This window comes from Acinetobacter tandoii (assembly GCF_008867985.1).
Classification (GTDB): domain Bacteria; phylum Pseudomonadota; class Gammaproteobacteria; order Pseudomonadales; family Moraxellaceae; genus Acinetobacter; species Acinetobacter tandoii.
This window is the reverse complement of the sequence record NZ_VXLD01000009.1, coordinates 1-57064: the sequence shown is the minus strand read 5'-3', so window position 1 is coordinate 57064 and position 57064 is coordinate 1. Positions and strand designations below refer to the sequence as shown.

Sequence of the window (57064 nt, the reverse complement as noted above, 5' to 3'; positions counted from 1 at the left end):
GTTTCAGCATCTTCTAATCCATCAAGAAACATGTGATCTTTAACTTCGCCATGACCCATGCGGTAACCTGCACGTGCTTTGGTCAAAATATAAGGTGCATTGGTCATCGATTCCATGCCACCTGCAACCACGATTTCAGCAGAACCCGCTTTAATCATATCGGCAGCTTGCATGACCGCTTTCATGCCAGAACCACATAATTTATTGATCGTAACGGCACTTGTTGAATCTGGTAAACCCGCTTGACGCATCGCTTGGCGTGCAGGACCTTGTTTCAAACCAGCAGGTAAAACACAGCCCATAATGACTTCTTCTACATCGGTCGGTTGTAAGCCAGCACGAGCAATTGCTTCCTTGATGGTTGTTGCACCAAGCTCTGGCGCTGTTAGACCAGATAAACTTCCTTGAAAACTGCCCATTGCAGTACGTGCGCCATTTACAATTACGATATCAGTCATTGATATATCTCCGAACGAGTATAATTGGTTATTGTTCAATCCTATGCAGTATATTGAAAACAGCAAATTAGATGTTGTTTTTGCAGTTGACTCATCGGTTTTCAACAATTGCTGAGGTCAATGCTACGTGAATTGCCCATTTTATTCAGGATAATTTTCATATGTTTTACCGTTGATGAGCAGTAATAGAAACTACCATTTGAGCCAATCGGGAGGCCATGTTCAGCCATAAAATTCAGACTAGGAAAGTGCAAGGTGCCACGCCAGTTTAGTGTGCCGTAGGATAAGTCAGTACGTTCTTGAGAAACTAAAATCTCATTTAAATCTAATTGTCTATTTTGATTCGAATCGAGGAATAAGATAAAGCCTTGTTCCCACATCTCTTCTTTACAGCTCTGCATATTTTCTGATGAGCACATAACAACATTGGTGTGATGTATAGCAGCATGCTGTTTTGCGAGTTGTATATTAGCTATAAGTTGCCTAAAAATTGTTCTGCGTTCTTGATTTGCTTTCATTTCGTGGTAATAAGGTAGGGCAAGCGTAACAAGTATTGACAAAACTAATATTGTAATGGCAAGTTCTGTTAATGTATAAGCCATATGTTTATTGATGTGCATATAAAATAACCTAAGTGTCTGTATTTTTTAAGTTAATAATGAATATTAATGTCTTGTTTTTTATTCATTTTATAATGAAAAATGTATTTCTCAGCGAATAAGAAAATGCTATAGTGAAGCGCAAGTAGCAACAAAGCTATTCTTAAAAAGAAAGAGATCATAAATTTACTGAACTACAACTGAAATTGTAAGTAATTTTGTCAATAATTTACTTGATTAAAATTATCAAACACTTGGACAAACGAATTAAGTGTTTGTATTATTCAAGGTGAGTAGCTTAAAAATAAAACTGGGGTATTTAAAAAAGCCTATCTCAGGATAGCTAAAATTTTAGGCTTAGCTTGAACAACAATTGTTTATCTCTGGAGGATAAATCCATGAAAATGAGTCGTATTGCTTTAGCGATGCTCGTAGCTGCACCTTTGGCTGCTGCTAATGCAGGTGTAACTATTACTCCATTAATGCTTGGTTATACTTGGCAGGATTCTGAGCACAATAATGACAAACTAACTAGCCATGCAGAATTACAAGACGATATGTTCGTTGGTGCTGCATTGGGTGTTGAATTAACTCCATGGTTAGGCTTTGAAGCTGAATATAACCAAGTTAAGGGTGACCTTGACGGTACTGGCGTACAGGGTGCTGAATACAAACAACGCACTGTAGCTGGTAACTTCTATGCTACTTCTGATTTGTTCACTAAAAACTATGACAGCAAAATCAAGCCATACGTACTTTTAGGTGCTGGTCAGACTAAAACTGATTTTGATGGCATTTACGAAGACAAAGAAGACACAATTGGTAATGCTGGTCTAGGTGCTTTCTGGCGCTTAAACGATGCATTGTCTCTTCGTACTGAAGCTCGTGGTACTTATGACTTTGATGAAAAGTTCTGGAACTACACAGCTTTAGCTGGTCTTAACGTTGTTCTTGGTGGTCACTTGAAACCTGCTGCACCAGTAGTAGAAGTTGAGCCAGTAGCTCCAGTTGAACCAGTTCCTGAGCAATTGACTGAAGACCTTAACATGGAACTTCGTGTGTTCTTTGATACGAACAAATCAAACATCAAAGATCAATACAAGCCAGAAATTGCTAAAGTTGCTGAGAAGTTAGTTGAATATCCAAACGCTACTGCTCGCATCGAAGGCCATACAGATAACACTGGTCCACGTGCATTGAACGAACGTTTATCTTTAGCTCGTGCTAACTCTGTTAAATCTGCTCTTGTAAATGAATACAATGTAGATGCATCTCGTTTGTCTACTCAAGGTTTCGCTTGGGATCAACCGATTGCTGACAACAAAACTAAAGAAGGTCGTGCTATGAACCGTCGTGTATTCGCGACAATCACTGGTAGCCGTACTGTTACAGTACAACCTGGTCAAGCTCAATAATTAATTATTGATTTTGATTTGAAAAAGCAGCCGTAAGGCTGCTTTTTCTTTGCTGTTAAAATATAAAAAAAGGTGAGATATTTAGTTTATATAAAAAACGAGCCTATTGGCCCGTTTCCTTAAATCTAGTTTTTACGTCTATTTACTGACCATCAAAAGTAATATGCGAGCTTGCATTCAATAAACGATCAGCACCTTCCTCAGAGAGTTTGATTTGTAGGCGTAAATCATTTGGTGAATCGGCATGTTTCAGCGCATCTTTATAAGTGATCTGCTTGGCTTTATATAAATCGTAAAGTGCTTGGTCAAAGGTTTGCATACCGAGTTCACGTGAACGCTTCATTAAATCTTTAATTTCGTGAATATCGCCTTTTCGGATTAAGTCAGAAATTAATGGTGAATTAATCAAAATCTCAATTGCAGCACGGCGTGAATTACCATCAATCGTTGGAATGAGTTGCTGAGCGACCATGGCTTTCAAATTTAAGGACAAGTCCATGAATAATTGTCCATGACGGTCTGCTTCAAAGAAGTGAATGATACGATCAATCGCTTGGTTGGCATTGTTAGCATGTAGCGTTGCAAAAACCAAATGGCCTGTTTCTGCGAAAGCAATTGCGTAATCCATGGTCTCGCGTGAACGAATCTCACCAATCAGAATAACATCGGGTGCTTGACGTAAGGTATTTTTCAACGCAATTTCAAAGGAGTCGGTATCGATGCCTACTTCACGTTGAGTGATAATACAGCCTGCATGTTCGTGAATAAATTCGATCGGATCTTCAATGGTAATGATATGACCTTTAGAATTTTGATTACGATATCCAATAATTGAGGCCAAGGAAGTAGATTTACCAGTACCTGTTGCACCCACAAAAATAATGATGCCACGTTTGGTCATGGCTAAGTCTTTCAACACTGGAGGAAGCTTGAGTTCGTCCATGGTTGGAATTTTAGTTTCAATGCGACGTAGAACCATGCCTGGTTGGTCACGTTGTTGAAATGCACTGACACGGAAACGTGCTGTTTTTTCACGATTCATAATCGCAAAGTTACATTCACGTGTATCTGCAAATTCTTTACGTTGTTTATCACTCATAATTGAATTTAAGAGTTGACCAACAATTTCACCTGTTAACTTGGTTTTCGCAACAGGAACAATTTGACCATTAATTTTCATAGATGGTTCAACTTCAGCTGTGACAAAAAGGTCAGATGCTTTTTGTTGAATCATGAGATTGAGTAAGTCGTTAAAGTCCATAACCTTATCCTAATTCCGTTTTGATATTCTTATAAGAATGATTCTGGTTGTTTAGCAACAGTACGTGCTGTTTGTGGACTAATGATGCCTTTAGATACGAGCGTTTTAAGGCTTTGGTCTAAGGTAGACATACCATAGTTAGCACCAGTTTGAATGGCAGAGTACATTTGTGCAACTTTGTTCTCACGAATTAAGTTACGAATTGCAGGGATACCAATCATGATTTCATGCGCAGCGACACGACCACCGCCATTTTTCTTTAAGAGTGTTTGTGAAATAACGGCCTGTAAAGATTCAGACAGCATGGCACGAACCATATCTTTTTCTTCAGCAGGGAATACGTCAATCACACGGTCAATGGTTTTTGCCGCAGAGGTCGTATGTAGTGTACCGAAAACCAAGTGACCCGTTTCCGCCGCAGTTAAGGCAAGGCGAATAGTTTCAAGGTCACGCATCTCACCAACCAAAATAATGTCAGGGTCTTCACGCAGTGCAGAACGTAATGCTTCATTAAAACCATGCGTGTCACGATGTACTTCACGTTGGTTAATTAGACATTTTTTCGATTGGTGTACAAATTCGATTGGATCTTCGACCGTTAAAATATGGTCATAACGTCGATCGTTAATATAATCTAGCATCGCGGCTAAGGTGGTGGATTTACCAGAACCAGTTGGTCCTGTAACTAATACGATGCCACGTGGGTAGTCACAAATTTCTTTAAAAATATTGCCTAGACCAAGGTCATCCATGGTGAGAACTTTGGATGGAATGGTACGGAATACGGCACCAGCACCGCGGTTTTGATTAAATGCGTTTACACGGAAACGGGCAACGCCAGGTACTTCAAAAGAGAAGTCAGTTTCCAATTGTTCTTCATAATCACGACGTTGCTTATCATTCATAATGTCGTACACTAACTTGTGTACTTCTTTATGTTCTAAAGCTGGTAAGTTAATACGACGTACTTCGCCATCAACGCGAATCATTGGTGGCATACCCGCAGATAAGTGTAAGTCAGACGCCCCGTTTTTTGCAGAAAAAGCCAATAATTCTGTAATGTCCATGAATTCCCCGAGATCATATAAGTCTTAATTATTTTGATAGAATAATAAGGCTTTCCTGCCACTTAACCAACAGTTAGAGTTGCTTGAACGTAAAAAAAGATGAATGAAATGAGAATATCGTCAATGAATAGTTTGAAAGAGTCGCGAAATCAGGTTTTAGAGCAAATTGAGGCTGCGTGTCAACGTGCAGGACGTGAGTCTAAAACTGTGCAATTGCTTGCGGTATCAAAAACTCATCCAAGTGAAGCATTGCGTGAGATGTATGCTACAGGGCAGCATAAATTTGGTGAAAACTACTTACAAGAAGCACTTGAAAAGATTGAAGCTTTGGCGGATCTAGAAATTGAGTGGCATTTTATTGGACATGTGCAACGGAATAAGACCAAACTTTTGGCTGAAAAATTTTCTTGGGTACATGGGGTTGATCGCTTAATTATTGCAGAGCGCCTATCGACCCAACGTTTAGATTCACAGCGCCCCTTGAATATTTGCTTACAAGTCAATATTGATGGACAGGACAGTAAAGATGGTTGTCAGCCAGAAGAAGCCGCTGAGTTAGTTCAACGAATTAGCCAGCTTCCACATTTAAGACTGCGTGGCATTATGGTGATTCCCGCGCCGAATAATGTAGCTGCGTTATTGGATGCTCAAAAGTTGTTTGAGGCAGTTAAAGCATTACATACGCATCCTGAAGATTGGGATACTTTAAGCATGGGGATGTCAGGGGATTTAGAGGAAGCGATTGCAGCAGGTTCTACGATGGTACGGATTGGAACAGCATTGTTTGGTGCGAGAGATTACTCAAAATAAAGTAAAAAATATCTGCTTTGTAGGTTTTGGCTGACAGTATTTGATCCTTTTGTCTTCTAGGTGACTGCTTGGATTATTTATATGATGGACTCATCAGGAACAGGATGTTTCATTAGAATAATAATAACAGTGTAGAACGGATGCAAAGGGTATGACAGGAGTTGTACCACAGCAAGATCAAAAAAGCCTCGACAGGATGTCGGGGCTTTTTTAGTCTGTACGATTCCATTTCATATAATGGGATGGTCAGATTGAAACGTTAAGAAATTCATTAATTTTCATTGTTGATATGCGGGTTGGAGTGTTCTTTGTATTTTAGTTTGAGTTAATTGAATGCCGAATATTCAAGGAATAAAAAAACAGCCCGAAGGCTGTTTTTAATAGAAAAATTATTCTCGGTCTGGATTCATTGGGTTCACATCCATTTCTTTGTAGGAGATCAACTTGGTTTTGTATTTCCATTTATAACCAAGCCAAATTACCAAGAATAAGAAAATACCGATATAGGTTGATAAAACAGATAACCACTCACCCGCAAGTACCGCTTGGTAATTCTGACCTAGGACAACAATTGAACATAGGATAAAGGCAAACCATGGTGCAAAAGGGAAGAATTTTGCACGATAAGCTAAGTCTTCAATTTTATGTCCTTGTGCGATATACCCTTTACGGAAACGATAGTGTGAAACAGCAATGCCCAGCCAAACGATAAAACCGCACATCCCTGACATGTTGAGTAACCAGTTGAATACTTGTTCTTCACCAATAAAAGTGGTTAAGAAGCACAGTGCAGCAATTACTGTTGTTGCATAAAGTGCATTCATTGGTACGCCACGCGGATCAAGTTTACCAAACAGCTTAGGTGCGCTGCCGTTCTGTGCCATGTTAAACAGCATACGGGTTGATGTATACATGCCTGAGTTCCCTGCTGAAAGAATTGCAGTCAAAATCACGGCATTCATTGCACTCGCAGCAAAGGCAAAACCTGCTTTTTCGTAGAGTAAGGTGAAAGGGGATAACGCAATATTTTCAGACGAAGCCGCCTGTAAAAGCAAAGGATCATCGTATGAAATTAGGGTGCCGATGATGAAAATACACACGATATAAAATAACAAGATACGCCAGAAAATTTGTTTAATGGCAATAGGAATAGTCTTTTGAGGGTCTTTGGATTCTCCTGCAGCAACTCCGACCATTTCCGTTCCCTGAAAAGAGAATCCCGCAATCATGGCGACCCCAATGAGTGCAGATAGGCCACCAACAAAAGGTGCTTCACCCTTGGTCCAGTTTGCAAATGTTGAGACGCCTGAAGTCATCATGATTTTTGCAATTGTAAAGATACCAATAATGATGAACACAATAATCGCAAGGACCTTAACCAATGAGAAGAAGAACTCGCTTTCACCAAAGCCTTTCACTGTAAGTGCATTAATCCCAAACACAACGGCTAGGAACAGCGCACTCCAGTAAAATCCAGGAATATCTGGAAACCAGAATTTCATGATGAATTGGACGGCAACCAATTCAAATGCAACCGTAATTGCCCAGTTGTACCAATAGTTCCAACCAAGGGCAAAACCAAAACCACCTTCAACATATTTAGTGCCATAGGTAAAAAAAGCACCTGAAGTTGGGTTATGAGTTGCAAGTTCGCCTAGGCTGGTCATAAGAAAGTAAATCATCACGCCAATTAAGCAATAGGCGAGCAATGCACCGCCAGGACCTGCATTTGCAATGGTCGCACCTGAGGCAAGGAATAAACCTGTACCAATAGAACCACCAATGGCGATCATATTCAGATGACGAGCTCCAAGCTTACGCTTGAGTTGAGCTGGTTGAGTCGTTTCGCTCATCGTTGTTCCTTAAGATTTCTTTTGCGTGCTTGCAAACAGCACTTTAAAGCCTTGTTGATCGGCTTTGGTTGTACATTGACCAAAACTTTGCTCAATAAGTAATGGATAATTTAAAAAGCGATTGGCAACAATCCACAATTCACCATCTGATTTCAGATGACGGCGAGATGTTTTGCATAAATTTTCGCTGGCATTGTAATCTGTATGAATGCCTTGATGGAATGGGGGATTACTGACGATTGCGTGTAAAAATAGAGGGGCATCTTCAATGCCTCGTACTGCTTTAATCTCAAGTTGTTCTGGTAACAGATTATTTTTTTCAAAAGTCATTTTTGTGGACGCAAGTGCAAAGGCATCGACGTCTAAAGCAAAAATGCGATTTTTCGGATTTAACTTGGCTAAATAAGCACTGATAACGCCCGCACCACAACCAAAATCTGCAATTTTACCCGACGTTACTTCTGATAGATAAGGCAGTAAAACGGCTGTACCGACATCTAAACGATTCTGGCTGAATACGCCTGGTAACGCGCTAATCTGTAACTCACCTTTCGGTGTTTGCACAGTGTAGTGTTGTGCCCAGTCAGCTAAAGGTTTTGCGGTTACAGTCTTTTCAGTGACCAGTTGCCACATTTGGCAATGTCGGGCGCTGTCTAATTTGAGGCTTTTACCAAAAGGTTGTAGCTGTTTCGCGGCACGTTCCACTCCGCCTTTTTTTTCACCCACTAAAAAGATAGAAGAACCCACCGCCATACGACTGACCAGTTGGTGTAGCACATAGTTAAGTAATTCTTTTGATTTTGGAACAAAAACAATGGCTTGTTCAAAACTGACCTCTGGCAAATCTGTACCAAAATGTACAGAGCTTTGTTGAGCCTCAAAATATTGTAATTCGTTAAAATTCCATGTCCAAAAATGCGGTTTCACAGTCCCTGCGAGTTCTGAATTTAATTCATCACAAGGCGCATTGACCAACAGAATTGAACCAGAAAGAAACGCTTGCTGGCGAAGAACAACTTCACTTCGTGGATCCATCTTATTTACTCCATAGTAAAAACGATGCCCAGACAATGCTGGGCAAGGTGCATACAGAAATGAAAACTTATTTCTTCGTTTCAGGAAGCACAATATTTAAAATCAGTGCGGCAATACCACCTGTCGCAACACCCGAACTAAAAATGTTACGGAATAATTCTGGCAGATGTTCCAGAATTTGAGGCACTTGTGCAACACCTAAACCCAATGCGAGAGAAATCGCAATAATCAGCAGGGCACGGCGGTCAAGATGCACGCCTGACAGAATGTTAATTCCTGATGCGGCAACAGCACCAAACATGACCATGACAGCACCACCTAATACCGCTTGCGGAACAGCTTGAATCACACCTGCAACCGCAGGAAGTAAACCCAAAATGACCAACAGCGCTGCAATCCAGATACCCACGTAACGACTAGCCACCCCAGTGAGTTGAATCACACCATTATTTTGTGCAAACACCGAGCTAGGGAATGTGTTGAAAATCCCAGCGAGGAATGAGTTTGCACCATTCACCAATACGCCACCTTTGATACGTTCCATCCATGTTGCACCATCGACAGGTTGGTTGGAAAGTTTAGAGGTCGCGGTAATGTCACCAATCGCTTCTAAAGAGGTGACCAGATAAATAAACGCCATTGGAATAAATAGACTCCAAGAGAAGTCAATTCCAAAATGCATTGGCGTTGGCACTTGAATTAAAGGAGCATCTTTCAAACCTGAAAAATCAAGATGTCCCATAAAGCCTGCAAGGACATATCCCACAACCAATGCAATCAAGATCGCCGAACTTTTCACCCATGTAATACGAATACGGTTCAATAAGATAATTAAACCCAATACTGTACACGACATAATTAAATTGTCAGCGTTGGCAAAAGTATTGTTCGACATGGCTTGATAGCCACCCCCCATGCTAATTAAGCCTTCCTTAATTAAGGTCAAACCAATTAACAGCACCACAATGCCTGTGACCAACGGGGTAATTAACATTTTTACCCAAGGTAAAATGCGTGACACACCCATCTCAATGAATGAACCTGCAATCACCACGCCAAAAATGGCTGCCATAACAGACTCTACAGGGGTGCCCGCTGCCACCATGGCAGAGCCAATCCCGATGATTGGACCAATAAAGTTAAAACTTGTACCCTGAACAATCAGTAAACCTGCCCCAAAAGGACCGACTTTTTTACATTGTAAGAAGGTCGCAATCCCAGAAATGACCAAAGACATGGATAAAATCATGTTGGTATCTTCTTTGGATACACCTAAAGCCAAGCAAATGAGTAAGCCTGGTGTAACAATCGGAACAATAATGGCAAGTAAGTGCTGAAATGCAGCGAGGAAGGCAATGATCGGCTTTGGACGGTCATTTAAACCATAGACCAAATCAAGCTGGTCTTGCGAATGGGGAGATTGATTCTGATGAGACATAAGCCAAAAGCTGTGGGCCAAGATGGCGCTATTCTAATCGAGTTACACGGCTTTACAAAACAAAATGCCGACCGCTTGTGAAAAAAAATGAGCTTGTCAATAAACTGTCACTACTAAAATCTATTATTTTTCTGTATAATTTGCCCTCAAGTTTTAGGCTTATCGAATTCTATGTCAGATATCAAGAATCTCCGCAATATCGCAATTATTGCCCACGTCGACCACGGTAAAACCACACTTGTCGATAAATTACTTCAACAATCAGGTGCCCTCGGTGATCGCGCAGGTGAGATTGAGCGTGTCATGGACTCGAATGCACTAGAAAGTGAACGTGGTATTACCATTTTGGCAAAAAACACTGCCATCACTTGGTTAGACAAGCGTACTGATACAACTTACCGCATCAACATCGTCGACACCCCAGGACACGCAGACTTCGGTGGTGAAGTTGAACGTGTAATGTCGATGGTTGACTGTGTATTGTTATTGGTTGACTCTCAAGAAGGTCCAATGCCACAAACTCGCTTTGTAACTCAAAAAGCGTTTGCTCGTGGTTTGAAACCAATCGTAATTATCAACAAAGTTGACAAACCAAGCGCACGTTGTGACTGGGTAATCGACCAAGTATTTGACTTGTTCGACAACTTGGGTGCAACAGACGAACAGTTAGACTTCCCGATCGTTTATGCTTCAGGCTTACGTGGTGTTGCTGGTCCTTCTCCAGAAGAATTGGCTGAAGACATGACTCCGTTGTTTGAAACTGTAGTTGACATTGTTGAACCACCAGCAGTAGATGTTGATGGTCCATTCCAAATGCAGATTTCATCACTTGACTATAACAGCTTCGTAGGTGTTATCGGTGTTGGTCGTATTCAACGTGGTTCTGTAAAATTGAATACACCTGTGACTGTAATTGACAAAGAAGGCAATACACGTAACGGTCGTATCTTAAAAATTATGGGTTACCATGGTTTAGAGCGTGTAGATGTTGAATCAGCATCTGCGGGCGACATCGTATGTATTACAGGTATTGATGCATTGAACATTTCTGACACAATTTGTGATCCGAAAAATGTAGAAGCATTACCTGCATTGTCTGTAGATGAACCTACAGTATCGATGACCTTCCAAGTAAACAACTCACCGTTTGCTGGTAAAGAAGGTAAATTCGTAACTTCACGTAATATCCGTGAACGTTTAGACCGCGAATTAATTCATAACGTAGCACTTCGTGTTGAAGACACTGACAGTCCAGACCGTTTCAAAGTATCTGGCCGTGGTGAACTTCACCTTTCAGTTTTAATTGAAAACATGCGTCGTGAAGGCTTCGAAATGGGCGTATCTCGTCCACAAGTAATCATCAAAGAAATTGATGGTGAAAGACAAGAGCCCTACGAAAACGTAACGTTTGACGTTGAAGAGCAGCATCAAGGTGCTGTAATGGAACAAATGGGTCACCGTAAAGGCGAAATGACCAATATGGAAGTTGACGGTAAAGGCCGTATCCGTATTGAAGCAACTGTACCTTCACGTGGTCTAATCGGTTTCCGTTCTGAATTCTTGACCATGACTTCTGGTACAGGGATCATGACTTCAAGCTTCTCGCATTATGGCCCTGTTAAACAAGGTACTGTTGCGAAACGTCAAAACGGTGTATTGATCTCTATGGTTCAAGGTACTTGCTTGGGCTATGCATTGTTCAGTTTACAAGACCGTGGTCGTTTATTCGCTAAACCACAGTTAGAAGTTTACGAAGGTATGATCGTAGGTATTAACTCTCGTTCAGACGACATGGTAGTTAACCCAACTAAGGCGAAACAGTTAACTAACGTACGTGCTTCTGGTACTGATGATGCGTTGACTTTAACCCCTGCAATTGAATATACGCTTGAACAAGCGCTTGAATTCATTGAAGATGATGAATTAGTTGAAGTAACACCTAAGTCAATTCGTATCCGTAAGCGTTACTTGACTGAAAACGAACGTAAGCGTAACCGTGATAAATAATTGATTTTCATGTAATGCTTCTTAAAAACCGCTAATTCCGATTAGCGGTTTTTTGTATAAGTTATTCTACAAAGCGTTGTAGATAATTTACAAAACCAAGTAAATTAGATAGAAATATATAGATTTCAATAATGTATGCTGCGTCACATAAATTAAAGTCAAAAAAGAACTGGAGATTCCAATGAGTATTATTCAAGAATTCCGCGAATTTGCGGTGAAAGGTAACATGATTGATTTGGCTGTCGGTGTAATCATCGGTGGGGCATTTGGCAAGATTGTTGATTCATTAGTAAAAGACATCATCATGCCCTTGATTACTGTAATCACAGGTGGCGGTGTAGATTTCACGCAAAAATTCTTTGTGTTGGGTGATAATCCGAATAACCTACAGTCCTTAGATGAATTAACCAAAGCAGGCGTGAATGTTTTAACTTATGGTAACTTCCTCACTATTTTAATTAACTTCATCATTTTGGCGTGGGTAGTATTTTTAATGGTGAAAATGATTAACCGTATGCGTCGTAAACAAGAAGAAGTTGCACCAGAACCAGCGGCAACTCCAGAAGATATCCAATTGTTACGTGAAATACGTGATGAGTTAAAAAATAAATCTTAATTGATTTAGACTTCCTAAACGGCACTTTAAAGTGCCGTTTTTTATGCCATGACTTGCGTATGATAGGGCTAGTTTTTGTACATTTTTCCGATTAAGATGCGCGCTGATTTTTTAAATTGAAAGATGAAGATCCGATGAATCGCTTGTTTGTCTATGGGACTTTACGTCCAAATCAGGAAAATGCGCATATTTTAGAAGGCATTGGTGGAACATGGCAGAAAGGCTATGTAAATGGCGTAGTACACATTTTGGATTGGGGACCTGATAAAGGTTTACCTGCCATTGTACTGGACCAAGCGGCTCCCAAAGTGGAAGGTTATTTTTTTAGTACCGAAAAATTGACTGAGCATTGGTCTTCTTTAGATGAATTTGAAGGGATGCAGTATCAACGGGTCAAGGTTCAAGTTGAATTAGAGTCGGGCGAACGAACGGATGCTTGGATATATGAAATGAAAGCGGCTTAAACCGCTATCAAAAGGGCAGTGCCTAAAATCATATAAGGCGCAGGATCATTTTAGAATGCCATGCGGAATTTTATTTCAACCAAATGAAAGCCAAATTGGCTTTTCACTGGACCATGCAAGACATGTTCGGCTGCAGTAAAGACCAGTTTATCAATCACAGGTACCAATTGACCTTTTTTCACTTCACCGAGCTCGCCGCCACGCTTACCTGAATTACAGGTCGAGTATTGTTTGGCAATTTTGGCAAAATCGGCACCATCTAAAATCTTCTTTTTTAACTGCTCAGCTAACTCTTTATCTTTGACCAGAATATGTCGAACAATGGCTGTTTTCATTTGATCTTACCTCGCTTGATTGCTGTTGTTTTAGATACCTGTTTCAAGGGTTGGCATTGAGGGCAAAAGACACTAGCACGTTGTCCCAATTTTAAATTTTCCAATGTTGTTTCACAGTTCACACACATTTCACCCGCACGCCCATAAGCGAGTAAGGTTTGTTGAAAGTATCCATTTTCCCCCATCGCGTTACTATAATCTCTTAGCGTTGATCCACCCAGTTGAATGGCTTGTTGTAAAATTCTTTTGGTTTCCTCTACCAATTTTTCAATCTGACTCATCGATAAACTTGAGGCCATTTGTGCAGGATGTATACCTAAATTGAATAAGCTTTCAGTTGCATAGATATTGCCTACACCAACCACCACATGATTATCCATCAGTGCAATTTTTATGCCGACCTGTTTATTTTTCAGTTTTTGGCTTAAATATGCTGCATTAAATGCTTCGCTGAGAGGTTCAGGCCCTAAAGGTGCGAGCAGTTTTGCTTCAGTTTCTGCATCCCACCAAAGAATACAACCAAAGCGGCGCGGGTCATGATAGCGTAATTGAATGTCATCAAATTGAAGAATTAAATGATCGTGTTTGCGTTTTTCTTCATGAGCTTCGCATAGGCGAAAACTGCCAGACATACCTAAATGCCAAAGCATACGATCTTGTTCAAATTCTGCCAAAATATACTTAGAGCGACGCGTGAGTTTGAGTAGTTTCTGTCCTTGTAAGCGGTGCAAATCATCAGGTATTGGCCAGCGTAAACGTGGCTCAAAGACTGTGACAGATTGAACACTTTGTCCAATCAACGGGAGCAAGCTGGTTTTGGTGGTTTCTACTTCAGGTAATTCAGGCATAGGCTTCAAAATGACAGTTCTTAGACAACAAGGCTAATATCGGGCTGAATAGAAGGGAATGCAAGTCTTTTCAAAATCAGATCGCTTTCTTTTTGGGGCTGGACGTCAAACAATAGATAAAAAGAGTATTTGCAGCCACGTCATAATCTGTATAACGTGATAAGTCACGGAAATTAGAATGATGAGGCCTTGTATGTCCCGCTTATTTCAGTCGATCCAATATGGTTCACTCTCTGTAAAAAATCGCATTGTGATTGCACCAATGTGTCAATATTCAGCCAATGATCAAGGTGTACTGAGTTATTGGCATGAGCAACAATGGGGCAACTATGCCTTATCTGGTGCGGGCTTATGTATTATTGAAGCAACAGCAGTGCAGCCTGAAGGGCGAATCAGTTTTGCAGATTTAGGCTTGTGGAATGATGCTCAGCGCGATCAAATGCAGCAGCTATTGAAAAAAGTGCGTTCAATCTCTCCCATGCCCTTCGCGATTCAATTGGCACATGCGGGTCGTAAGGCATCTACGGATAAGCCTTGGCTGGGTAGAGGACAAATTACACCAGAAGAAAAACATGGTTGGCAAACCGTTTCTGCCAGTGAGGTCGCATTTAATCCTAAAGATATTCCACCCCATGCCTTATCAGTTGCTGAACTTAAACAAGTGCAACAAGATTTTGCCCAAGCTGCAATTCGTGCTGTGGATGCAGGATTTGATTTAATCGAGTTACATGCTGCGCATGGTTATCTGTTGCATCAATTTATGTCACCACTGGCGAACCAACGTCAGGATGAATATGGGGGTGAATTTGAGAACCGTATTCGTATGACTTTGGAAACATTCCAAGCCGTGTTCGCTGCTGTTCCTGAAGGTTATCCAATTGGTGTGCGTCTTTCGGCTCAAGACTGGTTTGATGGGGGCTGGACGGTTGAAGAGTCGGTTGAATTGTCTAAACGTCTACAGCAATTGGGTGCTGCATATATTCATGTTTCCAGTGGTGGTTTACACGTGGAGCAGGCAATTCAGATAGGGGCAAATTATCAAGTGCCGTTTGCACATGCGGTAAAACAAGCGGTCGATATTCCTGTGATCGCCGTAGGGCTTATTACCGAGGCCCAACAAGCAGAACAGGTGTTGCAACATGAGCAAGCCGATGCTATCGGCTTAGCACGTGCGATGTTGTACGACCCGCGTTGGCCTTGGCATGCCGCAGCAGAATTGGGAGAAACTCTGGAAATTGCACCGCAATATCTGCGTTGTCAGCCACATGGTGTGAAGCAATTATTTAAGCCATTTTCCGAGTAAATTGCACTTTGATGGGATATTGAAGAAAACACGGTTAGTAATCAGATCATGATCATTACGTGAGTAAGCACAACGAGGAGCTATTTTGAAAAAGCATTGCCATGGAGCACACTTGTGGTTTTAAGTATTATTTTACCGATTATTTTGTTGGTATTGCTTGGGTTCATCTGTGTGAAAGGTGGTTTAATTCTGTCTGAACAGATTAAAGCGCTGAGTGCTTTCGTCATTAAGATCGCATTGCCTGCATTTTTATTGCATGCCTTAGCCAGTCGTAACCTATCTGAAATCTGGCATCCTAGTTATTTTATCGCTTATGGCGGTGGTTCATTACTGCTGTTCGTTTGTGCTTTTGTTTTATATTGGCATTATTTCCAACATCGCTTAACTGCTTCGGCAGTCATGGCGATGGGAGCATCGATGTCGAATACTGGTTTTATCGGTACCGCAATTTTGACCATGTTGATTGGTCAACATGCTGCAATCTATATTTCTCTGACTTTGATTATTGAAAATCTACTGATTGTCGCTTTGGTATTAATGATTGCTGAGGTGGGATTACAGCAGCAGGGGAGTTTTAAACAGGTTGCGATACCCACTTTAATTAATCTGCTGAAAAACCCAGTCATTTTAGCCATTATTTTGGGCATGGGCTGTGTGCTGTTGAATCTAAAATTACCCGCTGCTATCGATCAGATTTTAGCGATGCTAGGGAAGACGGCATCACCACTGGCGCTATTTGTGATTGGTGGGAGTTTGGTGGGGATAGGTCTAAAAGCCATTGATATACAGAGCCTTGTTTTGGTTTTTTTAAAAATCATCCTCATGCCATTGACCATTTTTCTCCTATTTTCTGTACTGCCGAATGTCAGTCAGGAAATGTTGTATGCAGGAACTTTATTGGCTGCATTACCGATGCCCATCGCATTTGGTATATTTGGACAGACTTATGGACTAAATGAAAAAGCACTTACGCCTTTAATGCTCAGTACAATTTTAGGGTTTGGAGTTGTGAGTAGTTTGATTGCATTTTGGTGGGGATAAGTTTCAATCTTTCGACCCAAAAGAATGCCCATCTTTTTAGATGGGCATTTTCTATACCAACAAGTGATCGGGATAAATTAGCTTTTTTTCGCGGCTTTAGTTGAAGATGCCGTTGATGCTTTCGCCTGTTCAGCCATCATTTTCTCAACCACAGCTAATGATTCTTGAGCTTGTGGTACATTTTCTTTCGCAAGCGCCGTGAAGATTTTTTTCGCTTCAGGCAAGTTTTGCGGCACGATATTACCATTGGTAAACATGTTGCCTACCGCCATCAATGCAGGAATATAGCCTTTTTGCGCCAAGGTTTGAATACTGGCTAGACCTTGCTTGATTGGAGCTTCATCTTTGTTCTTGAAACCAGTGCTAATGTCATACAAGGCTTTCGCATGAATGGCTTGGAAATTTCCTTTTTTAACTAAAGGATCAAGCTTTTGTAATGCCAGTTTGTCTGAGGCAGGATTGTTTTCTGCAAAAAGTAAAACGGCTAGGTCGACTGTTGCATCGCTAAAACCCTTAGCAGAGGCTTTTTCAAAATATTGTTTGGCTTTTGATGTATCTTGTTTTAAACCCAAAGAACCTGCTAAATAATTTTTACCCAATACATAGTCTGCAACGGGATAACCTTTACTGGCCGATTGTTCATAAAGCTGAATAGCTTTCTTTTCATCTTTGGTTGTCCCTTGTCCAACTTGGGTTAAATAGCCTAAATTGTAGAGGGCTTGAGGATTGCCTGCTTTGCCGAGTTTTTCTAATGCTTGATAGGCACCTGTCATATTGTTGGCTTTGACCATGGCTTCAACTTCAGCAAAAGCTGGATCGACTGTCGCAGGTTTGCTTTCGGCAAATGCGAATTGTGTGGACATCGCGATTAAGCTAGCAAGAATTATTTTTTTCATCTTTCAAAAACCTTATGGGGCATTCACACAATTCCATCTGTGTGTGGGGTAGAGAAACAAATACATAATAAGTTGAATTGATCGAATGTAAATATAGCAATTGTGTTTTGCTGAAAATTATTGTTATCGATTTAGGGATATTTATCCATGCTTTAATTTGCTTAATTCAAGCTTGTAGAAATCATTACTCCATATATCTGATATGGAGCTTTACATCAGGAAGGAAAATTCATCAATCTTAAAAGAAATCTTATAGTTTACGCCAAATGATATCTTCATCATTTAAATCTACAGTAAAACTAAATTTGGCGTCATCACTCACCAATAAAGAGTTGGGTGTTTTTAATAAGACTTTAAGAATCGTACCTTCTTCAAAGACTTTTGCCGTGTGGTTTTCTTTTTCTAGGGTAATCGGTTTAATGAGTTCGATTACAAATGATTCCATATTATTTTCCTCATGAATTTAGTTAATTTTATGGCACCAGAGTAGCATTATTCCTTTTCGACATAGATTGCTCTGCATCTGAAATACAAAATATTCGATGGAATAACAATAAGAAAATGTTATTGATCTTGATAAAAATCAAAAGTCTACTCCATGCCTGTCTGATTTTTCTGTAAAAACCAGCATAAAAGCAATATAGGGTGGCTTATCCACTGAGAATAGAATAATTATGTAAAAGAATCTGGGAGCATAGTCAGAATTCTTATACTTCAGTGCGAATGTAATAAACGTGAAAAATTATGAGATAGATTTAATAGATAAGCACAGTAAATGAGAATTGTTTTCGTAAACAAGTGCTTATCATTGAAAAAGGTACAAATATCTGTAAAAGTTCGTACCATAAATTACAAAATTAGGATTAGTATTCCAAGGATATTCATTCAAACAACTCAAGGATTTTCGGGTTCAATGTTTAAATCATTTTTTCCAAATCCCAAATGGTTTTTTATTTCGGTGTTGATCTGGTCTGTGCTTAATATGACTTTATGGTACACGGGTGGAAATACATGGGGAAGTGCCATTGGATGGCCACAGGGATATACAAATGCAGAGTTACCTGTAGGCGTGAGTCGTTTTTGGTCACCTTCATTTTTATGGTTTTATGTCTGGTTCTTTATTTCAACGGCACTCTTTGCTTTGTTCTGGAAGTTTTTTTCCGACAATAAGTGGCAACGTTGGTCGATTTGGGGTTCTGCCTTTATTTTGTTTAACATCTGGTTTGGCGTACAGGTCAGTGTTGCAATCAACGCTTGGTATGGCCCATTTTGGGACTTAATCCAAAATATGTTGGGCAAAGGTGGCAATATTAAAGACCTATATATGGGCACCTTAACCTTTCTTTACATTGCGATGGTTGCAGTAACGTTTGCTGTGATTAATGCTTTCTTTACCAGTCACTATGTATTCCGTTGGCGTACAGCGATGAACGAATACTATACGGAACGTTGGGAAAAACTGCGCCAAGTTGAAGGTGCTTCGCAACGTGTGCAGGAAGACACCATGCGTTTTGCCACCATTATGGAAGATTTGGGGGTAGAGCTGATTAAAGCCATTATGATTTTGGTCGCTTTCTTGCCTATTTTATTTGATCTGTCCAAACATGTACCTGTATTACCGATAGTGGGAGAAGTGCAACATTCATTGGTCTGGGCATCTATTATTTGGGCGATTTTTGGTACCGTATTATTGATGGTAGTGGGAAATAAGCTGCCAGGTCTGGAATTTAATAATCAGAAAGTGGAAGCTGCATATCGTAAAGAATTGGTCTATGGAGAAGATCATGCAGATCGTGCGCAGCCTGCAACCTTAGCCGAACTTTTTGGTCGTGTGCGCAAAAACTATTTCCGTCTGTATTTTCATTATGCCTATTTCAACTTGGTGGCAACGTGGTACCGACAACTTGATATTTTATATAGCTTAGTGGTGCTATTCCCGTCTATTGCCGCGGGGAAAATGACCTTAGGTTTGGTCAATCAGATTGGGAATGTTTTTGATAAAGTTCGTGAATCTTTCCAATATTTAATTATGTCTTGGAAAACCATTATTGAACTGTTGTCCATTTACAAACGTTTGAAAGCCTTTGAATCGATTTTAGATGAATAATTGAACTGTTTATCGAATGAAAAACCTGCATTTTTGCAGGTTTTTTTCACTTGGAAAGTAATGCCATTTTGTTCAAATACCTGAAAAGCGTTAAACTAAAAACAATGATGACAATAAATAACAGTGCCTTCCTGATGAAATTTATCCCTTATTTTATTTCCACCACCTGTCTCGCTGTATTCAGTACAGCCATTTTGGCGCAAGATATTAAAGGAACATCCTTTTCTCATGAAGATTGGGAACTTTATTGTAGCAATACAGGTACATGCCGTGCGGCAGGTTACCAAAATGATGATTTCAGTCAATCTGAACCCGCATCAATACTTTTGACGCGTCATGCAGGTGCGAAGCAAGCGGTAATCGCAGAATTTGCTTTAGCCAGTTTTGAAAAAGAAGAATTGCCTGTGTCTAAGGTTCAGAATATTCATTTTTTTGTGAATAATCTGGATTTAGGTGTGGTGAGTGTGGAGGGCAATCAACTTCCTTTAATGGGTGTGCTATCTAAGTCCCAAGTGAATGCTTTATTAGAAGTTGCGGCTCAAAATGTCAAAATTGAGTTTAAGAATAAGGATTTACATTGGCAAATTTCAGACAAAGGCATGACTGCAACATTGCTCAAAATGGATGATTTTCAAAAGAGACTGAATACAAAGGGTGCTTTGATTAAAAAAGGGAGCAATAGTGAAGCAAGTGTTTTAGCTGCTATCCCCAAATTCGTAGTGAAACCAGTGAAGACGGCAAATCAACCCTATCGGATTTTAGAGCCAACTCAAGCACCCTATCAAACTTTGTATAAAACGTTGATGTCATCGCAACCGAAAACTGAGGACATGGGTGAAGGGTTTTGTGAAGGAGTCTATACAGGTGAGGGACAGGAGCCGCAACCAATTCAACTGTATAAACTGAGTGAACAAAAGGTATTGGCCTCAACGCTATGCTGGCGTGCCGCCTATAATGAAGGTTATGGCATGTGGGTATTAGATGCTTCACTCAAAGGTCCTGCAACTTTTATTACTGAAACTGCGTCAGATTTTTCGGAGGGTCATATTTATAGTGGGCAAAAAGGGCGAGGCATTGGTGACTGTTGGGCAATTGCAGAATGGGTGTGGAATGGGCAACAGTTTGTGCAAACGGTGGACCGTTGGACAGGAATGTGTAAAGGTTTAGCTGCGGGAGGCGTGTGGGAATTAGATAAAATTGAGGCAGTGGTCAAGTAGTTGGTCGATCATCATGTATTGAAGTTTGGGTAGGTAAGTTTATTTTTATCTAGCTGATATCAAACAACATTTTATATAAATCCATTTCCGTAGAGTCTACTTAAGAAAATTGTGTTAATTGATACAATCAAAAAGTTAAAAGTATAAATTATTTAACATTAAATATAGTTTGCTTGATCTGGTTTTCAATAAAAACAAAAAATGAATAGTAAAATCAGTAACCTATGATTTGTTATTTTATGTAATTTACGATATTTTTAAATAATAAAATAATTTATTGAGAACGACGACGTGAATTTAAAACAATTTATTTTCATTGGGGCGATGGGAATGACTTTACAGGGATGTAACCACATCAGTAATTTCAGTACCGATTCCATCAATAAATATGCTACTCCACAAGCTTTAATTGACCAGAAAAAATTGAATGCTTCGAATGGTGGTGCGAAAGAATATGTTTATGATTGGGGACAACAACAAAAAAGCACAGAACCTCAGGCACTCTATCCACGTAAGTATTTAGGGAGTTATTGTCATGCTAAAGGTGGAAAATTTGGTTTGCTGTATAAAAGTAATTTGCATTTAGTCAAAGATCAGGCCCAAAAAAAGCGGTTGATGGCAAATGGTAATGTGAAACAGGGCATAGGTGCTTATGAGTGCGTATTGCCAGATGAACATTGGATTGTTTCGATTGAACCGACAGCAGAAGGAAAGTTGGAAAGCAATCTTTCTGCGCGCGCTGTGAGCTTACAAACCCGTATGTTGAGTGCAGATGAAGCTCATCAATGGTATAAAAATATAGGGGGAAATTCGACTGAGAAGAAAACAACAAAAAATGCCGTAACGACAAAAAACAGTAAAATTGAAATAGCCAAAGAACCTGATAATAAAAAAGATACTGAGAAAAAGAAAGAAAGCAAACCTACTGTGGAAACTTCACAAAATGTAACTGCTCCAGTGGTTGAAACGCCCCAACAACAGCAGCTCAAAGCTTATGTTACCGCCCGTCGAGATTTAAGCAAAGGTACGAATAAGCTAAACGCATGTAACAGTGCACAACGTGCCTATAACTATGGAAAATTGGCAGGAACAAATGCTAGTGTATATATCGATTCAGGTATGTTGGTTGCCCGTTGTTTGACCAGTGTGCCTGCTTATAGCAGCCGTTTTTCTAACCCGAAAGGGCAAGCCAATAAAATTTTGCAAAATCTTGCGAGTAATTATAACCATGCAGGTGCAAAACGTATGTTGAAACAAGGGCAATAGGCGGTTGAAGGTTAAGTTAAAGTAGATTATTAGACTGAAGTATCATCACTGAATACAGTAAAGAAATAGTTGTCAGAATGCATAAAAAATGCTGAACAGTTAGGAAAATTCAATTTATTTTGAGGTGGCTTAATAATCGTAATTTTCCCCCTTTCTGTTAGGGAGATTGGCCATCCAACACCTTAAAAATGCATACCTTATTATAAAATCAAGAGGGCTATTTTTATTGGTGCTGGAATAAGTTCACGACTATACATCATCAGTTATTTTGGACGAAATAGCTACTTTCGCATTGTGTTCTATAGTCCGCCTAGAACACAACACTACTCGCTTGATAATTTTTTAAATCTGAATGCTTGCCCCTAAAACTTTTACAAACTGTGCCAACCAAGCAGGGTGTGCAGGCCAAGCAGGTGCTGTGACCAAATGTCCATCCGTTACTGCTTCCGTGACTGCAATATCAGCATACTTTCCGCCCGCCAGTTTTACTTCTGCTGCACACGCAGGGTAGGCAGAACAGGTACGACCTTGCAGCACATTGGCAGCGGCCAGAATCTGTGCACCGTGACATACCGCAGCAATCGGTTTCTTTGCTGTATCAAATTCTTGCACAATTTCAATTACACGGGCATTCATGCGTAAATATTCGGGTGCGCGTCCTCCTGGAACGACTAAGCCAATATAGTCTGCGGTATTCACGACATCAAAATCATGGTTGATGGCAAAGTTGTGTCCACGCTTTTCGCTGTAGGTTTGTTCCCCTTCAAAGTCATGAATCGCTGTGGCAATACTGTCGCCCGATTTTTTGTCTGGACAGACTGCATGTACGGTATAACCGAGTCCTGTTAAAAACTGGAAAGGCACCATAGTTTCGTAATCTTCGGCATAGTCACCGACCAGCATGAGAATTTGTTTAGACATGATTTTTCTCTCTGTGTTGTTATGGTTGGAATCATTCTGCTTCACCATAGCATAGCCTGATGAGCAGTTTAAACCATGCTGTGTTGTCTTTAGTCGTAATGCATGATGAGTAAGGGGCACAGGAAATAAAAGCGATTGAATGATTAAGATGATCAGTGGTTTTAGACTGGATCGGCATTAAAATACTAGGCTGTCGTATAGCAATAACAAAGGAAAATAAAGATGAAGGTAAAACATTGGGGTTCAAAAGGTTTGTTGTGGGGTGCTATCAGTTTTTCTTCAATGACCATGGCCGCGGATATGGAAACTTATCGGGGAATGGGCACTATGAAACAAGATTTTCCGACTTTTAAAGCGTTAAAGGTAGGTGGTTTTATTGCCAAGAAACCTGAAGTTTCCCGTTATGACTATAACGATGTGTTTATCATCAAAAAACCACTCAAGTTTATGGGGCAAAGTGTGGTCGCGGTATCAGATGAATATATGTCTGAATATGTGGGTTGTTGTGTCAGTGAAGGTTGGGGGGCTGTATTGAGCAAGACTGCGGATTTAGCTGCACTGCAACAATTTGCTAAAAAGCATCAATGTACTTTAGCAGCTAGAGCAAAGGATGAGACTGATTATTATAGCCACAGTCTGAAAAGACGTCCGCAAGCTGAATATTATGAACTGTCTTGTCGGGAACGAGATTTAGCGCAATATTAAATCATGTTTGATCAGGTTGTAGATGTCACTCGGTGAGTTGGATTAATTCAATATCCCATTAGAAAAATGATGAAACCCGCACAATGCGGGTGGATTTGTTTTTTGCCAATTTTTATAAAAAACTAGCACCAGCAACGGCTCCAAACAACATCACCCAAAGCGGATGCACTTTCTTAAACAGACTCATCACTGTGGCAATGGCAATAATGGTAATCAGCAAACTATTTTGTGCCGAAGCATCGGCAATAATCCACGCACTGACCAGTACCAAGCCCACCGTAATTGGTTTTAAGGCTTTTTCAAAGCGTTCGCGTAGAGGATGGTCTTTAAACTGATTCCAGAATTTGAGTGCGAATACCGTAATCACGGATGAAGGGCCAAACTTGGCGAATGAGGTGACTAAAAGTCCAGCAGGGCCTGCTACATGCCAACCGACCAAGGGCACAATCATCATATTTGGCCCAGGTGCTGCCTGTGCCATTGCAAACATGGTGCTAAACTCGGTGGCACTTAACCAATGATGTACCTCGACCACCTGATGTTGCATTTCGGGCAAAATTGCAGGACCACCACCAAAGGCCAGCAAAGACAATTGAGTAAAAACGATGGCTAAAGCAATCAGAATCATACGTTTTTTGCTCCTTTATTCAGGCTTAATACGCTCATGTTGATCGCAACCAAAATCAGTAAAGTTAGCAGCAATGGAATTTTGATCACCAACATAAATATAAAGGTCAAGGCAATGGTTAACCAAGTTAAGTAGCGTCGCATAATCGGGCGGAGCATTTTCAGCCCCATCGCAAATAGCAAGCCTGCGGCAGCGGCAGCCAGACCTTCAATCATATGTCTGACCATAGGAATAGATTGAAACTGGGCATACAGTTCATACAGCATAATTACAATGAAAGTCGGTGCCGAGATTAAACCTACCATCGCACTCACCGCACCTTTTACCCCTTGAAATTGATAGCCAATAGCGACTGACATATTGATGATATTGCCACCGGGCAGTAGTTGGCACACTCCAAGTAAATGCGTGAATTCCTCAATCGTTAGCCATTTGCGATCATCTACAATCATCCGATGTGCCAGTGGCAACACCCCACCAAACCCCATCAGACCGAGCTTCATAAATCCCATAAATAACTCCTGAGAATTGGGATGAATCTCTTGTTCCAATGGAATTATTTCTGTTTTCATTGCCGACCTCGCTATCTGGAATATCAAAAGTATGCGCTTGTAGCGTTATAATGAAAAATGCTATTTATGGTGTTATTCATACCTAAAAAGTATGCCTTAAAATAGAGAGATCAGATGGATATTCATAAGCTCAAAGCCTTTGTGGCTGTGGTGGAAGAAAGCAATATTTCACGTGCGGCAGTGCGTTTAAATATGCAGCAACCACCGTTGACCCGTATTATTAAAGGGCTAGAAGATGAACTGAATGCACAGTTACTCAAGCGCTTGCCTCGTGGTGTCGAGGCAACTGAAGCAGGCAAAGTGCTGTATCAAGAAGCCTTAACTATATTGGCACATGCACAGGCGATTCCGCAGCGGGTACAGAACATTACCCAAGGTTTGGAAGGGCAGTTGAATATTGGAATTACTAACTCGGTAGGACTACATCCTTTTTTACCAGCCTTGTTGCGTAATTTCCGTGAAGCCTTTCCTGCGGTGTCGATTCATTTGGAAGAAGATGGCAGTAATTCACTGATTGACTCCATCAGTAATGATAAAAATGACATTGTATTTCTACGTAAACCTGCACCAATTGGTTTAGGGCTAAACAGCTTACATGTGTTGGATGAACCGTTGATTGTGGCGATGCCGAATAATCATCCTTTGGCGGAACAGCCCGATGCAATTCACTTACTCGATTTAGAAGCTCATGATTTTGTGCTGTATCGTCGCCTAGCGGGTCAGGATTTATTCGACAATATTATGGCCAGTTGTTATCAGGCGGGTTTTAGTCCGAAAATTGTGCAAGAAGCACCACGTTTAACTTCTAGTTTAAACCTGATTGCAGCAGGGATTGGCTTATCGATTGTGCCTGAAGCGATTCGTGATTTCTGGAATAAACAGATTGTGTATAAGCCTTTAAAGGCGGATTTGCCGTGTATCGCCCCAATTTATGCGGTGTATAAGCACAATCCTGAAAATGTCCGTTTGCAGCATGTGTTGCAATTATTAGGCAAATAGCCTCAAGAGATACAGAGTCATAACAACTGGGTAGTAATGCCTGTGCTACAAAGAAGCCAATCAGTTATTGGAATTCAGTATATGTCTGTTCAGCTTGTGAAAACTCTGGGGAAATGGTCGGGTCTTGGTCGTGCGGTATTATTGGCAGCCACAGTTTTAGGCGCTACGCAGATGAGCATGGCGAGTAGCACAGTGGATCAACTGAGTGACTGTTTAGTAAAATCGACCACAGCGACTGATAAAACTGCAGTGTTGCAGTGGACGTTTGTAGCGTTATCGACCCATCCTGATTTAAAGCAGTTTAGTCAGGTCACGGAAGATCAGAAAACTGCACTGGATAAAAACGTGGCGCAGGTGTTACAGCGTATTTTGGTTGAGCAATGTTCAGCACAAACCAAAGCCGTGATTCAGGCGGATGGTATTCAAGCCGTAGGTGAAAGTTTTCAGCAGTTGGGACAGATTACAGGCGAAGAAATTGTAAAAAATACTGAAGTGAAGCAGCAGTTGAATGGTTTGTTGCGTTATGTGGATTTAAATAAGATGGTGACGACCTTTTTGACGCCTGAGATTTGGAATAAGTTGGGTGTGATTAGGTAATTTTACCTCTCCCTAACCTTCACTTTAAAGTTGTGCTTTACAACTTGCTCAGGAGAGAGAATATCAATTTTAAATTTAACTTGTTTGTAAATCTACAATGAAAGCGCCTTCTCCCTACGGGAGCAGACGGGGGAGGGTAACTATAAATCACTTATAAATTAGGATCTTGAGATTTGGAAAAGTCCTATGTCTTCGTATTTGGCGATAAAGAACGTTTTTCGATGATTGTATCTTAATAATTTAGGATAATTAATTGAATTATTTTAGTAAGTTAATTATATTTTCATTCTATTGATTTTACTGAATAATTGAAAGAAATGATTGTTGGGATTTTTTTAAGGCACATAAAAACTTATAAAGGTATTAACTTTATCCCTTTAAGTGATGGAGAAAAATTTTGCGGTTTAGTTGGTAATAATGGGATTGGAAAAAGCACAGTACTTGAAGCTCTCGATAAAATTTTCTTGTCTAATAAAGAGTGGAATATTAACTTATCTCATAATAAGTCTTTAGATGACTCTAATATTCCCTACATTGTACCAATTTTTTTAATAGAAAAAGATAAAATAAAATTTGATGTAAAAGAGTTGGAGGTTGTTCAGGTTATTGATAAATCTATAAAAAGAATAAAGACTGGAAATTTACCTCCAAGATTCTCTGGTTCAAAAGAAACAGTACAACACATTGAAAGAATAACTTCTACTCTAAAAAATATAGATGATTATTATTTAATTCCACTAGGGGTTACTCTTAATAACAAAAAGAGTTTTAGCGTTTTTAATGCTTATTTCAAAGGTAAGTTATCTGAATTTTTGGATGGAATAAGTACTCCAAGCACAGATCTCGAAGATTTTGATGAAACCGAATTTGACTTTAGTGTTTTAGATAATATTTTCAATAAAATAATAGATATTTATAGATATATTTATATTCCTAGAGAATTGAGTGCTGAAGAGTTTACCAAACTTCACAACAAGCAATTTGAATTTCTTATGGGTAAGAGCTTACAGCAAACCCTAAATGATACTATTTCGCCAACAACTGTAAAAAAAATAAATGATTCATTAGATCTAATCATTTCTGAATTAGAGGGTGATCTTGAATCATATATTTATAAAACAAATAGTGACGTCAGACAGACGAAATTAAAAAGAGTTGATATCAATAATTTAATAATTGAAGCATATTTTAATATTAGATCTATGCATCTCAAAGTTGATGAAAATTCATCAATGGCAATTACTAAACTAAGCTCTGGCGAGAAACAAAAAGCAATATTAGATATAGCTAATAGTTTACTGAGAAAAAACTATGAAAATAACAATAACAAATATGTCATTTTCGGTTTTGATGAGCCTGAATCATCTCTACATATTTCAGCATGCTTTGATATGTTTCAAAGCTTATATGAAACAACTCAATTTTGCTCACAAGTTATATTTACTACTCATTGGTATGGTTATATTCCTTCTGTAATAAGAGGTAATACTGTAATTATGGGTAAAGGCAGTGATGTTGGTCACAAGTTTGATTTTATTAATATTACAAAATATCGTGAAGAAACAAGAATTATAGGTGCCCAATCTCGTAATCAACTCCCTTTTAGTATTCAATTAAAAAGTATTAATGATCTTGTTCAAGCAATAATTTATGGAAGTATGAGTGAAAATCCATTTAATTGGCTAATTTGTGAGGGATCTTCAGAAAAAATTTATCTGTCTGATTTTTTGTCAGAATTAGTTGAAAATCAAAGGTTAAGAATTTTACCAGTTGGTGGTTATAGTGAAGTTAAGAAATTATATAACCATCTATCAATTGCTTTTGAGGATTTTAAACAGGAAATGAAAGGCAAAGTTTTTTTGCTTTGTGATACTGATTCTACGTTAGATATGAATACAACTAATCTTAGACAAGATGCTCAACATCCTAAGCTAAAATATAGAAGACTCATAGTCAATGAGGGAAGTGAAAATGCTGAACTTGTGATGATTAACTCTCCAATAGCTGCAAATTCTTCTGTATTGGAAGATGTACTTAATGCTGAAACATTTTTGAAAGTATTAGAGCAGATGAAAGAGGAAAATCCTGAATTAGAGGAACTTATTGATGTTCATAAAAGGGTCGAACTCGTAGAAAATATTTTTTATCCATCTGCTTTATGTTTAAGATTATCAATTCCAGAGAAGAGAAGATTAAAGAGTTTTTTTGGAAAAAACAATAATCATATGAAGGTTGAATTTGCATTAAATTATATAACAGCTGTGGATAATAAGAATGAAATACCTTGGATAAATGAAATACGAAGTTTCTTTGAGTAATAGAAAACCCGCTCTAAAGCGGGTTTTCTTTTGAAACTAGATCAGCTTAACCAATCAATTTCTTCATTAATTCATTCACTTGTGCTGGGTTAGCTTTGCCTTTTGCAGCTTTCATCACTTGCCCCACAAGACCGTTAAAGGCTTTCTCTTTACCAGACTTGTATTCCTCAACCATCTTCTCGTTGGCTGCAAGCACATCTTTAATAATCGCTTCAATCGCACCTGTGTCAGTTTCTTGCTTCAAGCCTTTCTCAGCAATAATGGCATCGGCAGTTTTGCCTTCTTCCCACATAAAGCCAAACACTTGCTTCGCAATCTTACCGTTAATGGTATTGTCCACAATACGTGCAATCATGCCACCCAACTGTTCAGCCGAAACAGGGGAATCCGCCAACTCTAAGCCTGCTTTGTTTAAAGCACCTGAGAATTCGCCCATCACCCAGTTTGCAGACACTTTACCTTGAGCAGCACCGCCAGCAGCCTGAACAACGGCCTCATAAAACTCAGACATTTCACGCGTTAGTGTTAACACATGTGCATCGTACTCAGTCACAGCAAAGTCAGCCACAAAACGCTCACGACGTGCCGCAGGTAACTCAGGCAATGCTGCGCGTGCAGCTTCAATTTGCGCATCTGGAATAATCACAGGCAACAAGTCTGGGTCTGGGAAGTAGCGGTAATCGTTCGCTTCTTCTTTCGAACGCATTGAACGCGTTTCCATCTTCACAGGGTCAAACAGACGCGTTTCTTGATCTACCGTGCCATCCCATTCTAAAATTTCCATTTGGCGTTCAATTTCAACATTGATCGCTTGCTCAATGAAACGGAATGAGTTGAGGTTTTTCAATTCACAGCGTGTACCAAAAGGCTGACCCGGACGACGTAAAGACACGTTACAGTCAGCACGGAACGAACCTTCTGCCATGTTACCGTCGGAAATGCCGAGCCAGCGCACCAGTGTATGAATGGCTTTAATGTAGGCAACGGCTTCTTCAACCGAACGCATGTCTGGCTCAGACACGATTTCTAGTAAAGGAGTACCTGCACGGTTCAAGTCGATGCCCGACATGCCTTCAAACTGGTCGTGAATCGATTTACCTGCATCTTCTTCAAGGTGAGCACGGGTAATACCAATACGTTTGGTCGAACCATCTTCAAGTTGAATGTCGATATGACCCAAGCCCACAATTGGGTTGTCCATCTGGCTAATTTGGTAGCCTTTAGGTGAGTCAGGGTAGAAGTAGTTTTTACGTGCAAAAACCGATGCTTGGTCGATGTAGGCATCAATACCCAAACCAAAACGAATTGCTAAATCTACCACTTGCTTGTTTAAAACAGGCAGTACACCCGGCATTGCCAAGTCAACAAGGCTAGCTTGCGTATTTGGGTCTTGACCGAATTCAGTCGAAGAACCTGAGAAAATTTTAGATTTGGTTGCAAGCTGAGTGTGAATCTCAATCCCGATCACGACTTCCCAACCATCAATCAGGTTTGATTTAGGCTTTTTTTGAGCTTGTGCCATTATGCATTCTCCTCAGCAATTGCCGCGCGTTTGGTGTGCCAATCCGTCACTTGTTGATACTGATGCACGACAGACAATAATTGTGATTCTGACCAGTAGTTACCAATCAACTGCAAGCCAACAGGGAGTTGTGCTTGGTCAAAGCCAACAGGGGCATTGATTGCAGGAAGACCAGCCAAGTTCACCGCAAGCGTGTAAATGTCACCTAAATACATTTCTGTTGGGCTGAGGTTAGCACCAATTTTATATGCAGTTGTTGGTGCAGAAGGTGCAGCAATCACATCAACTTGTTCAAAGGCTTTTAAGAAGTCTTGCTGAATTAAACGACGGACTTTCTGTGCTTTCACATAATAAGCATCATAGTAACCCGCAGACAACGCATACGTACCAATCAGGATACGACGTTGAACTTCGGCACCAAAACCTTCCGAACGTGAGCGTTTGTATAGGTCTAAAATGTCAGTCGGGTTTTCACAGCGGTAGCCGTAACGTACGCCATCAAAACGAGAAAGATTCGATGATGCTTCCGCAGGGGCAATCAAATAATAGGTCGGTACATAGGCTTCCGTCATGTTGAGATCAATCTCAACCAAGGTCGCGCCCATGTCTTCCAGTTTTTTCAACGATTCTTCAACACGTGCTTTTACTTCGGCGTCTAAACCTGCCACGTTGAAGTATTGTTTTGGAATACCAATGCGTAAGCCTTTGACTGCGGTTGCATTTAAGTTGGCAACGTAGTCATCGACATCTTTTTCGACAGAAGTTGAGTCTTTCGCATCGTGACCAGCCATGACATTCATGAGGTAGGCACAGTCTTCAGCCGAACGTGCCATTGGTCCGCCTTGGTCCATTGATGATGCATAAGCAATCATGCCGAAACGCGAAACACGGCCATAGGTCGGTTTTAAACCCGTTAAACCACAGAAAGATGCAGGTTGGCGAATTGAACCACCTGTATCTGTACCTGTTGAAAACGGTGCAAGATCAGCCGCCACAACTGCCGCAGAACCACCCGAAGAGCCACCTGGCACATGTTCTAGATTCCATGGATTTTTCGTTGCGCCATAAAAAGGGTTTTCAGAAGTTGAACCCATGGCAAACTCGTCCATGTTCACTTTACCTAAAGTCACCAAACCTGCGGCTTTGCCTTTGGCAACTACAGTTGCGTCATAAGGTGAGATAAAGTTATCCAACATTTTTGAGCCCGCAGAGGTTTTAATGCCCTGAGTACAAAAAATGTCTTTATGTGCAATCGGAACACCTGTGAGCGTAGTTGCTGTGCCGGCTTTAATCGCAGCATCCGCAGCATCAGCTTGAGCCAATGCTTGTTCAGCAGTCACAGTGATATAAGAATTTACCTGCGTATCAATTTTTTCAATACGTTTTAAATAATGTGCAGTCAGTTCGCGAGAGGAGAATTGAGCTTGTGCCAAACCCTCAGCAAGTTCACGAATCGATAAGCGGTGTAAATCGGTCATGAGAAATAATTCTTTACGTTTAATTTTAAAAAAATGGTTCAACTGAGTGAAAATTATTCAATCACACGTGGTACAAGGTACAAGCCAGCTTCGGTTGCAGGTGCAACAGCTTGATATTCTTCACGATGATTCTGTTCAGTCACCACGTCTTCACGTAACGGCTGTGGATTGTCGAAAGGGCTTTTCAATGGTTCAACACCTTCGGTGTCGATGCCTTTTAAGGTTTCCATCATGCCTAAAATTTTGTTTAGACTTTGAGCATATTCAGCAGATTGCGTATCATCTAGCGACAAACGAGCAAGATTGGCGATTGCTGAAACGGTTTGAGCATTTAAATCTGCTGAATGCTGAGCATCCGATGTAGACATAACATCACCTAATCAGTATTAAAAAATTTCAAAATATCGTGCGTTATAATAAGCGATTGACTTGTTCAAAGCATCACATTTAGTTAAAGTTGCGACCTTGCGTCCACATAAAGTTAAACTGAGAACGACCCCGTGATTCTAAAACGACTAATTGGCTTGTTTTCGCCAGACCTCGCCATTGATTTAGGTACAGCAAATACACTTATTTATGCACCAGGACGAGGCATTATATTAAATGAACCGACAGTTGTGGCTATTCGTCACAGTGGTTCACAAAAAATTGTTGCCGCTGTTGGTCTTGATGCGAAGCAAATGCTTGGTCGTACGCCTGCGAACATCTCTGCAATTCGCCCAATGAAAGACGGTGTAATTGCTGATTTTGAAGTGACTGAAACCATGCTGAACCAGTTTATTGGTAAAGTGCATGAAAAGCGTTTATTCCCACCTGCGCCACGTGTTGTGGTGTGTGTTCCATGTAAATCAACTTTGGTTGAACGTCGTGCTATTCGTGAGGCTGTATTTAATGCAGGCGCACGTGATGTCCGTTTAATTGAAGAACCGATGGCTGCTGCAATTGGTGCAGGTTTACCTGTGGAACAAGCTTGCGGTTCGATGGTGGTTGATGTGGGTGGTGGTACAACTGAAATTGCAATTATTTCATTGCAAGGTTGTGTCTATGCTGACTCTTTACGTGTTGGTGGTGATGTGTTTGATGAACAAATCATTAACTATGTACGTAAAGCACATGGCTGCGTGATTGGTGAAACCACTGCAGAAAACATCAAGAAAGAAGTGGGCATGGCTTTACCAGATGAAAATGGTAAAACTTTGGAAATTGAAGTTCGTGGTCGTAACTTGGCAGAAGGTGTGCCGCGTGCCATTACAGTTACTTCAGACGAAATTACCCAAGCGATTTCAGATCCGTTACAAAGCATTGTTTCAGCAGTCAAATCTGCATTGGAACAAACGCCACCTGAATTATCTTCAGATATTGCAGAGCGCGGCATTGTATTGACGGGTGGTGGTGCATTGCTACGTAACCTTGACAAATTATTGGCTCAGGAAACTGGTTTACCAGTCGTAGTCGCAGAAGACCCTTTAACTTGTGTCACTCGTGGTGGTGGTAAAGTTTTAGAATTCTTTGATAATCCAAATCACGACATGTTATTCGTTGGTTAATTAAGGATTTGGCTGTGCAAACAAATTTGTTTTCTAGGCAGCCCCCATCATTTCGCTCCTTTATCATTGCGGTTGTAACATGTTTGGTGGTGCTATTTTTTAACTGGCGCTTACCACATGTGATACAGCCAGCAAGAGATGTCTTGTATGCGGCATATAATCCCATTTATGCCTTAGCGAGCTATCCTGTATTGTCTAGCGAATGGTTGACACAGCAGACCAAGTCTGAGGCACAATTGCGTCGTGAAAACACGGCCATGCAGGCGGAGTTGTTACAAGCCCAAGTACGTTTGCAAAAACTATCAGAGCTTTCTGCTGAAAATACACGTTTACGTGGTTTGCTTGATACACCTTTAATTATTGATGGTCGTATGGAAATTGCTGAAGTCATTGGGACGGATGCGGATCCATTACGTCATATTATTGTGATTAACCGAGGTTCAACCAACAATTTGAAAGTTGGACAGACGGTATTAGACGATAAAGGCATCATGGGACAAATCATCAATGTGTATCCACACAGTAGTCGAGTCATGTTGCTTTCTGACAAAGATCATTCTTTATCGGTACGTTTAGAGTACACGGGGATGCGTGCTATCGTTTCGGGTACAGGTGATTTAGGACATCTGAAAATGGAATACGTTCCAACCAGTGCCAATATTAAGGTGGGTGAAAAAGTGTATAGCTCAGGTTTGGGGGCGCATTTTCCAGCAGGATATTTGGTCGGTACAGTGTCTAAAGTGAGTCGACATACAACGGGTGAGTTTGCACAAATTGATGTGGTTCCTGCGGCACAGTTAGCCAGTGGTCATCATGTTGTGGTGCTGTTTTCCGACTCATTAGCGATGGAGCAACCACATGCCAATCGCTAAGTTACGTCAAGAAAAACGTCAAGATCCATTATTCCCAATCATTTTTTCAGTAATCATTGCCTCTGTGCTAATGGTTTATCCATTGGCCTATGCTGTTTCTGGCTGGCGTCCATTGTTTATGATGATGGTGATGCTGTTTTGGGTGCTATGTCAGCCTACGTGGTGTGGTGTCTGGTTTGCCTTTGGTACAGGTATTTTTGTCGATTTACTGATGGATGCCCCACTAGGATTAAATGCATTATGTTTTGTAGTGATCAGTTTTGTTGCGCGGTTTTTGATTCGTGAACGCCGTGTACTGACTTTTGCCAATCTGTGGGTCATTGCAGCACTGGCCATTTTAGCTTACCTGTTTATGATGTGGGTGGCACAAATTATGGGGGGCATTCAGTTCTCTTTTGCCCGACATTGGCAACCATTACTCACCAGTGTTCTGGTGTGGCCATTGGTTTATTTTGTGCTGAAAAAATGGCGCGTTTAGTCCTTGCCTCTAGTTCTCCGAGACGTCGTGAGCTGCTTCAGCAGCTCGGCCTAGACTTTTCAATTTATAGCCCTGAGATTGATGAAAATGTGCTTGAGGGTGAAATTGCAGCAGATTATGTTCACCGTTTAGCGTGTGAAAAAGCAGCAGCAGTACAACAACATTTTCCAGATGCCGTTATTATTGCCGCAGACACCAGTTTAAGTGTCGATGGTGAAATTTTAGGGAAACCCGAATCTAAAGCACATGCCTTTGAAATGTGGGCAAAAATATCGGGCAGAAAACATGATGTATTTTCTGGGGTATGTGTACGTACATCAGCACAAATTTCAAGTATAGTGGTGCGTACCCAAGTCGAATTTCAAGTGCTGAGCCTAAAAGACATGGAAGCGTATTGGGCGACAGGGGAACCCGAAGGGAAAGCGGGAGCTTATGCTATACAAGGGCTGGCTTCGCGTTATATTCCCCGTATTGAAGGCAGTTATACCAATGTCGTTGGTTTGCCGTTACATGAGACAGTCGAGTTATTCAAAGCCATTAAGGTGTTAAATTAATGGTGAAACAAAAATTTTTATAATGTTTTGAGTCTTATTATGTCTGACGAGTTACTGATTAATGTCACACCGATGGAGTGTCGTGTGGCGTTAATTCAAAATGGTACAGTCAACGAGTTATATGTTGAACGTACTGTAAAACGGGGTTTGGTAGGAAATATTTATAAAGGCAAAGTCGTTCGCGTTTTGCCAGGGATGCAGGCTGCTTTTGTCGATATTGGTCTGTCCCGCACCGCTTTTTTACACATCAATGATATGGTTTGGCCACGCAATCAGCCGATTCCCAATGTTTTTGAATTATTACAGCCTGGGCAAATTCTGACAGTTCAGGTCATGAAAGATATGTTGGGAACCAAAGGTGCGCGTTTAAGTACGGATCTTTCTATTCCTTCGCGTTATTTGGTACTCATGCCTTTTGGCAATCATATTGGTGTATCACAAAGAATTGAATCAGAAGAAGAACGCGAGCGTTTACGTTCTATTATTGAGAAAATTCAGGCCCAACACGAATTACCAGGTTCAGTCATTGTACGTACTGCTGCAGAAGGGATTGATGAAGCTTCAATTGCGCAGGATATGGCGTATTTAGCAAAGTTGTGGGAATACATCCAACGTAAACAAAAAATTATTGCGGTACCTTCTCTTATTTTTGAAGAATTACCCTTACCACAACGTATTATTCGTGATTTAGCGAATGAAAATACGGTAAAAATTTCGGTTGACTCACGTGAAATTCATGCCAAATTGCAGGAATTTGTGGCTGAGTTTGTGCCAAATATGCAGAGTCGTTTGATTCACTATCCTGGTGAACGTCCGATTTTTGACTTATATAATGTTGAAGAAGACATTCAGAAAGCACTGCAAACTCGTGTTGCCTTAAAGTCGGGTGGTTATTTAATGATTGACCAAACCGAGGCCATGACCACAATTGATGTTAATACGGGCTCGTATGTGGGCGGCAGAACACTAGAAGATACTGTGTTTAAAACCAATATGGAGGCAACACAGGTCATCGCACGTCAGTTACGTTTACGTAATTTGGGTGGCATTATCATTATTGACTTTATTGATATGCAGGAAGCCCAGCATCGTGAAGAAGTAATGAATCAGTTTGAGCGTATGTTGGAACGTGACCATGCCAAGACTAAAATTACGCAGGTTTCGGAGTTAGGTCTGGTCGAAATGACGCGTAAGCGTACTCGAGAGTCGCTAGAACACTTGTTATGTGAATCTTGTCCGACTTGTCAGGGACGTGGTTATGTTAAAACAGCAGAGACGGTATGTTACGAAATCTTTCGAGAAATCTTACGATATACCCGAGCTTTTGAATCTCAGAGTGGCTTTACTGTTGTCGCACATCCTTCTGTAATTGATCGTTTGTTAACCGCAGAAGCACCAGCTGTGGCGGATTTAGAGCATTTTATTAATCGTGTGATTAAATTTCAGGTGGAAAATTTATATACGCAAGAGCAATACGATATCATTCTAAGCTGAAATTGTAACAGGATGTCGTTAAACACTTGTTACAACTGAAATTTTACTTTCGAGCTAGTTTTTTCAATACTACTCATACCAAGTAGCCAAACTAAATTTTCATTTTTGGGGAATTTGGTCTTAGCAAGAAGAGGTGTGAAATGGGCATGAGTGAAAAAATTATCAAACAAGGTATCAAGCACGTACTAGATAATAAAAACGTACATACGGGTTATATCGTAGACGAACAAGGCAAAGAAACTCAAATTACAACGGCCATGGTTCGTTCGGTCTGTCATCAGCTACTGAAACAGTGTCGCAGTATTAAAGCTTAAGGGGCTCTTGTGAAGCCCCTTAATTTATTCTACTTAATTTTTGTCATTAGTTTCTGCGGTTAACTCACCGCCTTCAACTTTGGGCTTTTAACCCCAACAATACTTTCAAATCGTTGAATTTCTTCTTCCAAGTGCGTTAATAAGTTTTGCATCTTCGGTAATGCGACACGACACGCCGTGAGTCCAACCTCAAGCTTATCTAAATAGCTGGTCATGGTAATATTGAGTGCTTGACCATCTAGAACAATTGATGCTGGATAAAGTGCATCGAGTTTCGCGCCATTCCAATATAAAGGTTCACGTGGACCAGGCACATTAGAAATAACCAAATTGAATGCCTGACGTTTCGGCATTAAACCAGAGGCAATATTCAAGCCTGCTGCACCATAAACAAATGCACTGTAGTTCATGATCTGGTTAGAGTTCATGCGTTTAAAACGTTCTTTTGCATTCAGAACACTACGACGAATAATCTGCAAACGTTCTAAAGGATCTTCTTTATGCGTACCTAAATTCGCCAAAATCATGGTAATTCGATTTGATACTTCTGAATCATCATCACGAATGGAAGCAGGAACCATGGCAACCAAAGGTTTCTTTGGTAGAGCATTTTGACTCAGTAAATATTCACGTAATGCACCAGAGCAAATCGCCAACACCACATCATTAATCGTGACGTTTAAAGCTGATGCAATATGACGTAGACGATCAAACTCAAAAGATTGGGCAGCAAAGCGACGTGATGAGCTAACACGTTGATTTAAAATGCTGCTTGGCGCTTGGAAGCTAGAGACATAGTCTGGATTACGCCCCATATCTTTCATGACTGTTTGGGAAAGTTCACGCATCACGATAGGCGTTGCTTCTACTTGTTGTTTCAACCCCGTAATGATTTTTTTCATACGGCTGACTTTTGCTTCTTTTAAACGTTTGGCACGAGGACCTTCGACACACCATGGTGGCACAATGCTTTTAGCGTGTGGGTCATGCGAAAGTGATTTTTCGACCAGACGCATGCCCGCAATACCATCCACCATAGCATGATGAATTTTAAAATACATGGCAAAACGATTGCCTTCGATCCCTTCAATAATGTAACACGTCCATAAAGGCTTGGCTCGATCAATCAGTGCACTATGCTCTTGAGAGATATAAGTCAGTAATTCTCGAATACGTCCGGGATGAGGTAAGGCAATATGACGAAAATGATGATCAAGATCGAATTCTTCATCTTCATCCCATAATAGGCCATTCAATTTATTGTTAAATGGTGGAACAGGAATGGATTTCGAGCTGCGAATATCTGCAACCAAATCTTGTAGAAAAGTTTCAGGTGCATGTTCAGGAATTTGAAAAAGAAATAATCCCCCAACGTGCATAGGTTGCTGCCGTTTTTCTAATGTTAAAAAGATAAAATCAATAGGGTGTAATGGGCGCATAGTGTCGATTGCCTCACTGCAATTTCTATGGTGACTCCTTTCTGAGTCACATTGTTAGAATTATAAAACTTGATTTGAGTATAGCGCCTTTTACCTAGAAAAGTTACGGCTTTATGTGTCCATCAATCTGAAAAAAAGCCACTGAATAGTTCAGTGGCTTTGGCTTGACAAAATTATTTTGCTAAATTGCCAGCATGTAATCCGCATTCTTTGTGTGTGGCTTCTTCCCACCACCAACGGCCTTCACGCTCATGCTGATTAGGTAATACAGGTCGCGTACACGGTTCACAGCCAATTGAAATAAAACCACGCTCATGTAGCGGATTATATGGAACTTCCATCATACGGATATAGCTCCATACTTCTGCACTAGACCAGTTCGCTAAAGGATTGTATTTAATTAACTGTTTGCCAGGGCCAGAAAAACCAACATCAGATTGAATGACTGGAATTTCAGTGCGTGTCCCTGGGCTTTGGTCTTTACGCTGACCTGTAATCCAACCATCCAAAGTCGCCAGTTTTTTGCGTAAAGGTTGTACCTTACGAATACCACAGCATTCTTTATGGTCATCTTGATAAAAACTGAATAACCCTTTTTCATTGACGAGCGCTTGAACTGCTTCAGATTCTGGGAAACAGATTTCGATCTTAATATTGTAATGTTTCCGCACCGTTTCAATAAATTGATAGGTTTCTGGGTGCAAACGGCCCGTGTCTAAACTAAAAACACGGAATGGTTTACCCAGATTGGCTGCCATATCAATCAGTACAACATCTTCAGCGCCAGAAAAAGAAATGGCAATTTCACCTTCTTGATTCAGTGCGAGTTCTAAAATTTCACTTGGAGATTTATCTGCATATTCAGATGCAAGCGCATCAATATGATCGATAGTAGGGATAGTAGTCATTAGAGTTCCTGGCTATAGGCTTGGAGACTTCAAAACCTATATTAAAAGATTTTGAAAATATTCTAATTGAATTGAATATTTCTACTTAGCATTAAAAAATAAATGCTTATGAAAAAAATAGATTTAAAAAACAGCAATTACTGAATCATAAGTTGATGCTATTATAGTCCAAATTTTTTTCATAGACAGTTGGGAGCATTCATGGAAGTTGTATGTCTTGATTTAGAGGGTGTGTTAGTTCCAGAAATTTGGATTAACTTTGCGAAAAAAACTGGAATTAAAGCGCTAGAAGCGACAACACGTGATATTCCTGATTACGATGTGTTAATGACACAACGTTTAGATCTTTTAAAGCAACATAATTTAGGCTTGGATGATATTCAAGAAGTCATTGCGGAAATGGGACCATTTCCAGGTGCAAAAGAATTTGTAGAATGGGTGAGTACGCATTTCCAGCTTATTATTCTTTCAGACACTTTCTATGAGTTTGCACATCCGTTGATGAAACAATTGGGTTGGCCAACTATTTTCTGTCATAAATTAGAAACAGACGAGCAGGGGATGATTTCTGCTTATAAATTACGTCAACCTGACCAGAAGCGTCAGGCAGTTAAAGCACTTCATGGTTTGAACTTCCGTGTGATTGCGGCAGGTGATTCATATAATGACACCACAATGCTAGGCGAAGCAGATCATGGTTTCTTGTTTGATGCGCCAGAAAATGTGATTGCTGAGTTTCCACAATTCCCAGCAATCAACGGTTATGATGCGTTAAAAGAAGCCATTCGTAAGGCATCTGTACGTAATATTCCTGCTTAATTCTATAAAATTAAACAAAAAAAGACGGACTTAAAGTCCGTCTTTTTTTATTGCAAAGATTAGAATTTGTAGCCAAATTTCAATCCGTAAGCAATTGCTTCATTATCAGAGAAATCACCAACAACATTACCGCCAGTTTGTGCTTTGGCATCACCTAACCAGAAGTACTTAACACCAGCTTGAACAAAATAATTTTCTGCTGGGCTATATTGACCACCCAAGCCTGCGCTCCAATAGCCTTCAACTGGGCCTAAAGTTGTTACAGGGTTGCCTGCACCTGAATCCCAACCTGCTGAAACTGAGCCAGACCATTTTTTGTTGAATTTATGACCTAGACCGATAGTTGCTGAAATTTGATCATCAGAATAATCAATCAGATTTTGCGCTTTTCCTTTTGCGATCTTAGATGCAGTTGCTAAAGCTACTGGACTTACTGCAAATTGATCCCAATGCACCCAACGTACATTTGCAAAAGCTAAAGTATCTTTTGCAATGCCAGTTTGAAAGTCTAAATTCACAGACTGTGGTGTGACGACTTCAGTTTGGCTGGTGACAGAACGTAAGTCCACACCACTTGGTAAAGTTGGTAAGTAATTTGGCGGAATATAGATATTTGATGTTTCAGTAGTATTTAATTCATGTTTAATTTCAGATCGGTAGGTTACCGCTGCTTTTAGTGCAATCTCTGGAATTTGATACGCTGCACCCGCTAACCAACCATAAGCATCATCTTCTTTTAGATTGATGTCATAACCAGAAAGTAAAGAGTAAGCTGCACCACGTAAAGAGACATCACCTTTTACCGTTTGATAAACAGGACCTGCATAAAAATTCCAGTTTTCAGTTGGTTGGTAGCCCACAATAAGAGAGAGGTTGTTGGTACGAACTTTCACGCTAGTACCTTCTACACCATCACCAAAAGTGCCTGCTTCAGCAGAATATTGAGAGTCAGCCCCATAAGGTTGATCGTAAATCAAACCAAAAGAAAAATGTTCGGTTGCCTGAACTTTAAGTGCAGCCGATGGGAAATAATAGTCATCCGCCATGTCTGTTACAGCAGCCCCACTATTACTTTTACCACTTACATTCGGATCTAAAATACTGATTGAAGCTTCAGCATAATTTCCTGATTGCAAAAAAGGCAGGATAGATTGACCAGAACGATCAAGGCCTGCTGCAAATGTAGAAGTAGTAGGAATAAGACAAAGTAAAATTGCTTTTTTAAGAGCTGTAAGCTTCATGGATATTTTCCCTGATATCTCTTTGTAACTAAAAGTTAAGGGAAGGTAACACAAATTAAAAAAGAGTAAATGCACTATGCCGTTTATTAATTGAACTAACTCATACACAAAAAGTGCTTGAATAGAGTAAAAATACTAATGGTACGTCTGTATATTAATGATTTATAAATAAAAAAATAGAGTAATTAGTTTAATTGTAGAGTCATTTAAGTGAAAAATTAAATGTTTAATTTAAAAACACTTGGCTAATTTTAGTTGATATTCTGATTTAAGGAATGATACTTTTTGCCAAAAAAAAGACCATCCAAAAGGATGGTCTTTTGAGGCATGTATGAATTAGAAGCGGTAGCCGATTTTTAAACCATATGCAAGTGCATCATTGTCAGAAAAGTCTGCTACATAATTTGATGTACCAAATTGTGCGCCAGTTTGTGCTTTAGCATCACCTAACCAGAAGTATTTCACACCGCCAGCAATAAATGTTGCAGGAGTAGGGCTGTATTGAACACCTAGGCCAAGGTTCCAATAACCTTCTGTTGGGCCTAGTGTTGTTACAGGATTACCAGCACCAGAATCCCAACCTACAGATACATTACCTGCCCATTGTTCATTCAGTTTACGACCTACACCGACATTCGCAGACCATTGATCATCACTGTAAGCCACTAAGTCAAATCCATTTGGATAGCCTGGAGTTTTTCCTGCTGCCACACCAAATGCATAAGGGCGGATTGCGAAGTCTTTCCAATTTACCCAACGCACATTCGCAAAAGCTACAGTATTTGCCATAACTCCAGTTTGGAAATCAAGGTTAACAGATTGCGGTGTAGTAACATCTGTATCACCTGTAGCACTTACGCCCGCTAATGCAGGATTGTTCATAATAGCTGAAAGAGTTCCTGTACCAACAGAAGATTCTTCTATTCCGACACTATGTTCAACTTCAGAACGGTAGGTAACAGATGCTTTCAAGGCAATTTCAGGAATTTGGTAGGCAAAACCAGCTAACCATCCTGTCGCACTGTCTTCACTAATATCAGCATTATATCCTCCGAATCCTGCAGCTCCGCCATATGCTAAACCACGAAGTTTTACATGCCCTTTAATTGTTTGGTAAACACCACCACCATAAATATTAAAGTTTTCATTCGGTTGGAAGCCCACGATCATAGCAATGTTTTGGGTTTTAACTTCAACATTAGTTGACTCTTTGCCATTATGAAATAAGCCCACACCTCCTAAGGCAGCAGAGCCAGTATCTGATAGAGAATAAGTTGCATCAGCTCCAAATGGTTGGTCGTAAATTAAACCAAAAGAAAAATGATCAGTTACTTGTAATTTTAGTGCGGCATTTGGGAAATAATAATCATCTCCCATGTCTCCTAGACTTGTATTTTGTAATCCAACAACATTGGCTGATACTGCTGGGCTTGGTGTGTATCCAGAACGAACCTTTCCTGAAACGTTTGGATCAAGTGCAGAAAGGCCTGCTTCAAAATAGTTGCCTGGTTGTAAGAAGGCAGAAATTGATTGTCCTGAACGGTCAAGTGCTGCAGCAAATGCTCCAGCGGTTGGTAATGCTGCGAGAATCATTGCGGTAGTTAGAGCTTTTAATTTCATTCTTTCATCTTCCCTTGAGGTACACGATTTTTATGCATGTTGAATCATGCTTTTGTTAATTCTGGAATTTTTGGTAAGTCCGACCAAAATCATATTGTTACTCCATGTGACAAAAATAACACAATTAAAATAAGAGTAAATGCTCTAGTAGAACTGATTAGTTCAAAAAAACGGCTAAATAGAGTAAAAATTCTATATTTTTTAAATGGTTTTATTTTAAATGGCTGAAATATATAAATTTAATTTAGGGATTGTTTGATTTTTGAATAAATGTAATCGAATAAAAAATAACCAAAAATAGGGATTGTGTAATCATATTGGTTGGCATTACTTGAGAACGACTCAGAACTTAAAATATTTATAAATATTTATAAATATTTATTTTTTATATTATTTTTATGAGTTTTAAAAAGATCGTATATGTGATTCATATACGATCTAGAAATATATTTAAACGTAATTATTGAACTGGTCTTGCAACATCACCATTCAATTTTTCAGGCAGGTCTAAAATTTGTGCGTCTAACTCAGTAATTGCAGTTGGTTTTGCAACGACTAGTGCTTTATAGCCCTCAGGTGTCGAGATGCTATTGACTACTTCCACATCTTTGTTAAGTTGACTCGCAGGGGTTGGTGCTTCACCGTGTCCTTGAATCAAATGTAACCAATGTTTTGGTTTTGCTTTAAACCACAGGCGCGCCACAATTTCTTGACCAAGGTAGCATCCTTTATCGTAGTGAACACCTTCACGTTGATGTAAGCGTAATTCTTGGGGTTGGAATATATGTTCAGAAGCTTGGCAAATCCAAGCTTGTCCAGTTTGAATCGCTTGTAATTGCCAAGTTTGAATATCCGTTTCTGAGGTTGAAAACTCCGTATGAATATCTACAACTGTTGGAAATACGATGCCGACAGGTTCGAGTTTCATTTTCGAGAACGCGCCAAATTTTCGAATATGTTTGGCAAACTCTTCACTTTGATCGAGTGTAGTCACAATTTCGAAACTTTCATTATTTATTTTTTTCAGCCATAAGCCAAAATGAATTCGACCTTTAAGATCACAAATTGCGGTATAGCGAGTTTGGTTTTCAATTAGACGTTCTACGTGAACGGTGACTTGACCTTGTAGAAATTTTTGCGCGTCTACGCCATTAAGGGTGAAAGCCGTAAATGCAAGAGTACTCATGAAATGCTCACTTCGACAATTTATAGAAGAATTAATTCATTTGATTTTCCACTATTTTGCTTGAAATTGCACATCTGCTTTAAAGGAAAAAATCAAAAGCAAGAAATTGAAAATTTCTTGCTATTTTGTGAATAAGGGGGAGCAATGATTGGATAATCGCGCAGAGTTGCTAGTTTTAAAGATAATGTGAGAGTTGATCTGACTTATTAGACCCTTAAATAAGTCAGATCAAATTTAGTTTTTACCAGTCGACTTTGCCAACTAAAATGTCTTTATACATTTTAAAGTCACAAATTAGGCTAAAAAATGGCTGTTTAAATGTCGCTGGTTTATTGTGTTCAAAAAAGAAGTGACCGACCCAAGCAAAACCATAGCCAACCACAGGTAATGCCCATAGTAATTTGGGATTTTTTTTCATGGCTGCGGTTGCAGTAATGCCAATTACGCAAGTTGTACCTACAAAATGTAAACGTCGGCAAATCGGCTCTGCATGTTGTGAAAGATAAAATGGATAGAACTCTTTAAGCGTTTTAATACGACTATCACTTCCAACAATTTGAATCTCTTGTTTATCCGTTAGTGCAGGGACAGTATTTTTAATCAGTTCCTGAGTATTGTTTTTAATCATTTCTTGGGTATTCTGTAACATGTAACTACTCCTTTAGTGTTTACTGGAGTCATTTTCAACAAAAAACGACATCGGGTCTTGAACGATTATGCTATTTAAGCAGAAGGAATCTGGCTCAGTAGCGAAACCAGAAAAAAGCTGGTTATATGCGTGGGATGGCGTTGTTCTATATGTCACACAAGAACACTTAAATAAATCACATGCGCATTTCCCTGCATTATTGCAAATTGGTTTAGGGGCGCAATTTGCAGTGACCTTAGATCATCAGCCTCGCAGTTATCATGACATTGTTTGTATGGCGCCGAATGTCAGTCATAGCACAGATTCTGAAAACCAACCTTTTCTTGCAGTTTTAATTGATCCAGATCATGAACTTTACGGCTATGTACATGCGCTATTACAGGGGAGGTCGATGTGCTCATTGCCTGCAAGTTGTTTGCAGCCACTTAGGTGCGAGTTGGTAAAATTGATAGCTGGGACTTTAAATATTGCACAAGTAAAGCAATTATTGTTGCGTATTTTAAAAGTTTTATCTGCCCAAGAGCCTGTTCATTTACCGTGGGATGTCCGTATTTTAAAAGCTTGTGAATATATCAAGCAGCAAGTTCCACATAGCATACCAACGGTCGCAAATGTTGCGACTCAGGTTGGTTTGTCTGAGTCACGTTTGATGCATTTATTTAGTGCTCAATTGGGTGGTTCCATGCGGCAATACATATTATGGTTAAAAGTGCGCTATGCCCTTCAATTATGGATTGAAGGGCATAGTTTAATTGATCTTGCTTTCGAAGCAGGCTTTTCTGATCAGGCGCATTACACGCGAACCTTACGTCGTATGGTCGATTTTGCCCCATCCATTCTGAAAGCCAATACAGTTTTTATTAGTGATACTTTCGCATTGCCCCAGAGGTAACATACATCAGTTGAGTAAATGGAAACTAAAGCTCGAAAAGTGAATTTGAAGCGAGTAAATTAACCACCGAGTTAAAGATGAAGTTAAAGCTATGGCAATTGCTTGGGTATTATTCACAATTATGGCTGCATTTATGCAGGCGTGGCGTAATGCTTTTCAAAAGCAACTCAGTAGCACAGTTGATGTGTATGGAACTACCTTAGCGCGTTTTCTCTTTTCTCCAATCTTTGCCTTAAGTTACCTTGCAATTTTATATCACCAACAACCTACCACAGCGGTTGTGAGTTTTTCGACACATTTTTGGCTATATATTGTGATTGCAGGTGTGAGTCAGATCTATGCAACTGCATTAATGGTGAAATTATTTCAACAAAAAAATTATGCGATTGGGATTGGTTTGGCAAAAAGCGAAGCCATTTTGGCAGCTTTAATTGGCGTGATGTTTTTACAAGAACACTTAACGGTTTGGGGATGGTTTGGTGTATTGATTGGAGCAATCGCCGTATTCTTTCTGAGTAAAGGGAGTAATCAGACCAAACTCTCTTTCAAAACTTTAGTGATTGGATTAGGTAGTGGATTGTGTTTTGCGATTACCTCTTTATTGGTTCGTGAAGCCAGTTTAGAACTTGCAATGCTGCCATTTTTGCACCGTGCGGCGTGGGTGTTATGTATTTTAATTAGCTTTCAATGTGTAATTTTATTGTTGTACCTTGGTTTATTTAGCAGAAAAACCTTGTACCACATGTGGCAGCGCGTCGGACTGACTTTTAAAGTTAGTTTATGTAGTTTCTTGGCATCTTTAGGTTGGTTTAGTGCCATGAGTATGCAGACCGTGGCTTTAGTGAAAACCTTAGGGCAAATTGAAATTCTATTTAGTTTATTGATTTCTGCATATTTCTTTAAAGAAAAATTAGCTCGTTCCGATCATTTGGGACTTTTTTTAGTCATTTTGGCAGCCATTATGGTGATTTGGGCATAATTTTAGATTTATTGGAGTTGGCTTGGTAAAAAAACGCAAAATATACATAAAAGTGAAATTAAAAGTTGATTAAAATTTATTAAATGGAAATTAATTCTCTATATTTATATTATTGTGGGAAATATATTTAAAAAAATAAAAAAAATCTAGATTTTAGGAAAACAATCCCAGTTGAATCTGCCTACACTATATCTCAAGGGTGTGATGGGGATCGGAAAGAGTAGATTGCTACCAGTTGCGTACAACGTGAGTGTAGTACTTACCCAAAAGGTCTCGATTCGGCTTAGGACGCTATAAACCAAAAGTTTATAGGCACAAGGTTATGATTTACAAAGTCATGGTTGTTGAAGTAAACCACTGATGTTTTCCCTTGACACCCTAAAAATTTTTTAGAATAAAATCGAATAACAATATAATTTTAATAATATTTTAACCTCTTATTTATATTCCCTTTACTTGTTTACATCATTTACAAATTAAGACGATGTTTTTTATCTCGTTCAGTAACATGATAAGAGCAGGTTCTGAAAAATAATGTCATAAAAAGAAGAGCAGAGATGAGCTATCACAACTTAGATCAGCCATTGGATGATCAGCAACTTTTTACCCGTTTACAACAACGTTTCGAGCAGCATGTTTTAAGGCATCCCCATCTCAAATGGAGTGAAGTGTTATCCAAACTTCAAGCACAACCTAAAAAAATTCAAAGTTTGCACTGGATGGAGCAAACAGGGGGCGAGCCTGATCTTATTCAATTTGAACAAAACAGCGATGAATATTATTTTGTTGATTGTGCAGAGGAAAGCCCCATAGGTCGTCGTAGTTTATGTTATGACGCAGAAGCCTTGGCTGCTCGAAAGCAGAATCCGCCACAAGACAGTGCGCTGCGTTTGGCAGAGGTGATGGGCACATTACTCCTGACAGAACAGCAATATCGTGAACTACAAAAATTGGGGAATTTTGACCAAAAAACATCAAGTTGGGTGAATACACCTGAGGCTATTCGGTCTTTGGGCGGAGCATTGTTTTGTGACCGCCGCTATGGTCAGGTGTTTACTTATCATAACGGGGCTGAATCTTATTATGCTGCGAGAGGTTTTCGTGTTGGGCTAAAGCTTTAGCTTATTACATTGTGATTGAAGCTGAGTATAGGAGTGATAAACATGGATATGGAATTATTACGGCAAGTGTTGGGTTGGTCTTTAGTCCTCAATTATCTCATTTTATTGATTTGGTTTTTGGTTTTTATCAATGCCCGAACATGGATGAAAAGTTTACATGGTCGTTGGTTTAATCTTAATGAACAGACTTTTGATGCAATTCATTATGCTGCGATGGCAGTCTATAAAATTCTAATTATGGTGTTTAATTTGGTTCCATTTATTATTTTATCTTTTCTAGATTAAATTGAACATTCTTGTTATTACAGGAGTTGTAGTTGCTTCATTTGCATAGAAAATTGTTATGATGGAGTCAAAAGAGAAAACGAATTAAAAAAGATGACAGATAGACAAAATCAAACGTGTGCAGTGTGCAAAAAGTCATTTCCTTATAAAGCATTGGTCTCTGGGCATATTATTCGTGATGTGATTAGCGATGAGATCAAAAAAGATTATCCTGACTGGTCGTCAGACAGTTTTATTTGTCGACCTGATTTGACCCATTATCGCATCCAATATGTACATTCGTTGTTGAAATCTGAAAAAGGTGAGCTGACTGATTTAGAGCGTGAAGTGATTAGCAGCATGCAACGGCATGAACTCATCACTAAAAACATTGAAACTGAGTTTGATCAAAACTGGACATTGGGCGAGAAATTAGCAGATAAAATTGCCAGTTTTGGTGGGAGTTGGACGTTCCTGATTTGTTTTGGCATGTTTTTAGTGCTTTGGATTCTTTTAAATACAGTGGTGTTATGGGTACATCCAGTTGACCCGTATCCTTTTATTTTACTAAATTTGGTTTTGTCATGTTTGGCGGCCATACAGGCCCCGATTATTATGATGAGTCAAAATAGACAGGAGGCCAAAGACCGTTTACGTTCGCAGCATGATTACCAGATTAATCTCAAAGCGGAATTAGAAATTCGACACCTGCATGAAAAAATGGATCATTTGTTGTTACATCAATGGGAAAGGCTGACACAAATTCAAGAAATTCAGTTAGATTTACTGACAGAAATGAATAAGCATCGCTAAATATTTGTCGATTTTTTAATGGAGAAAATATCACTTTTGGATAAATGAAATGACAAAAAGCAGAAAAATTGACAGCATCCTGTTGGCTTGATATTTTGCCCGCTTTATTCGTACACCAGTCCAATCATGCCTTTAAATGACCACTTTGTTTATACACCACCACAAGAGCCTTTGCGCATTGTGTATGAAGATGCAGACTTGGTGATTATTAATAAACCTGCGGGTTTGCTATCGGTGCCTGGACGTTTACCTGAACACCATGATAGTGCTTATTATCGCGTTTTAGCGCAATTTCCTGATGCGAAAATTACCCATCGTTTAGACATGGCGACCTCGGGAATTTTGATGTTTGCCAAGCATCGTGATGCCGAAGTCGCGGTCAGCAAAATGTTTCAAGCACGAACGGTGACCAAACATTATCAAGCATTGGTACAGGGTCATATTCAGCAATCGGGAAGTGTAGACGTTCCTTTAATTACGGATTGGGAAAATCGTCCACGTCAGATTGTGCATTTTGAATTGGGTAAAGCTGCCAAAACCTTATTTGAGCTGATGCATTATGATTCAACACAGGATATTAGCCGTGTATTGTTGACCCCGATTACAGGGCGCTCACATCAATTACGTGTGCATATGCAATATATTGGACATCCAATTACAGGGGATAAACTCTATCATCCTGAACCTTTTCAAAGTCCTTTAAAGCGCATGGCATTACATGCCAGTCACTTGAGGTTTATACAGCCATTCAGTGGCGAGCCTGTCGACATTCAGAGTTTACCTGCTTTTTAAAAATGTCTCTTTTGGGGCTTAAACTGTCATAAAATCATGCTAAATTATGTTTAATTAATAAACAAAAAGCAGGGATATAACCATGAGCCGCAACTATGAATTATTTCCAGATGACGATAACGGTAATGTACTGTGGCAAATGTATGAAGATGGCAATGATCTAACAGATCTACACGAAATTGAATTCTCTATTGTTTTTACAACACAAGATCAGGCAGAAAAATGTGCTTTGCATTTATTGCATGAAGAACAAAAGATTTCGCTGTTTCAAGAAGAAGTTAAAAATGATGGCAGTGATTTATGGGTGTTGAATGTTCATGTGAATATGATTCCTGAATATCAGGATGTTCAAGATTTAGAAGAGTGGTTTGTTAAAATTGCCGAAATGTTCCAAGGTGAATACGACGGTTGGGGCTGCCTGAGCTATCTCTATGATTATGATGACGAGTAGCGAGAGGCCAAAGGAGGCGGTTGCTGTATAATTCATACTTAAGTTATACATAAGCCACCTCGACTTACCGTACACTATTTGAAACCAAAGAATAAAAATATAGGTGTCTCATGTCGAATACGGTTCAATTACATCGCGTGTTTAATGCGCCACCAGAGCGTGTGTATCGGGCATTTACCACAGCAGATGCCTTAGTCAAATGGATGGCACCCCACGGTTTTACGGCACATGTAGATTTGCTTGAGGTTAAACCTGAGGGCAGATATCGCATGTATTTCACTAACTTTTCTACAGGTACACGCATTGGTTTTGGTGGAACATATCATGAAGTAGTTCCGAATGAGCTGTTACGCTATGTTGATCAATTCGAAGATCCAAACATGCCTGATTTAATTGAAGTCAAAGTTCAATTTAAAGCAGTCTCTGTCGGTACTGAAATTCAAATCACCCAATCAGGCATACCTGATGTAATTCCTGTAGAAGCATGTTATTTGGGCTGGCAAGAGTCTTTACAATTGCTGGCACTCCTGATTACACCTGAAATACCTGATGGATAAATGGTAAGGATGTTATGCAAACATTTAATAATTTTAAGGAAAGAGAACAGAAGGCTCGGAATGCGATTTGGCAAAGCTATCTGCAAGATGTTGGGTTAGATAATCAAGTACGCTTGTATGTGGAGCATCATCTGCAAGAAATCTCTCCGCAGTATTGGCAGCATCATACTGGACTCACGCGCCCTGAAGCAAAGCAGGTGATTGAGTTATTATCGACACAGCGCTTTTTAGACTTTCATTCGGTTGAAGAAAATGATGATTCGATTGACTTTAGTCTGCCAGAGAATGTGACTGACTATGTGCTATGTGTGTCATTTGATGAAGATGGAAATGTCGAAGATATTAGTATGGAAAGTTAAATGAGTTGTTTGTTTTCTCATCGTTAAGGAAATTAATGCAGATTCAAATAAAGCGTGCCTATAGCCCTGTAACTATAGATGATGGATTAAGAATTTTAGTGGATCGTCTATGGCCAAGAGGTATTAAAAAACAAGATGCCAAGATTGATTTATGGCCAAAAGAGATTACGCCGTCCACTGTTTTAAGGCAGTCTTATCATCAAGATTTAATTGGTTGGGAGGAGTTTCGAGCAAAATATTTGCTTGAATTGAGGCAACATCCTGAAACACTCGCAGAATTACGACGTTTAGTCCAACACCATAATATTAGCTTGATTACTGCGGCAAAGAATGCAACCCAAAATCATGCTCTGGTCTTGAAGCACTATTTAGAATTCCCTGAAGATGAAAACACTTAAAATAAAATATATTTTAATATAATATAATTTATCTATGTGAATTATTGTTGGGAAATAAGACATGTCAACAGAAACTCATTGGAACCGGGTTTATACAGATAAAGCCGTGACGCAAGTCAGTTGGTTTCAGTTACATGCAAGTCAATCGATACAACTGATTCAATCTTTGAAATTGGAACCTGATGCAGCAATAATTGATATTGGCGCTGGCGCATCGATACTTGCGGATGAATTACTCGATTTAGGCTATCGTCATTTAACGGTACTAGATATATCGAATATGGCATTGCGGCAGAGCCAACAGCGTTTAGGTGATCGCGCTCATTTGATTCACTGGAAGGTCGCCGACCTTTTAAGTGTGGAATTTGAACCAGAAACCTATCAAGTTTGGCATGATCGTGCGGTATTTCATTTCTTGACCCAACCTCAAGAGCAAAAGAGTTATATACAGCAAGTGAAAACAGCCGTACAGCCCTTAGGATACGTCATTGTGGCTACTTTTGCTGAAGATGGTCCTGTACAATGCAGTGGATTAGAGGTTCAACGTTATAGCATTGCACAATTACAGCAACAATTTGCTGAGCCCGATTTCCGTTTAGTTACGAGTGTACAAAATATGCATATCACACCAAATGGACAAGTTCAGAAATTTAATTACGTTATGTTTCAAAAGCAATAATTTGCAGAAATACCCATATGAAATTTAGGGTTATTCGCAATTTTACAGTACACTAAGTTTTATTTTTTATTTTTTGAGTTTTTTATGTCTTTACCAAACTGCCCAAAATGCCAATCAGAATATACCTATCAAGATGGCGACTTATTGATTTGCCCAGAATGCTCGCACGAATGGAAAGAAGGTGAGTTGAACCAAGCAGAAGAGGTTGCTCAAATTAAGGACGCTAACGGTAACTTATTGGTTGATGGCGATACTGTAACTGTAATTAAAGATTTAAAAATTAAAGGCTCATCTTCGGTGGTTAAAGTTGGAACCAAGGTCAAGAACATTCGTTTATTACCTGAAGCCAGCGATGGACATGATATTGATTGCAAAGTTGATGGGATTGGAGCAATCAAACTGAAATCGGAATATGTGAAAAAAGTTTAATTGAAGTGTTTTATCTCACTATGCATAGATTGAGGATGATCTCATCCTTTTTCTTGCATCAGTGAGGTATGAAAACATGGTATAACCCAGTTTTCACAGTTTGGGTTGCACACAGATGCCGCATATTCATTTGGAATATTCAGACAATTTAAAAGACTTTCATTCCCAGCCGATTTTATTAGGTCTAAACCAAGCACTGTTTGCGACAGGCCATGTACAAGTTGCTACAGACATTAAAAGCCGAGCAATTTGTCAAAGTGATTATTTGATTGGTTTAGGTGAGTCGAATCAGGCCTATGTACATGTCAAAGTTTCTTTGCTTTCAGGGCGAGATATAGCTACAAAAACAGAAATTTCCAATCAATTACTTTTAGCATTACAGCAGTTGCTACCTAAGCAAACGCATTTGACGGTACAACTATGTGTGGAAGTTCTTGAAATGGAAAGCGCTTTTTACGGTAAAACGGTGGTTGTACCTACATCAGCGACGTGATGCCATCTTGTATTTTTATATGGTTACTTAAGCAAAAATTGATGACTATAACCTAAAAATTGCATGGTTTTAGGGCGGCAGGAATCACAATGGTTCCTGTTGAGTGAATGTTTGATTAAAAATGCTCTTTTTTGTTGTCTAAAAGTCATTTATATTTCTTAGAACTTAAATAGTTTTAAGCAACAATAAGTAAAGTGAAAACAACAAGAGGAATAAAAATATGTCTGGATGGTTTGAGCTGAGTCAAGCAAAAGATGGGCAATATCGCTTTGTGCTTAAAGCGGGTAATGGGGAAGTAATTTTAACGAGTGAGCTTTACAAAGCAAAAGCCTCGGCGCATGTGGGAATAGAATCTGTTCATAAAAATAGTGCGGATGACAGCCGTTATGAGCGTTTAACCGCCAGTAATGGTAAGCCGTATTTTAATTTAAAAGCTGCCAATCATCAGGTGATTGGTACCAGTCAATTTTACTCTTCAGAACAATCACGCGATAAGGGAATTGAGTCAGTCAAAAATAATGGCTCATCTATCACCATTAAAGATTTAACGGTGTAATGCCAAATTTATTTTGATTAAGCATGCCCATTGGCATGCTTTTTTATTGGATTTAATTTGCTACAAGCGATGAGGAAATAAGGGTTTGGAAACCCGTTAAAATTACCGCTTTATTCTCTGAATTATTTTCGCTATAGTTTTTATAGTGTGATGAAAATCACATGTTTAAAGTTTATGAAGGCTGTAGGGAGTGCGCCTTCTAAGACTGTGTATAAAAGACAAAATGGCTTTGAATGTCTTTAATTTGTCTGCAGATACGTTTAAGTCGCGATGCAGTCAAAATCAGAGCTTATGTTGATGATAAGTGAATACACTGTAAAGGAATGACACGATGAGCATAGAAATTTCGGGTGATGAGCAAAGTGCCCATGCCATCTTATTAATGCTGAAACAATGGGATGAAGCTGTAGCAAGCATGGATATACAAGCTTTAGCTGATCTTTGTGTCGAAGATGTAAGTTTAATTGATGTAAGTACCCATTTAACGGGTATAGATGCGTATAAACAATTGTGGAGGCGTTATCTTCCAGTGAAAGCTGGAAACATTCGTGTATATCGTGAAGGCATTAAACTTATTGCCCAGCCAGAACTCGCCGTATTACACTGTTTTTCAAAGGTCGATCAAATTGATGCAATTCCCAATTTAGAAGTGTTTTGGTGTCGCACCACCATATGTTTTCAGAAAGTAGAGCAAGTCTGGAAAGTGGCGCATCAGCATATTTCTATGCCAATACAACTTGAAACAGGACTGCCTATTTTACTTAGCGAAGTGAGTTAATCATTTTAGCTTGAAACAGCCATGAGATACGAAAAGTATCTCATGGTCTTTATTTGAAACTTAAAGCAAAGTTGCTTCTAATTTTTCTACAATTTCATGCAATTGTTTAATACGTTTTACTTCATCCCAAAGTAATTTTGCTTCAGGATAATGCTTAGACATCATGCCTAGCCATTGTTTATAACGTCCAAGCATACCAATTTCAGTTTTGGCTGGACCGTTAATAAAGCGAATTTGCAAAGCCAATAAATCATTCCAACTTAATAAAGCGGTATCTGAGTTTTGGCGAATGCATTGAGTTAAATCGGGAGTCGTTACAGCACCACGACCTATCATTAGGTCTTCACAACCTGATTCTAAGCGACATTGTTTAGCATCAGCATTGGTCCAGATTTCACCATTGGCAATCACATTAATTTTCAATGCTTCACGAATCGGTTGTAACTGATCCCAAAACGCGGGTGGGGTATAGCCATCTGCTTTGGTACGGGCATGTACCGTTACCCAAGCTGCGCCCGCATCTTCAATTGCATGGGCATTTTCCAGCATAAAGTTGCGATCCATATAGCCCAAGCGCATTTTAGCTGATACAGGAATATGCGGAGGCACTGCATTACGCACAGCTTTGACTAACTCGTGTACTACTTCAGGTTCATCTAACAATACCGAACCGCCACGATGACGATTAACAGTTTTGGCAGGGCAACCAAAGTTCATATCGATAGCGGGAGCACCAAGTGCAACAGCACGAATGGCATTGGCTGCTAACATTTCAGGATCATTACCTAAAAACTGCACGTGTACGGGGGTGCCCGAAGCTGTTTTCCCATCGTTCAGTAACTCAGGGCAAAACTGATGAAAAATATGATCAGGCAACACAGAGTTGGTGACACGAATAAACTCGGTTACACACCAGTCGAAGCTGCCGACGGATGTTAAGACATCACGCATAATCGGGTCAGTTAAGCCTTCCATGGGTGCAAGGATGAGTTTCACGGTTTGAGTCACCAGTTAAATTTGAAGAACGGTGTTATACGTTTTTTTGTGCAAATTGTCTAGGCGAGGGGCTTTGAAATGTTGTCGCTAGTGATGGCGGATGATGAAGGTTTTGTCACAGTGATTTTATGTTAAGAGCCAAAGCTTATAAGCATGAGCTTAAAGTTTTCCTTGATGTTGGACTAGACTCCAATCTTAGAATTATTGTCTGCTTGAGTAATAAAGACATTATTTTATGGAAACAGTTTTCACTATCATTGCATTATTTTTGTTTTTTCTATTTATCTTTAGACATAAAAGAATTGAAACAAAGATCGTTATAAATCAACCAATAGACCAGGTTTGGCAACTCTTCACATGTACTTCATCTTACTCAGAGTGGAATACTTTATTTGGTCTCGATCAATTTCCCACATATATCGGTCAACAAATTATTGTCGATTTATATGATGAAAACAAAAATGTGAAATTTCAAATGCAGCCAGAGGTAAAAAAAATTGATCAATATCATCTAGAATGGGAGGGTAAACTCTATATCAATGGATTGTTTAATGGTCGGCATCAGTTTGTTTTTACTAAAATTGATGCAAATACAACTCAATTCATTCAGACAGAAGATTTTAATGGGTTACTTGTGCCTATTTTAAATTATTTTATTATTCAATCTACGCAATTAAATTTTGAGAGAATGAATGAGTCTTTAAAACAATATCTTGAAGATCATTCATTTAACAAAAACACTTTTAAAATATCCTAGATAAAGGAATCGTGGTGGTTGAGTGAATATTCGTCAATTTTCTCTAAAGTATGGTCTTTCATTAGACACTTTACGTTTTTATGAAAGGCGTAAAATATTAATTCCTGACCGACTATCAAATGGATATAGGAGTTATGGTGATCTACATGAGCAAAAAGTTAAGTTAATTATTTGTTTAAAAACCATTGGCTTTAGTTTGGAAGAGATTAAACAGTTAATCGAACTTGAGACTAAACCTCCTTCTGAAACCTGTAATGATATTTCTAATCAACTGATTGACAACAAAATAGAGATTATTGATCAACAAATCGCGTTGTTGGAATATGGAAAAAATACGCTTCATGATGTGAAAAAATATATTGAAGATAATTCTTTCGTTAAAAATAGGGACATAATTTCAGATATGATTGAAAACTTATATAACATTACAAAAAGCACGTATTAATAAAAAAGCCCGACATCCTGTCGGGCTTTTTGGTATTGGTTCGCTTGGTATAACTCCTGTCGTACCTTGCAGTCCTTGTGCGATCTTTCTTATTTTTGTTCTTTGGAACTTCCTGTTCTCTATGTCCCCATGATAAGAAATCCACCTGAAGTCGTACAGCCGCAAAGAGCGGGAATTGTTGTAAGCATATACGTACAAGTCAGGATAAAATTTGTCTTCTTTTTATCCTCTGAAATTGGAGATATTTTTTGTGTTGAACCTGCTGGAAAAGCTTTAATTGGGTTGAGAAGTAATTAGATTTATTGGACAGAAGTATCAAAATTGCGCATAAAAAAACCGACCTATTTCTAAGTCGGTTGAACGAGATCGTTCCAGAGTATGTATAAGAATAAGATACTGATCTTAAGG

At 39.5% G+C, this 57064-nt stretch carries 62 protein-coding genes (1 of these 62 cut by a window edge); 38 read left to right on the top strand and 24 right to left on the bottom strand.

Annotated features, from left to right (window positions below; all coding sequences use genetic code 11):
• Window positions 1-458 carry the beginning of a thiolase family protein gene (locus F4W09_RS12940; RefSeq protein ID WP_044739261.1) on the bottom strand. 718 nt of this gene lie to the left of the window's left edge, so only the first 458 of its 1176 coding nucleotides appear in the window; it begins with the start codon at window positions 456-458; the stop codon falls past the left edge of the window.
• A 101-nt stretch (window positions 459-559) separates the two neighbouring features.
• The gene (locus F4W09_RS12935) at window positions 560-1078 is read right to left on the bottom strand and encodes a GspH/FimT family pseudopilin (RefSeq protein WP_016165377.1); all 519 of its coding nucleotides are present in this window, start codon (window positions 1076-1078) and stop codon (window positions 560-562) included.
• Between the two features lie 377 nt (window positions 1079-1455).
• On the opposite strand from F4W09_RS12935, the gene omp38 reads away from it, so the two are divergent.
• Window positions 1456-2472: an outer membrane protein Omp38 gene (omp38, locus tag F4W09_RS12930; protein ID WP_044739262.1), complete on the top strand. Its 1017-nt coding sequence runs from the start codon at window positions 1456-1458 to the stop codon at window positions 2470-2472.
• Between the two features lie 142 nt (window positions 2473-2614).
• On the opposite strand, the gene F4W09_RS12925 is transcribed toward omp38, so the two are convergent.
• Complete coding sequence (locus F4W09_RS12925; protein ID WP_044739263.1) at window positions 2615-3733, bottom strand: PilT/PilU family type 4a pilus ATPase; 1119 nt, start codon at window positions 3731-3733, stop codon at window positions 2615-2617.
• Window positions 3734-3762: 29 nt separating this feature from the next.
• Window positions 3763-4800, bottom strand: a complete 1038-nt coding sequence (locus tag F4W09_RS12920; RefSeq protein ID WP_016165374.1) for a type IV pilus twitching motility protein PilT — start codon at window positions 4798-4800, stop codon at window positions 3763-3765.
• 123 nt (window positions 4801-4923) lie between these two features.
• Between F4W09_RS12920 and F4W09_RS12915 the strand changes: the two genes are divergently transcribed.
• Window positions 4924-5610 carry a YggS family pyridoxal phosphate-dependent enzyme gene (locus F4W09_RS12915; protein ID WP_151505031.1) on the top strand — a complete coding sequence of 229 codons (687 nt, stop codon included), beginning with the start codon at window positions 4924-4926 and terminating at the stop codon, window positions 5608-5610.
• A 389-nt stretch (window positions 5611-5999) separates the two neighbouring features.
• Here F4W09_RS12915 and F4W09_RS12910 read toward each other — a convergent pair whose 3' ends face one another.
• From F4W09_RS12910 to F4W09_RS12900, 3 genes are all read right to left on the bottom strand, one after another.
• On the bottom strand, window positions 6000-7463 hold the full coding sequence (locus F4W09_RS12910; RefSeq protein ID WP_044739265.1) for an amino acid permease: 1464 nt from the start codon (window positions 7461-7463) through the stop codon (window positions 6000-6002).
• Between the two features lie 9 nt (window positions 7464-7472).
• Window positions 7473-8498 (bottom strand): methyltransferase, encoded by a 1026-nt coding sequence (locus F4W09_RS12905; protein WP_151505030.1) that lies wholly within the window; start codon window positions 8496-8498, stop codon window positions 7473-7475.
• A 67-nt stretch (window positions 8499-8565) separates the two neighbouring features.
• Complete coding sequence (locus F4W09_RS12900; protein WP_044739266.1) at window positions 8566-9936, bottom strand: uracil-xanthine permease family protein; 1371 nt, start codon at window positions 9934-9936, stop codon at window positions 8566-8568.
• Between the two features lie 171 nt (window positions 9937-10107).
• On the opposite strand from F4W09_RS12900, the gene typA reads away from it, so the two are divergent.
• The 3 genes from typA (at window position 10108) to F4W09_RS12885 (ending at window position 13023) form a co-directional block, all read left to right on the top strand.
• Window positions 10108-11943, top strand: coding sequence for a translational GTPase TypA (typA, locus tag F4W09_RS12895; RefSeq protein WP_016165369.1), 1836 nt, complete (start codon window positions 10108-10110; stop codon window positions 11941-11943).
• A gap of 181 nt (window positions 11944-12124) precedes the next feature.
• A complete protein-coding gene (gene mscL / locus F4W09_RS12890; protein WP_016165368.1) occupies window positions 12125-12559 on the top strand; it encodes a large conductance mechanosensitive channel protein MscL in 435 nt (144 codons plus the stop codon).
• Between the two features lie 134 nt (window positions 12560-12693).
• Entirely contained in the window at window positions 12694-13023 is a 330-nt protein-coding gene (locus F4W09_RS12885) for a gamma-glutamylcyclotransferase family protein (RefSeq protein ID WP_016165367.1), read from the top strand.
• A 50-nt stretch (window positions 13024-13073) separates the two neighbouring features.
• On the opposite strand, the gene F4W09_RS12880 is transcribed toward F4W09_RS12885, so the two are convergent.
• Window positions 13074-13358 carry a peptidylprolyl isomerase gene (locus tag F4W09_RS12880; protein ID WP_016165366.1) on the bottom strand — a complete coding sequence of 95 codons (285 nt, stop codon included), beginning with the start codon at window positions 13356-13358 and terminating at the stop codon, window positions 13074-13076.
• The gene (gene mutM, locus F4W09_RS12875) at window positions 13355-14206 is read right to left on the bottom strand and encodes a bifunctional DNA-formamidopyrimidine glycosylase/DNA-(apurinic or apyrimidinic site) lyase (RefSeq protein ID WP_151505029.1); all 852 of its coding nucleotides are present in this window, start codon (window positions 14204-14206) and stop codon (window positions 13355-13357) included. Before mutM ends, F4W09_RS12880 begins: the two co-directional genes overlap by 4 nt.
• A gap of 193 nt (window positions 14207-14399) precedes the next feature.
• Here mutM and F4W09_RS12870 point away from each other — a divergent pair, with 193 nt between their 5' ends.
• Entirely contained in the window at window positions 14400-15509 is a 1110-nt protein-coding gene (locus F4W09_RS12870; RefSeq protein ID WP_151505028.1) for an NADH:flavin oxidoreductase/NADH oxidase, read from the top strand.
• A gap of 114 nt (window positions 15510-15623) precedes the next feature.
• Window positions 15624-16550: an AEC family transporter gene (locus F4W09_RS12865; RefSeq protein ID WP_044739270.1), complete on the top strand. Its 927-nt coding sequence runs from the start codon at window positions 15624-15626 to the stop codon at window positions 16548-16550.
• Between the two features lie 77 nt (window positions 16551-16627).
• Here F4W09_RS12865 and F4W09_RS12860 read toward each other — a convergent pair whose 3' ends face one another.
• Window positions 16628-17446: a tetratricopeptide repeat protein gene (locus F4W09_RS12860; protein ID WP_044739271.1), complete on the bottom strand. Its 819-nt coding sequence runs from the start codon at window positions 17444-17446 to the stop codon at window positions 16628-16630.
• Window positions 17447-17696: 250 nt separating this feature from the next.
• Window positions 17697-17891, bottom strand: coding sequence for a hypothetical protein (locus F4W09_RS12855; protein ID WP_044739272.1), 195 nt, complete (start codon window positions 17889-17891; stop codon window positions 17697-17699).
• A 468-nt stretch (window positions 17892-18359) separates the two neighbouring features.
• Between F4W09_RS12855 and sbmA the strand changes: the two genes are divergently transcribed.
• From sbmA to F4W09_RS12840, 3 genes are all read left to right on the top strand, one after another.
• Window positions 18360-19553 (top strand): peptide antibiotic transporter SbmA, encoded by a 1194-nt coding sequence (gene sbmA, locus F4W09_RS12850; protein WP_151505027.1) that lies wholly within the window; start codon window positions 18360-18362, stop codon window positions 19551-19553.
• A gap of 143 nt (window positions 19554-19696) precedes the next feature.
• Complete coding sequence (locus F4W09_RS12845; RefSeq protein ID WP_418655094.1) at window positions 19697-20770, top strand: DUF1176 domain-containing protein; 1074 nt, start codon at window positions 19697-19699, stop codon at window positions 20768-20770.
• 291 nt (window positions 20771-21061) lie between these two features.
• Window positions 21062-22036, top strand: a complete 975-nt coding sequence (locus F4W09_RS12840; protein WP_244948571.1) for a hypothetical protein — start codon at window positions 21062-21064, stop codon at window positions 22034-22036.
• A gap of 342 nt (window positions 22037-22378) precedes the next feature.
• On the opposite strand, the gene F4W09_RS12835 is transcribed toward F4W09_RS12840, so the two are convergent.
• A complete protein-coding gene (locus F4W09_RS12835) occupies window positions 22379-22957 on the bottom strand; it encodes a DJ-1/PfpI family protein (RefSeq protein ID WP_016165357.1) in 579 nt (192 codons plus the stop codon).
• A 222-nt stretch (window positions 22958-23179) separates the two neighbouring features.
• On the opposite strand from F4W09_RS12835, the gene F4W09_RS12830 reads away from it, so the two are divergent.
• On the top strand, window positions 23180-23662 hold the full coding sequence (locus F4W09_RS12830; protein WP_151505025.1) for a hypothetical protein: 483 nt from the start codon (window positions 23180-23182) through the stop codon (window positions 23660-23662).
• A gap of 112 nt (window positions 23663-23774) precedes the next feature.
• On the opposite strand, the gene F4W09_RS12825 is transcribed toward F4W09_RS12830, so the two are convergent.
• Together F4W09_RS12825 and F4W09_RS12820 are read right to left on the bottom strand one after the other, a co-directional pair.
• The gene (locus tag F4W09_RS12825; RefSeq protein ID WP_151505024.1) at window positions 23775-24290 is read right to left on the bottom strand and encodes a chromate transporter; all 516 of its coding nucleotides are present in this window, start codon (window positions 24288-24290) and stop codon (window positions 23775-23777) included.
• Complete coding sequence (locus tag F4W09_RS12820) at window positions 24287-24862, bottom strand: chromate transporter (protein ID WP_151505023.1); 576 nt, start codon at window positions 24860-24862, stop codon at window positions 24287-24289. The genes F4W09_RS12825 and F4W09_RS12820 overlap by 4 nt, the downstream gene beginning before the upstream one ends.
• A 114-nt stretch (window positions 24863-24976) precedes the next feature.
• Here F4W09_RS12820 and F4W09_RS12815 point away from each other — a divergent pair, with 114 nt between their 5' ends.
• From F4W09_RS12815 to F4W09_RS12805, 3 genes are all read left to right on the top strand, one after another.
• Entirely contained in the window at window positions 24977-25861 is an 885-nt protein-coding gene (locus tag F4W09_RS12815) for a LysR family transcriptional regulator (protein ID WP_151505022.1), read from the top strand.
• A gap of 81 nt (window positions 25862-25942) precedes the next feature.
• Window positions 25943-26458 carry a hypothetical protein gene (locus tag F4W09_RS12810; protein ID WP_151505021.1) on the top strand — a complete coding sequence of 172 codons (516 nt, stop codon included), beginning with the start codon at window positions 25943-25945 and terminating at the stop codon, window positions 26456-26458.
• A gap of 317 nt (window positions 26459-26775) precedes the next feature.
• Window positions 26776-28776, top strand: a complete 2001-nt coding sequence (locus F4W09_RS12805) for an AAA family ATPase (protein ID WP_244948573.1) — start codon at window positions 26776-26778, stop codon at window positions 28774-28776.
• Window positions 28777-28822: 46 nt separating this feature from the next.
• On the opposite strand, the gene gatB is transcribed toward F4W09_RS12805, so the two are convergent.
• Genes gatB through gatC form a run of 3 tightly spaced genes read right to left on the bottom strand, consistent with a single transcriptional unit; the run spans window position 28823 to window position 32144 of the window.
• Entirely contained in the window at window positions 28823-30298 is a 1476-nt protein-coding gene (gatB, locus tag F4W09_RS12800) for an Asp-tRNA(Asn)/Glu-tRNA(Gln) amidotransferase subunit GatB (protein WP_151505019.1), read from the bottom strand.
• Window positions 30298-31776 (bottom strand): Asp-tRNA(Asn)/Glu-tRNA(Gln) amidotransferase subunit GatA, encoded by a 1479-nt coding sequence (gene gatA, locus F4W09_RS12795; RefSeq protein ID WP_151505018.1) that lies wholly within the window; start codon window positions 31774-31776, stop codon window positions 30298-30300. Before gatA ends, gatB begins: the two co-directional genes overlap by 1 nt.
• A 53-nt stretch (window positions 31777-31829) precedes the next feature.
• Window positions 31830-32144: an Asp-tRNA(Asn)/Glu-tRNA(Gln) amidotransferase subunit GatC gene (gene gatC, locus F4W09_RS12790; protein ID WP_100242180.1), complete on the bottom strand. Its 315-nt coding sequence runs from the start codon at window positions 32142-32144 to the stop codon at window positions 31830-31832.
• Between the two features lie 132 nt (window positions 32145-32276).
• Here gatC and F4W09_RS12785 point away from each other — a divergent pair, with 132 nt between their 5' ends.
• From F4W09_RS12785 to F4W09_RS17145, 6 genes are all read left to right on the top strand, one after another.
• Window positions 32277-33323 carry a rod shape-determining protein gene (locus F4W09_RS12785; RefSeq protein ID WP_016165348.1) on the top strand — a complete coding sequence of 349 codons (1047 nt, stop codon included), beginning with the start codon at window positions 32277-32279 and terminating at the stop codon, window positions 33321-33323.
• A gap of 14 nt (window positions 33324-33337) precedes the next feature.
• Window positions 33338-34195: a rod shape-determining protein MreC gene (mreC, locus tag F4W09_RS12780; protein WP_016165347.1), complete on the top strand. Its 858-nt coding sequence runs from the start codon at window positions 33338-33340 to the stop codon at window positions 34193-34195.
• Window positions 34182-34673 carry a rod shape-determining protein MreD gene (gene mreD, locus F4W09_RS12775; RefSeq protein ID WP_016165346.1) on the top strand — a complete coding sequence of 164 codons (492 nt, stop codon included), beginning with the start codon at window positions 34182-34184 and terminating at the stop codon, window positions 34671-34673. Before mreC ends, mreD begins: the two co-directional genes overlap by 14 nt.
• The gene (locus F4W09_RS12770; protein ID WP_016165345.1) at window positions 34661-35227 is read left to right on the top strand and encodes a Maf family nucleotide pyrophosphatase; all 567 of its coding nucleotides are present in this window, start codon (window positions 34661-34663) and stop codon (window positions 35225-35227) included. Before mreD ends, F4W09_RS12770 begins: the two co-directional genes overlap by 13 nt.
• A 39-nt stretch (window positions 35228-35266) precedes the next feature.
• Window positions 35267-36721 carry a ribonuclease G gene (gene rng, locus F4W09_RS12765; RefSeq protein ID WP_016165344.1) on the top strand — a complete coding sequence of 485 codons (1455 nt, stop codon included), beginning with the start codon at window positions 35267-35269 and terminating at the stop codon, window positions 36719-36721.
• A 140-nt stretch (window positions 36722-36861) separates the two neighbouring features.
• On the top strand, window positions 36862-37035 hold the full coding sequence (locus F4W09_RS17145) for a PA1571 family protein (protein ID WP_016165343.1): 174 nt from the start codon (window positions 36862-36864) through the stop codon (window positions 37033-37035).
• Between the two features lie 59 nt (window positions 37036-37094).
• Here the strand turns inward: F4W09_RS17145 and F4W09_RS12760 are convergent, their stop codons facing one another.
• Both F4W09_RS12760 and F4W09_RS12755 read right to left on the bottom strand, forming a co-directional pair.
• Complete coding sequence (locus F4W09_RS12760; RefSeq protein ID WP_044739285.1) at window positions 37095-38474, bottom strand: WS/DGAT/MGAT family O-acyltransferase; 1380 nt, start codon at window positions 38472-38474, stop codon at window positions 37095-37097.
• Between the two features lie 173 nt (window positions 38475-38647).
• The gene (locus tag F4W09_RS12755; RefSeq protein ID WP_016165341.1) at window positions 38648-39382 is read right to left on the bottom strand and encodes a phosphoadenylyl-sulfate reductase; all 735 of its coding nucleotides are present in this window, start codon (window positions 39380-39382) and stop codon (window positions 38648-38650) included.
• A gap of 201 nt (window positions 39383-39583) precedes the next feature.
• Between F4W09_RS12755 and thrH the strand changes: the two genes are divergently transcribed.
• Entirely contained in the window at window positions 39584-40201 is a 618-nt protein-coding gene (gene thrH, locus F4W09_RS12750) for a bifunctional phosphoserine phosphatase/homoserine phosphotransferase ThrH (protein ID WP_151505017.1), read from the top strand.
• A 59-nt stretch (window positions 40202-40260) separates the two neighbouring features.
• On the opposite strand, the gene F4W09_RS12745 is transcribed toward thrH, so the two are convergent.
• From F4W09_RS12745 to F4W09_RS12730, 4 genes are all read right to left on the bottom strand, one after another.
• The gene (locus tag F4W09_RS12745; RefSeq protein WP_151505016.1) at window positions 40261-41442 is read right to left on the bottom strand and encodes an OmpP1/FadL family transporter; all 1182 of its coding nucleotides are present in this window, start codon (window positions 41440-41442) and stop codon (window positions 40261-40263) included.
• 336 nt (window positions 41443-41778) lie between these two features.
• The gene (locus F4W09_RS12740; protein ID WP_151505015.1) at window positions 41779-43062 is read right to left on the bottom strand and encodes an OmpP1/FadL family transporter; all 1284 of its coding nucleotides are present in this window, start codon (window positions 43060-43062) and stop codon (window positions 41779-41781) included.
• Between the two features lie 460 nt (window positions 43063-43522).
• Entirely contained in the window at window positions 43523-44248 is a 726-nt protein-coding gene (ygfZ, locus tag F4W09_RS12735) for a CAF17-like 4Fe-4S cluster assembly/insertion protein YgfZ (protein WP_151505014.1), read from the bottom strand.
• 241 nt (window positions 44249-44489) lie between these two features.
• On the bottom strand, window positions 44490-44897 hold the full coding sequence (locus F4W09_RS12730) for an Mpo1-like protein (protein ID WP_151505013.1): 408 nt from the start codon (window positions 44895-44897) through the stop codon (window positions 44490-44492).
• A gap of 67 nt (window positions 44898-44964) precedes the next feature.
• Between F4W09_RS12730 and F4W09_RS12725 the strand changes: the two genes are divergently transcribed.
• From F4W09_RS12725 to F4W09_RS12655, 15 genes are all read left to right on the top strand, one after another.
• On the top strand, window positions 44965-45789 hold the full coding sequence (locus tag F4W09_RS12725; protein ID WP_151505012.1) for a helix-turn-helix transcriptional regulator: 825 nt from the start codon (window positions 44965-44967) through the stop codon (window positions 45787-45789).
• A gap of 91 nt (window positions 45790-45880) precedes the next feature.
• Window positions 45881-46768: an EamA family transporter gene (locus tag F4W09_RS12720; RefSeq protein ID WP_151505011.1), complete on the top strand. Its 888-nt coding sequence runs from the start codon at window positions 45881-45883 to the stop codon at window positions 46766-46768.
• A gap of 557 nt (window positions 46769-47325) precedes the next feature.
• A complete protein-coding gene (locus tag F4W09_RS12715) occupies window positions 47326-47889 on the top strand; it encodes a DUF4256 domain-containing protein (RefSeq protein WP_044739291.1) in 564 nt (187 codons plus the stop codon).
• Window positions 47890-47931: 42 nt separating this feature from the next.
• Complete coding sequence (locus tag F4W09_RS12710) at window positions 47932-48174, top strand: DUF6868 family protein (protein ID WP_016165334.1); 243 nt, start codon at window positions 47932-47934, stop codon at window positions 48172-48174.
• A 93-nt stretch (window positions 48175-48267) separates the two neighbouring features.
• Complete coding sequence (locus F4W09_RS12705) at window positions 48268-48966, top strand: DUF1003 domain-containing protein (protein WP_044739293.1); 699 nt, start codon at window positions 48268-48270, stop codon at window positions 48964-48966.
• Between the two features lie 126 nt (window positions 48967-49092).
• Window positions 49093-49758, top strand: coding sequence for an RluA family pseudouridine synthase (locus tag F4W09_RS12700; protein WP_044739294.1), 666 nt, complete (start codon window positions 49093-49095; stop codon window positions 49756-49758).
• A gap of 82 nt (window positions 49759-49840) precedes the next feature.
• Window positions 49841-50209 (top strand): ribonuclease E inhibitor RraB, encoded by a 369-nt coding sequence (locus tag F4W09_RS12695; protein WP_016165331.1) that lies wholly within the window; start codon window positions 49841-49843, stop codon window positions 50207-50209.
• A 110-nt stretch (window positions 50210-50319) separates the two neighbouring features.
• The gene (locus F4W09_RS12690; protein WP_044739295.1) at window positions 50320-50766 is read left to right on the top strand and encodes an SRPBCC family protein; all 447 of its coding nucleotides are present in this window, start codon (window positions 50320-50322) and stop codon (window positions 50764-50766) included.
• A 14-nt stretch (window positions 50767-50780) separates the two neighbouring features.
• Window positions 50781-51125, top strand: a complete 345-nt coding sequence (locus tag F4W09_RS12685; protein WP_016165329.1) for a DUF2004 domain-containing protein — start codon at window positions 50781-50783, stop codon at window positions 51123-51125.
• 35 nt (window positions 51126-51160) lie between these two features.
• Entirely contained in the window at window positions 51161-51523 is a 363-nt protein-coding gene (locus tag F4W09_RS12680) for a DUF488 domain-containing protein (protein ID WP_016165328.1), read from the top strand.
• A gap of 61 nt (window positions 51524-51584) precedes the next feature.
• The gene (locus F4W09_RS12675) at window positions 51585-52202 is read left to right on the top strand and encodes a class I SAM-dependent methyltransferase (protein WP_151505010.1); all 618 of its coding nucleotides are present in this window, start codon (window positions 51585-51587) and stop codon (window positions 52200-52202) included.
• An 84-nt stretch (window positions 52203-52286) separates the two neighbouring features.
• Window positions 52287-52631: a zinc ribbon domain-containing protein YjdM gene (locus F4W09_RS12670; protein ID WP_044739298.1), complete on the top strand. Its 345-nt coding sequence runs from the start codon at window positions 52287-52289 to the stop codon at window positions 52629-52631.
• A gap of 115 nt (window positions 52632-52746) precedes the next feature.
• Window positions 52747-53124, top strand: coding sequence for a 5-carboxymethyl-2-hydroxymuconate Delta-isomerase (locus F4W09_RS12665; RefSeq protein ID WP_151505009.1), 378 nt, complete (start codon window positions 52747-52749; stop codon window positions 53122-53124).
• Window positions 53125-53344: 220 nt separating this feature from the next.
• On the top strand, window positions 53345-53680 hold the full coding sequence (locus tag F4W09_RS12660) for a YegP family protein (protein WP_016165324.1): 336 nt from the start codon (window positions 53345-53347) through the stop codon (window positions 53678-53680).
• Between the two features lie 331 nt (window positions 53681-54011).
• Complete coding sequence (locus F4W09_RS12655; protein WP_016165323.1) at window positions 54012-54458, top strand: YybH family protein; 447 nt, start codon at window positions 54012-54014, stop codon at window positions 54456-54458.
• A 60-nt stretch (window positions 54459-54518) separates the two neighbouring features.
• Here the strand turns inward: F4W09_RS12655 and F4W09_RS12650 are convergent, their stop codons facing one another.
• Window positions 54519-55454, bottom strand: a complete 936-nt coding sequence (locus F4W09_RS12650) for a tRNA dihydrouridine synthase (protein ID WP_026441070.1) — start codon at window positions 55452-55454, stop codon at window positions 54519-54521.
• A 235-nt stretch (window positions 55455-55689) separates the two neighbouring features.
• Here F4W09_RS12650 and F4W09_RS12645 point away from each other — a divergent pair, with 235 nt between their 5' ends.
• A complete protein-coding gene (locus tag F4W09_RS12645; protein ID WP_151505008.1) occupies window positions 55690-56211 on the top strand; it encodes an SRPBCC domain-containing protein in 522 nt (173 codons plus the stop codon).
• Between the two features lie 22 nt (window positions 56212-56233).
• Window positions 56234-56656: a MerR family transcriptional regulator gene (locus F4W09_RS12640; RefSeq protein WP_016165320.1), complete on the top strand. Its 423-nt coding sequence runs from the start codon at window positions 56234-56236 to the stop codon at window positions 56654-56656.
• Window positions 56657-57064: the final 408 nt, after the last annotated feature.

Excerpts from the sequence above, each read along its gene's own strand:
- F4W09_RS12935 (WP_016165377.1), bottom strand. The coding sequence starts at position 1,078 with ATGCACATCAATAAACATATGGCTTATACATTAACAGAACTTGCCATT.
- omp38 (WP_044739262.1), top strand. The coding sequence starts at position 1,456 with ATGAAAATGAGTCGTATTGCTTTAGCGATGCTCGTAGCTGCACCTTTG.
- F4W09_RS12925 (WP_044739263.1), bottom strand. The coding sequence starts at position 3,733 with ATGGACTTTAACGACTTACTCAATCTCATGATTCAACAAAAAGCATCT.
- F4W09_RS12920 (WP_016165374.1), bottom strand. The coding sequence starts at position 4,800 with ATGGACATTACAGAATTATTGGCTTTTTCTGCAAAAAACGGGGCGTCT.
- F4W09_RS12915 (WP_151505031.1), top strand. The coding sequence starts at position 4,924 with ATGAATAGTTTGAAAGAGTCGCGAAATCAGGTTTTAGAGCAAATTGAG.
- F4W09_RS12910 (WP_044739265.1), bottom strand. The coding sequence starts at position 7,463 with ATGAGCGAAACGACTCAACCAGCTCAACTCAAGCGTAAGCTTGGAGCT.
- F4W09_RS12905 (WP_151505030.1), bottom strand. The coding sequence starts at position 8,498 with ATGGATCCACGAAGTGAAGTTGTTCTTCGCCAGCAAGCGTTTCTTTCT.
- F4W09_RS12900 (WP_044739266.1), bottom strand. The coding sequence starts at position 9,936 with ATGTCTCATCAGAATCAATCTCCCCATTCGCAAGACCAGCTTGATTTG.
- typA (WP_016165369.1), top strand. The coding sequence starts at position 10,108 with ATGTCAGATATCAAGAATCTCCGCAATATCGCAATTATTGCCCACGTC.
- mscL (WP_016165368.1), top strand. The coding sequence starts at position 12,125 with ATGAGTATTATTCAAGAATTCCGCGAATTTGCGGTGAAAGGTAACATG.
- F4W09_RS12885 (WP_016165367.1), top strand. The coding sequence starts at position 12,694 with ATGAATCGCTTGTTTGTCTATGGGACTTTACGTCCAAATCAGGAAAAT.
- F4W09_RS12880 (WP_016165366.1), bottom strand. The coding sequence starts at position 13,358 with ATGAAAACAGCCATTGTTCGACATATTCTGGTCAAAGATAAAGAGTTA.
- mutM (WP_151505029.1), bottom strand. The coding sequence starts at position 14,206 with ATGCCTGAATTACCTGAAGTAGAAACCACCAAAACCAGCTTGCTCCCG.
- F4W09_RS12870 (WP_151505028.1), top strand. The coding sequence starts at position 14,400 with ATGTCCCGCTTATTTCAGTCGATCCAATATGGTTCACTCTCTGTAAAA.
- F4W09_RS12860 (WP_044739271.1), bottom strand. The coding sequence starts at position 17,446 with ATGAAAAAAATAATTCTTGCTAGCTTAATCGCGATGTCCACACAATTC.
- F4W09_RS12855 (WP_044739272.1), bottom strand. The coding sequence starts at position 17,891 with ATGGAATCATTTGTAATCGAACTCATTAAACCGATTACCCTAGAAAAA.
- sbmA (WP_151505027.1), top strand. The coding sequence starts at position 18,360 with ATGTTTAAATCATTTTTTCCAAATCCCAAATGGTTTTTTATTTCGGTG.
- F4W09_RS12835 (WP_016165357.1), bottom strand. The coding sequence starts at position 22,957 with ATGTCTAAACAAATTCTCATGCTGGTCGGTGACTATGCCGAAGATTAC.
- F4W09_RS12830 (WP_151505025.1), top strand. The coding sequence starts at position 23,180 with ATGAAGGTAAAACATTGGGGTTCAAAAGGTTTGTTGTGGGGTGCTATC.
- F4W09_RS12825 (WP_151505024.1), bottom strand. The coding sequence starts at position 24,290 with ATGATTCTGATTGCTTTAGCCATCGTTTTTACTCAATTGTCTTTGCTG.
- F4W09_RS12820 (WP_151505023.1), bottom strand. The coding sequence starts at position 24,862 with ATGAAAACAGAAATAATTCCATTGGAACAAGAGATTCATCCCAATTCT.
- F4W09_RS12815 (WP_151505022.1), top strand. The coding sequence starts at position 24,977 with ATGGATATTCATAAGCTCAAAGCCTTTGTGGCTGTGGTGGAAGAAAGC.
- F4W09_RS12810 (WP_151505021.1), top strand. The coding sequence starts at position 25,943 with ATGTCTGTTCAGCTTGTGAAAACTCTGGGGAAATGGTCGGGTCTTGGT.
- F4W09_RS12805 (WP_244948573.1), top strand. The coding sequence starts at position 26,776 with ATGATTGTTGGGATTTTTTTAAGGCACATAAAAACTTATAAAGGTATT.
- gatB (WP_151505019.1), bottom strand. The coding sequence starts at position 30,298 with ATGGCACAAGCTCAAAAAAAGCCTAAATCAAACCTGATTGATGGTTGG.
- gatA (WP_151505018.1), bottom strand. The coding sequence starts at position 31,776 with ATGACCGATTTACACCGCTTATCGATTCGTGAACTTGCTGAGGGTTTG.
- gatC (WP_100242180.1), bottom strand. The coding sequence starts at position 32,144 with ATGTCTACATCGGATGCTCAGCATTCAGCAGATTTAAATGCTCAAACC.
- mreD (WP_016165346.1), top strand. The coding sequence starts at position 34,182 with ATGCCAATCGCTAAGTTACGTCAAGAAAAACGTCAAGATCCATTATTC.
- F4W09_RS12770 (WP_016165345.1), top strand. The coding sequence starts at position 34,661 with ATGGCGCGTTTAGTCCTTGCCTCTAGTTCTCCGAGACGTCGTGAGCTG.
- rng (WP_016165344.1), top strand. The coding sequence starts at position 35,267 with ATGTCTGACGAGTTACTGATTAATGTCACACCGATGGAGTGTCGTGTG.
- F4W09_RS17145 (WP_016165343.1), top strand. The coding sequence starts at position 36,862 with ATGGGCATGAGTGAAAAAATTATCAAACAAGGTATCAAGCACGTACTA.
- F4W09_RS12760 (WP_044739285.1), bottom strand. The coding sequence starts at position 38,474 with ATGCGCCCATTACACCCTATTGATTTTATCTTTTTAACATTAGAAAAA.
- F4W09_RS12755 (WP_016165341.1), bottom strand. The coding sequence starts at position 39,382 with ATGACTACTATCCCTACTATCGATCATATTGATGCGCTTGCATCTGAA.
- thrH (WP_151505017.1), top strand. The coding sequence starts at position 39,584 with ATGGAAGTTGTATGTCTTGATTTAGAGGGTGTGTTAGTTCCAGAAATT.
- F4W09_RS12745 (WP_151505016.1), bottom strand. The coding sequence starts at position 41,442 with ATGAAGCTTACAGCTCTTAAAAAAGCAATTTTACTTTGTCTTATTCCT.
- F4W09_RS12740 (WP_151505015.1), bottom strand. The coding sequence starts at position 43,062 with ATGAAATTAAAAGCTCTAACTACCGCAATGATTCTCGCAGCATTACCA.
- ygfZ (WP_151505014.1), bottom strand. The coding sequence starts at position 44,248 with ATGAGTACTCTTGCATTTACGGCTTTCACCCTTAATGGCGTAGACGCG.
- F4W09_RS12730 (WP_151505013.1), bottom strand. The coding sequence starts at position 44,897 with ATGTTACAGAATACCCAAGAAATGATTAAAAACAATACTCAGGAACTG.
- F4W09_RS12725 (WP_151505012.1), top strand. The coding sequence starts at position 44,965 with ATGCTATTTAAGCAGAAGGAATCTGGCTCAGTAGCGAAACCAGAAAAA.
- F4W09_RS12720 (WP_151505011.1), top strand. The coding sequence starts at position 45,881 with ATGGCAATTGCTTGGGTATTATTCACAATTATGGCTGCATTTATGCAG.
- F4W09_RS12715 (WP_044739291.1), top strand. The coding sequence starts at position 47,326 with ATGAGCTATCACAACTTAGATCAGCCATTGGATGATCAGCAACTTTTT.
- F4W09_RS12710 (WP_016165334.1), top strand. The coding sequence starts at position 47,932 with ATGGATATGGAATTATTACGGCAAGTGTTGGGTTGGTCTTTAGTCCTC.
- F4W09_RS12705 (WP_044739293.1), top strand. The coding sequence starts at position 48,268 with ATGACAGATAGACAAAATCAAACGTGTGCAGTGTGCAAAAAGTCATTT.
- F4W09_RS12700 (WP_044739294.1), top strand. The coding sequence starts at position 49,093 with ATGCCTTTAAATGACCACTTTGTTTATACACCACCACAAGAGCCTTTG.
- F4W09_RS12695 (WP_016165331.1), top strand. The coding sequence starts at position 49,841 with ATGAGCCGCAACTATGAATTATTTCCAGATGACGATAACGGTAATGTA.
- F4W09_RS12690 (WP_044739295.1), top strand. The coding sequence starts at position 50,320 with ATGTCGAATACGGTTCAATTACATCGCGTGTTTAATGCGCCACCAGAG.
- F4W09_RS12685 (WP_016165329.1), top strand. The coding sequence starts at position 50,781 with ATGCAAACATTTAATAATTTTAAGGAAAGAGAACAGAAGGCTCGGAAT.
- F4W09_RS12680 (WP_016165328.1), top strand. The coding sequence starts at position 51,161 with ATGCAGATTCAAATAAAGCGTGCCTATAGCCCTGTAACTATAGATGAT.
- F4W09_RS12675 (WP_151505010.1), top strand. The coding sequence starts at position 51,585 with ATGTCAACAGAAACTCATTGGAACCGGGTTTATACAGATAAAGCCGTG.
- F4W09_RS12670 (WP_044739298.1), top strand. The coding sequence starts at position 52,287 with ATGTCTTTACCAAACTGCCCAAAATGCCAATCAGAATATACCTATCAA.
- F4W09_RS12665 (WP_151505009.1), top strand. The coding sequence starts at position 52,747 with ATGCCGCATATTCATTTGGAATATTCAGACAATTTAAAAGACTTTCAT.
- F4W09_RS12660 (WP_016165324.1), top strand. The coding sequence starts at position 53,345 with ATGTCTGGATGGTTTGAGCTGAGTCAAGCAAAAGATGGGCAATATCGC.
- F4W09_RS12655 (WP_016165323.1), top strand. The coding sequence starts at position 54,012 with ATGAGCATAGAAATTTCGGGTGATGAGCAAAGTGCCCATGCCATCTTA.
- F4W09_RS12645 (WP_151505008.1), top strand. The coding sequence starts at position 55,690 with ATGGAAACAGTTTTCACTATCATTGCATTATTTTTGTTTTTTCTATTT.